At 68.0% G+C, this 54,198-nt stretch carries 52 protein-coding genes and 6 tRNA genes (1 of these 58 only partly in view); 41 read left to right on the forward strand and 17 right to left on the reverse strand.

Features of this window, described 5'->3' with window-relative positions:
• The 7 genes from RAN53_RS03610 to RAN53_RS03640 all read left to right on the forward strand — a co-directional run bounded on the left by RAN53_RS03610 (position 1) and on the right by RAN53_RS03640 (position 7,625).
• Positions 1-77 (forward strand) — tRNA-Asp (locus RAN53_RS03610).
• Between the two features lie 51 nt (positions 78-128).
• A tRNA-Val gene (locus tag RAN53_RS03615) sits at positions 129-205 on the forward strand.
• A gap of 3 nt (positions 206-208) precedes the next feature.
• Positions 209-285 (forward strand) — tRNA-Asp (locus RAN53_RS03620).
• A 247-nt stretch (positions 286-532) separates the two neighbouring features.
• Complete coding sequence (locus RAN53_RS03625) at positions 533-2,545, forward strand: NADPH-dependent 2,4-dienoyl-CoA reductase (protein ID WP_305795460.1); 2,013 nt, start codon at positions 533-535, stop codon at positions 2,543-2,545.
• Positions 2,546-2,780: 235 nt separating this feature from the next.
• Positions 2,781-4,703: a PrkA family serine protein kinase gene (locus tag RAN53_RS03630; protein WP_305795461.1), complete on the forward strand. Its 1,923-nt coding sequence runs from the start codon at positions 2,781-2,783 to the stop codon at positions 4,701-4,703.
• A gap of 51 nt (positions 4,704-4,754) precedes the next feature.
• On the forward strand, positions 4,755-6,041 hold the full coding sequence (locus RAN53_RS03635; RefSeq protein ID WP_305795462.1) for a YeaH/YhbH family protein: 1,287 nt from the start codon (positions 4,755-4,757) through the stop codon (positions 6,039-6,041).
• Positions 6,042-6,068: 27 nt separating this feature from the next.
• Positions 6,069-7,625, forward strand: a complete 1,557-nt coding sequence (locus RAN53_RS03640; RefSeq protein WP_305795463.1) for a SpoVR family protein — start codon at positions 6,069-6,071, stop codon at positions 7,623-7,625.
• A gap of 115 nt (positions 7,626-7,740) precedes the next feature.
• Here the strand turns inward: RAN53_RS03640 and RAN53_RS03645 are convergent, their stop codons facing one another.
• Entirely contained in the window at positions 7,741-8,055 is a 315-nt protein-coding gene (locus tag RAN53_RS03645; RefSeq protein ID WP_305795464.1) for a high-potential iron-sulfur protein, read from the reverse strand.
• Positions 8,056-8,361: 306 nt separating this feature from the next.
• On the opposite strand from RAN53_RS03645, the gene RAN53_RS03650 reads away from it, so the two are divergent.
• Together RAN53_RS03650 and RAN53_RS03655 are read left to right on the forward strand one after the other, a co-directional pair.
• A complete protein-coding gene (locus RAN53_RS03650; protein ID WP_213311440.1) occupies positions 8,362-8,637 on the forward strand; it encodes an Lrp/AsnC family transcriptional regulator in 276 nt (91 codons plus the stop codon).
• A 113-nt stretch (positions 8,638-8,750) separates the two neighbouring features.
• Entirely contained in the window at positions 8,751-9,617 is an 867-nt protein-coding gene (locus RAN53_RS03655) for a DNA/RNA non-specific endonuclease (protein ID WP_305795465.1), read from the forward strand.
• Positions 9,618-9,705: 88 nt separating this feature from the next.
• On the opposite strand, the gene RAN53_RS03660 is transcribed toward RAN53_RS03655, so the two are convergent.
• From RAN53_RS03660 to RAN53_RS03670, 3 genes are all read right to left on the reverse strand, one after another.
• A tRNA-Leu gene (locus RAN53_RS03660) sits at positions 9,706-9,792 on the reverse strand.
• Between the two features lie 39 nt (positions 9,793-9,831).
• Positions 9,832-9,918, reverse strand: a tRNA-Leu gene (locus RAN53_RS03665).
• A gap of 32 nt (positions 9,919-9,950) precedes the next feature.
• Positions 9,951-10,037, reverse strand: a tRNA-Leu gene (locus RAN53_RS03670).
• A gap of 222 nt (positions 10,038-10,259) precedes the next feature.
• On the opposite strand from RAN53_RS03670, the gene rnr reads away from it, so the two are divergent.
• Positions 10,260-12,692, forward strand: coding sequence for a ribonuclease R (gene rnr / locus RAN53_RS03675; protein ID WP_305795466.1), 2,433 nt, complete (start codon positions 10,260-10,262; stop codon positions 12,690-12,692).
• 53 nt (positions 12,693-12,745) lie between these two features.
• Positions 12,746-13,561 carry a 23S rRNA (guanosine(2251)-2'-O)-methyltransferase RlmB gene (rlmB, locus tag RAN53_RS03680; RefSeq protein ID WP_305795467.1) on the forward strand — a complete coding sequence of 272 codons (816 nt, stop codon included), beginning with the start codon at positions 12,746-12,748 and terminating at the stop codon, positions 13,559-13,561.
• A 98-nt stretch (positions 13,562-13,659) separates the two neighbouring features.
• Here the strand turns inward: rlmB and RAN53_RS03685 are convergent, their stop codons facing one another.
• Positions 13,660-15,042: a flavin-containing monooxygenase gene (locus tag RAN53_RS03685; protein WP_305795468.1), complete on the reverse strand. Its 1,383-nt coding sequence runs from the start codon at positions 15,040-15,042 to the stop codon at positions 13,660-13,662.
• 573 nt (positions 15,043-15,615) lie between these two features.
• Between RAN53_RS03685 and rpsF the strand changes: the two genes are divergently transcribed.
• From rpsF to RAN53_RS03720, 7 genes are all read left to right on the forward strand, one after another.
• Positions 15,616-15,999 (forward strand): 30S ribosomal protein S6, encoded by a 384-nt coding sequence (gene rpsF / locus RAN53_RS03690; RefSeq protein WP_305795469.1) that lies wholly within the window; start codon positions 15,616-15,618, stop codon positions 15,997-15,999.
• Between the two features lie 33 nt (positions 16,000-16,032).
• Positions 16,033-16,260 carry a 30S ribosomal protein S18 gene (gene rpsR, locus RAN53_RS03695; RefSeq protein ID WP_027960188.1) on the forward strand — a complete coding sequence of 76 codons (228 nt, stop codon included), beginning with the start codon at positions 16,033-16,035 and terminating at the stop codon, positions 16,258-16,260.
• A gap of 12 nt (positions 16,261-16,272) precedes the next feature.
• Complete coding sequence (locus RAN53_RS03700) at positions 16,273-17,124, forward strand: hypothetical protein (RefSeq protein ID WP_305795470.1); 852 nt, start codon at positions 16,273-16,275, stop codon at positions 17,122-17,124.
• 15 nt (positions 17,125-17,139) lie between these two features.
• A complete protein-coding gene (rplI, locus tag RAN53_RS03705; protein WP_213311446.1) occupies positions 17,140-17,586 on the forward strand; it encodes a 50S ribosomal protein L9 in 447 nt (148 codons plus the stop codon).
• Between the two features lie 130 nt (positions 17,587-17,716).
• Positions 17,717-20,350 (forward strand): replicative DNA helicase, encoded by a 2,634-nt coding sequence (locus tag RAN53_RS03710; protein ID WP_321169815.1) that lies wholly within the window; start codon positions 17,717-17,719, stop codon positions 20,348-20,350.
• A gap of 79 nt (positions 20,351-20,429) precedes the next feature.
• A complete protein-coding gene (locus RAN53_RS03715) occupies positions 20,430-20,723 on the forward strand; it encodes a hypothetical protein (RefSeq protein WP_305795472.1) in 294 nt (97 codons plus the stop codon).
• A 119-nt stretch (positions 20,724-20,842) separates the two neighbouring features.
• Positions 20,843-21,145, forward strand: a complete 303-nt coding sequence (locus RAN53_RS03720) for a DUF6482 family protein (RefSeq protein WP_305795473.1) — start codon at positions 20,843-20,845, stop codon at positions 21,143-21,145.
• Positions 21,146-21,205: 60 nt separating this feature from the next.
• On the opposite strand, the gene RAN53_RS03725 is transcribed toward RAN53_RS03720, so the two are convergent.
• Together RAN53_RS03725 and RAN53_RS03730 are read right to left on the reverse strand one after the other, a co-directional pair.
• Positions 21,206-21,595, reverse strand: coding sequence for a thiol-disulfide oxidoreductase DCC family protein (locus tag RAN53_RS03725; RefSeq protein ID WP_305795474.1), 390 nt, complete (start codon positions 21,593-21,595; stop codon positions 21,206-21,208).
• Positions 21,592-23,205 carry a cryptochrome/photolyase family protein gene (locus RAN53_RS03730; RefSeq protein WP_305795475.1) on the reverse strand — a complete coding sequence of 538 codons (1,614 nt, stop codon included), beginning with the start codon at positions 23,203-23,205 and terminating at the stop codon, positions 21,592-21,594. Before RAN53_RS03730 ends, RAN53_RS03725 begins: the two co-directional genes overlap by 4 nt.
• Before the next feature lie 120 nt (positions 23,206-23,325).
• Between RAN53_RS03730 and hemH the strand changes: the two genes are divergently transcribed.
• Both hemH and ltrA read left to right on the forward strand, forming a co-directional pair.
• Positions 23,326-24,414, forward strand: coding sequence for a ferrochelatase (hemH, locus tag RAN53_RS03735; RefSeq protein ID WP_305795476.1), 1,089 nt, complete (start codon positions 23,326-23,328; stop codon positions 24,412-24,414).
• A gap of 556 nt (positions 24,415-24,970) precedes the next feature.
• Positions 24,971-26,347, forward strand: a complete 1,377-nt coding sequence (ltrA, locus tag RAN53_RS03740; RefSeq protein ID WP_305795477.1) for a group II intron reverse transcriptase/maturase — start codon at positions 24,971-24,973, stop codon at positions 26,345-26,347.
• Between the two features lie 85 nt (positions 26,348-26,432).
• Here ltrA and RAN53_RS03745 read toward each other — a convergent pair whose 3' ends face one another.
• From RAN53_RS03745 to RAN53_RS03770, 6 genes are read right to left on the reverse strand one after another with little or no spacing between them, the layout of a single operon-like run.
• On the reverse strand, positions 26,433-26,825 hold the full coding sequence (locus RAN53_RS03745; RefSeq protein ID WP_305795478.1) for a Na+/H+ antiporter subunit G: 393 nt from the start codon (positions 26,823-26,825) through the stop codon (positions 26,433-26,435).
• A 9-nt stretch (positions 26,826-26,834) separates the two neighbouring features.
• Positions 26,835-27,104: a K+/H+ antiporter subunit F gene (locus tag RAN53_RS03750; protein WP_305795479.1), complete on the reverse strand. Its 270-nt coding sequence runs from the start codon at positions 27,102-27,104 to the stop codon at positions 26,835-26,837.
• Positions 27,098-27,595 (reverse strand): Na+/H+ antiporter subunit E, encoded by a 498-nt coding sequence (locus RAN53_RS03755; RefSeq protein WP_305795480.1) that lies wholly within the window; start codon positions 27,593-27,595, stop codon positions 27,098-27,100. The genes RAN53_RS03750 and RAN53_RS03755 overlap by 7 nt, the downstream gene beginning before the upstream one ends.
• Positions 27,592-29,100 (reverse strand): monovalent cation/H+ antiporter subunit D, encoded by a 1,509-nt coding sequence (locus RAN53_RS03760; protein ID WP_305795481.1) that lies wholly within the window; start codon positions 29,098-29,100, stop codon positions 27,592-27,594. Before RAN53_RS03760 ends, RAN53_RS03755 begins: the two co-directional genes overlap by 4 nt.
• Positions 29,097-29,441 (reverse strand): Na+/H+ antiporter subunit C, encoded by a 345-nt coding sequence (locus RAN53_RS03765; RefSeq protein ID WP_305795482.1) that lies wholly within the window; start codon positions 29,439-29,441, stop codon positions 29,097-29,099. Before RAN53_RS03765 ends, RAN53_RS03760 begins: the two co-directional genes overlap by 4 nt.
• A complete protein-coding gene (locus tag RAN53_RS03770; protein WP_305795483.1) occupies positions 29,441-32,269 on the reverse strand; it encodes a monovalent cation/H+ antiporter subunit A in 2,829 nt (942 codons plus the stop codon). The genes RAN53_RS03765 and RAN53_RS03770 overlap by 1 nt, the downstream gene beginning before the upstream one ends.
• 222 nt (positions 32,270-32,491) lie before the next feature.
• On the opposite strand from RAN53_RS03770, the gene RAN53_RS03775 reads away from it, so the two are divergent.
• The 12 genes from RAN53_RS03775 to RAN53_RS03830 all read left to right on the forward strand — a co-directional run bounded on the left by RAN53_RS03775 (position 32,492) and on the right by RAN53_RS03830 (position 42,435).
• On the forward strand, positions 32,492-34,822 hold the full coding sequence (locus RAN53_RS03775; RefSeq protein WP_305795484.1) for a putative monovalent cation/H+ antiporter subunit A: 2,331 nt from the start codon (positions 32,492-32,494) through the stop codon (positions 34,820-34,822).
• The gene (locus RAN53_RS03780; protein ID WP_305795485.1) at positions 34,815-35,249 is read left to right on the forward strand and encodes a Na+/H+ antiporter subunit B; all 435 of its coding nucleotides are present in this window, start codon (positions 34,815-34,817) and stop codon (positions 35,247-35,249) included. The genes RAN53_RS03775 and RAN53_RS03780 overlap by 8 nt, the downstream gene beginning before the upstream one ends.
• A gap of 9 nt (positions 35,250-35,258) precedes the next feature.
• Positions 35,259-35,606: a Na+/H+ antiporter subunit C gene (locus RAN53_RS03785; RefSeq protein ID WP_305795486.1), complete on the forward strand. Its 348-nt coding sequence runs from the start codon at positions 35,259-35,261 to the stop codon at positions 35,604-35,606.
• Positions 35,603-37,120, forward strand: a complete 1,518-nt coding sequence (locus RAN53_RS03790) for a Na+/H+ antiporter subunit D (RefSeq protein WP_305795487.1) — start codon at positions 35,603-35,605, stop codon at positions 37,118-37,120. The genes RAN53_RS03785 and RAN53_RS03790 overlap by 4 nt, the downstream gene beginning before the upstream one ends.
• Complete coding sequence (locus tag RAN53_RS03795) at positions 37,117-37,590, forward strand: Na+/H+ antiporter subunit E (RefSeq protein ID WP_305795488.1); 474 nt, start codon at positions 37,117-37,119, stop codon at positions 37,588-37,590. The genes RAN53_RS03790 and RAN53_RS03795 overlap by 4 nt, the downstream gene beginning before the upstream one ends.
• A 31-nt stretch (positions 37,591-37,621) precedes the next feature.
• On the forward strand, positions 37,622-37,891 hold the full coding sequence (locus RAN53_RS03800; protein WP_161431274.1) for a monovalent cation/H+ antiporter complex subunit F: 270 nt from the start codon (positions 37,622-37,624) through the stop codon (positions 37,889-37,891).
• Positions 37,884-38,288, forward strand: coding sequence for a monovalent cation/H(+) antiporter subunit G (gene mnhG / locus RAN53_RS03805; protein WP_305795489.1), 405 nt, complete (start codon positions 37,884-37,886; stop codon positions 38,286-38,288). Before RAN53_RS03800 ends, mnhG begins: the two co-directional genes overlap by 8 nt.
• A gap of 188 nt (positions 38,289-38,476) precedes the next feature.
• On the forward strand, positions 38,477-38,629 hold the full coding sequence (locus RAN53_RS03810) for a DUF2256 domain-containing protein (RefSeq protein WP_305795490.1): 153 nt from the start codon (positions 38,477-38,479) through the stop codon (positions 38,627-38,629).
• Complete coding sequence (locus RAN53_RS03815) at positions 38,626-39,993, forward strand: DASH family cryptochrome (RefSeq protein ID WP_305795491.1); 1,368 nt, start codon at positions 38,626-38,628, stop codon at positions 39,991-39,993. The genes RAN53_RS03810 and RAN53_RS03815 overlap by 4 nt, the downstream gene beginning before the upstream one ends.
• A gap of 10 nt (positions 39,994-40,003) precedes the next feature.
• Positions 40,004-40,483: a DUF3429 domain-containing protein gene (locus RAN53_RS03820; RefSeq protein WP_305795492.1), complete on the forward strand. Its 480-nt coding sequence runs from the start codon at positions 40,004-40,006 to the stop codon at positions 40,481-40,483.
• An 85-nt stretch (positions 40,484-40,568) separates the two neighbouring features.
• Positions 40,569-41,843, forward strand: a complete 1,275-nt coding sequence (locus RAN53_RS03825) for a lytic murein transglycosylase (RefSeq protein WP_414842961.1) — start codon at positions 40,569-40,571, stop codon at positions 41,841-41,843.
• 43 nt (positions 41,844-41,886) lie between these two features.
• Positions 41,887-42,435 carry an ATP-dependent zinc protease gene (locus RAN53_RS03830; RefSeq protein ID WP_305795494.1) on the forward strand — a complete coding sequence of 183 codons (549 nt, stop codon included), beginning with the start codon at positions 41,887-41,889 and terminating at the stop codon, positions 42,433-42,435.
• A 3-nt stretch (positions 42,436-42,438) separates the two neighbouring features.
• Here RAN53_RS03830 and RAN53_RS03835 read toward each other — a convergent pair whose 3' ends face one another.
• A complete protein-coding gene (locus RAN53_RS03835) occupies positions 42,439-43,152 on the reverse strand; it encodes a 16S rRNA (uracil(1498)-N(3))-methyltransferase (RefSeq protein WP_305795495.1) in 714 nt (237 codons plus the stop codon).
• Between the two features lie 116 nt (positions 43,153-43,268).
• Here RAN53_RS03835 and phaR point away from each other — a divergent pair, with 116 nt between their 5' ends.
• The 5 genes from phaR (at position 43,269) to RAN53_RS03860 (ending at position 46,859) form a co-directional block, all read left to right on the forward strand.
• Positions 43,269-43,739 (forward strand): polyhydroxyalkanoate synthesis repressor PhaR, encoded by a 471-nt coding sequence (gene phaR / locus RAN53_RS03840; RefSeq protein ID WP_305795496.1) that lies wholly within the window; start codon positions 43,269-43,271, stop codon positions 43,737-43,739.
• Positions 43,740-43,822: 83 nt separating this feature from the next.
• The gene (gene purD / locus RAN53_RS03845; protein WP_305795497.1) at positions 43,823-45,115 is read left to right on the forward strand and encodes a phosphoribosylamine--glycine ligase; all 1,293 of its coding nucleotides are present in this window, start codon (positions 43,823-43,825) and stop codon (positions 45,113-45,115) included.
• 58 nt (positions 45,116-45,173) lie between these two features.
• Positions 45,174-45,614: an acyl-CoA thioesterase gene (locus RAN53_RS03850; protein WP_305795498.1), complete on the forward strand. Its 441-nt coding sequence runs from the start codon at positions 45,174-45,176 to the stop codon at positions 45,612-45,614.
• Positions 45,614-46,486, forward strand: coding sequence for a phosphoribulokinase (locus RAN53_RS03855; RefSeq protein WP_305795499.1), 873 nt, complete (start codon positions 45,614-45,616; stop codon positions 46,484-46,486). The genes RAN53_RS03850 and RAN53_RS03855 overlap by 1 nt, the downstream gene beginning before the upstream one ends.
• A 31-nt stretch (positions 46,487-46,517) precedes the next feature.
• Positions 46,518-46,859 (forward strand): histidine triad nucleotide-binding protein, encoded by a 342-nt coding sequence (locus RAN53_RS03860; RefSeq protein WP_213312863.1) that lies wholly within the window; start codon positions 46,518-46,520, stop codon positions 46,857-46,859.
• Between the two features lie 118 nt (positions 46,860-46,977).
• On the opposite strand, the gene RAN53_RS03865 is transcribed toward RAN53_RS03860, so the two are convergent.
• The 3 genes from RAN53_RS03865 to RAN53_RS03875 all read right to left on the reverse strand — a co-directional run bounded on the left by RAN53_RS03865 (position 46,978) and on the right by RAN53_RS03875 (position 49,380).
• On the reverse strand, positions 46,978-47,397 hold the full coding sequence (locus RAN53_RS03865; RefSeq protein WP_305795500.1) for an OsmC family protein: 420 nt from the start codon (positions 47,395-47,397) through the stop codon (positions 46,978-46,980).
• A gap of 283 nt (positions 47,398-47,680) precedes the next feature.
• Positions 47,681-48,361: an N-acetylmuramate alpha-1-phosphate uridylyltransferase MurU gene (murU, locus tag RAN53_RS03870; protein ID WP_305795501.1), complete on the reverse strand. Its 681-nt coding sequence runs from the start codon at positions 48,359-48,361 to the stop codon at positions 47,681-47,683.
• Positions 48,358-49,380, reverse strand: coding sequence for an aminoglycoside phosphotransferase family protein (locus tag RAN53_RS03875; RefSeq protein ID WP_305795502.1), 1,023 nt, complete (start codon positions 49,378-49,380; stop codon positions 48,358-48,360). Before RAN53_RS03875 ends, murU begins: the two co-directional genes overlap by 4 nt.
• A 141-nt stretch (positions 49,381-49,521) precedes the next feature.
• On the opposite strand from RAN53_RS03875, the gene RAN53_RS03880 reads away from it, so the two are divergent.
• The 4 genes from RAN53_RS03880 to rsmA form a co-directional block, all read left to right on the forward strand.
• Entirely contained in the window at positions 49,522-51,984 is a 2,463-nt protein-coding gene (locus RAN53_RS03880) for an LPS-assembly protein LptD (protein ID WP_305795503.1), read from the forward strand.
• Positions 51,985-52,010: 26 nt separating this feature from the next.
• Positions 52,011-52,682: a SurA N-terminal domain-containing protein gene (locus tag RAN53_RS03885; protein ID WP_305795504.1), complete on the forward strand. Its 672-nt coding sequence runs from the start codon at positions 52,011-52,013 to the stop codon at positions 52,680-52,682.
• Positions 52,682-53,755 carry a 4-hydroxythreonine-4-phosphate dehydrogenase PdxA gene (pdxA, locus tag RAN53_RS03890; RefSeq protein WP_305795505.1) on the forward strand — a complete coding sequence of 358 codons (1,074 nt, stop codon included), beginning with the start codon at positions 52,682-52,684 and terminating at the stop codon, positions 53,753-53,755. The genes RAN53_RS03885 and pdxA overlap by 1 nt, the downstream gene beginning before the upstream one ends.
• A gap of 138 nt (positions 53,756-53,893) precedes the next feature.
• On the forward strand, positions 53,894-54,198 hold the 5' end (the start) of the coding sequence (gene rsmA / locus RAN53_RS03895) for a 16S rRNA (adenine(1518)-N(6)/adenine(1519)-N(6))-dimethyltransferase RsmA (protein ID WP_305795506.1). The gene runs 514 nt beyond the window's last position; only the first 305 of its 819 coding nucleotides appear in the window; the start codon lies at positions 53,894-53,896; its stop codon lies off the right edge, out of view.

The raw sequence follows: 54,198 nt of genomic DNA on the forward strand, positions 1-54,198 counted from the left end.
GGACCGGTAGTTCAGTTGGTTAGAATGCCGGCCTGTCACGCCGGAGGTCGCGGGTTCGAGTCCCGTCCGGTCCGCCATCAAGGCCTGGCAGTTTGCTTGAGAAAGTGCAGTATCTTGTGCGATTGCGTGGGTGATTAGCTCAGTTGGTTAGAGCACCAGCCTCACATGCTGGGGGTCACTGGTTCGAATCCGGTATCACCCACCACGCGGACCGGTAGTTCAGTTGGTTAGAATGCCGGCCTGTCACGCCGGAGGTCGCGGGTTCGAGTCCCGTCCGGTCCGCCAATGTCGCCACGAATTCCTGAAGCCCCGGGCCAGTGCTCGGGGCTTCTTCGTATGCGTCAGGCATGCTGCGCAGCGCCCGATAGCCTCCCCGCCTCCGGTGCCAGCCCTTTCTCTCCGCTTTCTCGCCATGGACAACGACGCTGGCCTCGCCCCCGCGGTCTTTGCTTTGCACCCTTGCGTCAGCTGTCATACAGTTGTTTGAATTCGGCCCGATGACAACTTCCCCGACAATGACCGGAGCCTCGCCATGACCGCCTTTCCTCACCTCTTCCAGCCCCTCGTGCTTGGTCACCTGACCCTGCCCAACCGGGTGCTGATGGGCTCCATGCATACCAATCTGGAGGAGGCGCCGGATGGCTTCGAGCGCCTGGCGGCCTTCTACGTCGAACGCGTCCGGGAGGGGGTCGGGCTGATCGTCACCGGCGGCATCGCTCCCAACCCCGAGGGGGCGGTGTTCCAGGGGGCGGCGACCCTGGAGCGTGAGGAGCAGCTGGGCGACCACCGCCGGGTGGTGGAGGCGGTGCATGACCAGGGCGGTCGGATCTGCATGCAGATCCTTCACGCCGGGCGCTACGCCTATACGCCGGAGCCGGTGGCCCCCTCGGCGATCCAGGCACCCATCAACCCCTTCGCCCCCCGGGCGCTGGCCGCCGATGAGGTGGAACGCCAGATCGACGATTACGTGCGCTGCGCCACGCTTGCCAGGCGGGCCGGCTACGATGGCGTGGAGGTGATGGGCTCCGAGGGCTACCTGATCAACCAGTTCATCTGCCGGCGCACCAACCACCGCGATGATGCCTGGGGCGGCAGCTTCGCGAACCGCATCCGTTTCCCGCTGGAGATCGTGCGGCGCATCCGCGAGGCGGTGGGGGATGACTTCCTGGTGATCTTCCGGCTGTCGATGATCGATCTGGTGGAGGAGGGCAGCACCCATGACGAGGTGGTGGCCCTGGCCAGGGCGATCGAGGCGGCCGGCGCCGACGCGCTCAACACCGGCATCGGCTGGCACGAGGCCCGGGTGCCCACCATCGTCACCAGCGTGCCCCGGGCGGCCTTCACCGAGGTGACCCGGCGGCTGAAGGGGGAGGTCTCCCTGCCGCTGATCGCCACCAATCGCATCAACATGCCCGAGGTCGCCGAACGGGTGCTGGCCGAGGGTCATGCCGACATGGTCAGCATGGCGCGGCCCTTCCTCGCCGATCCGGCCTGGATCAGCAAGGCCGCGGCGGGGCGCAGCGACGAGATCAACACCTGCATCGCCTGCAACCAGGCCTGCCTCGACCATACCTTCGCCGGCAAGCTGACCTCCTGCCTGGTCAATCCGCGGGCCGGTCACGAGACCGAGCTGGTCATCGAGCCGGCGATGGCGCCGCGCCGCATCGCCGTGGTGGGCGGCGGGCCGGCGGGCCTGGCCGCGGCACTGACCGCTGCCGAGCGCGGTCACGCGGTCACCCTCTTCGAGCGGGATGGCGAACTCGGCGGCCAGTTCCATCATGCCCGCCAGATTCCCGGCAAGGAGGAGTTCGCCGAGACCCTGCGCTACTTCCGGGTGATGCTCGACAAGCGCGGCGTCGAGGTGCGGCTCAACTGCGCCGCGGAGGTGGCCACGCTTGCCGGTTTCGACGCCGTGGTGCTGGCCAGCGGGGTGCGCCCGCGCCGGCTCGAACTTCCCGGCAGCGACCATCCCAAGGTGATGGGCTACCCCGAGGCTATCCAGCATCCCGAGCGGGTGGGGCCGAGGGTGGCGATCATCGGGGCGGGAGGCATCGGCTTCGATGTCGCCGAGCGGCTGACCCAGGTCGGCCAGCCGTCGCTGGATGCCGAGGCCTGGTGCGAGGAGTGGGGCGTGGATCTCGCCGTCACTGCGCCGGGCGGGCTCAAGGCGCCGCGTCACCCCGAGGCGGCGCGGCGGGTCTTCCTGCTGCAGCGCAAGACCAGCAAGCCCGGCAAGGGCCTCGGCAAGACCACCGGCTGGGTGCATCGCGCCTCGCTCCGGCAGCGTGGGGTGGAGACCCTGGCCGGCTGCGAATATCGGCATATCGATGATGCCGGCCTGCATATTCGGCATGCCGACCAGTCGCGCCTGCTGGAGGTCGATACGGTGGTGGTCTGTGTCGGCCAGGAGTCGGTGTGCGAACTCCACGCGCCGCTGCGCGAGGCCGGGGTGACGGTGCATCTGATCGGTGGCGCCCTCGAGCCAGGTGAGCTCGACGCCAAGCGTGCCATTGACCAGGGTACCCGGGTAGCCGCCATGCTCTGAGCGCTGCCTGGTCGTCCTTGCGCGGGCCTGCCGTCGTCGTGATGGCAGGCCCGCTGCGTTGAATACCCGGCGCACGGAGATGTCGAACCATGAGTCCGTGGTGGGCTCATAGGGATACAGCCAAGCGTTGACTGGATGTCAGTCGAGAGTGTGCCGGGCTGACCTACGCTGAAGGTGACCCTGTTCTCGAGCGCCCGCGTGCCGGCGCCGAGCCATCGGGCTTAAGGAGGCATCGATGAGCATCTTTGACCATGTGCAGAACCGTTTCGCCCGCGTCCAGCAGGAGGAGATGAGCCTGCAGGAGTATCTGGAGCTGTGTCGCGACGAGCCACTGGCCTATGCCTCGGCCGCCGAGCGCATGCTTCAGGCGATCGGCGAGCCGGAGGTCATCGACACGGCCAAGGACCCGCGGCTGTCACGCATCTTCTCCAACAAGGTGATTCGCCGCTACCCGGCGTTTGCCGAGTTCTACGGCATGGAGGAGGCGATCGAGCAGATCGTCGCCTACTTCCGCCATGCCGCCCAGGGGCTGGAGGAGCGCAAGCAGATCCTCTATCTGCTGGGGCCGGTGGGCGGCGGCAAGTCGTCGCTGGCCGAGCGCCTCAAGCTGTTGATGGAGAAGGTGCCCTTCTATGCCATCAAGGATTCGCCCGTCTACGAGTCGCCGCTGGGGCTGTTCTCGCCGGAGGAGGATGGCGAGCTGCTGGAGAAGGAATACGGGGTTCCAAGCCGCTACCTGAAGAGCGTGATGTCGCCCTGGGCGGCCAAGCGCCTCAAGGAGTACGGTGGCGACATCAGCCAGTTCCGGGTGGTGCGCCTCTACCCCTCGCGGCTCAACCAGATCGCCATCTCCAAGACCGAGCCCGGCGACGAGAACAACCAGGACATCTCCTCGCTGGTGGGCAAGGTGGATATCCGCCAGCTCGAGCTCTACTCCCAGGACGACCCGGACGCCTACAGCTTCTCCGGCGGCCTGTGCCGAGCCAACCAGGGGCTGATGGAGTTCGTCGAGATGTTTAAGGCGCCGATCAAGGTGCTGCATCCGCTGCTGACCGCGACCCAGGAGGGTAACTACAACCCCACCGAGGGCATGGGGGCGATCCCCTTCGAGGGCGTGGTGCTGGCCCACTCCAACGAGAGCGAGTGGCAGACCTTCCGCAACAACCGTAACAACGAGGCCTTCCTGGACCGGGTCTATATGGTCAAGGTGCCCTACTGCCTGCGGGTGTCGGAAGAGATCAATATCTACAGGAAGCTGCTGGAGCACTCGTCGCTGGCTGAGGCCCCCTGCGCGCCGGACACCCTGCGCATGCTGGCGCAGTTTTCGGTGCTCTCGCGGCTCAAGGAGCCGGAGAACTCCAGCATCTACTCCAAGATGCGGGTCTACGATGGCGAGAACCTCAAGGACACCGACCCCAAGGCCAAGTCGATTCAGGAGTACCGCGACTCCGCCGGCGTCGACGAGGGCATGGATGGGCTCTCTACCCGCTTCGCCTTCAAGATCCTGTCCAAGGTGTTCAACTTCGACAGCCACGAGGTGGCGGCCAACCCGGTGCACCTGCTCTACGTGCTGGAGCAGCGCCTGGAACAGGAGCAGCTGCCGCGCGAGACCTTCGAGCGCTACCTGCGCTTCATCAAGGAGTTCCTGGCGCCACGCTACGTGGACTTCATCGGCAAGGAGATCCAGACCGCCTATCTGGAGTCCTACTCCGAGTACGGCCAGAACATCTTCGACCGCTACGTCACCTACGCCGACTTCTGGATCCAGGATCAGGAGTACCGCGACCCCGAGACCGGCGAGTTCCTCGACCGCCAGGCCCTCAACGAGGAGCTGGAGAAGATCGAGAAGCCCGCGGGCATCTCCAATCCCAAGGACTTCCGCCACGAGGTGGTCAACTTCGTGCTGCGGGCGCGTGCCCAGAACAACGGCATGAACCCCAGCTGGCAATCCTACGAGAAGCTGCGCGGGGTGATCGAGCACAAGATGTTCGCCAATACCGAGGAGCTGCTGCCGGTGATCTCCTTCAACGCCAAGGCCTCCAGCGCCGACCAGAAGAAGCACGAGGACTTCGTGGCGCGCATGGTGGAGCGTGGCTACACCGAGAAACAGGTGCGCCTGCTCTCCGAGTGGTACCTGCGGGTGCGCAAGTCACAGTAGCCCGACGCCGCGCCGTGGCGGCAGACCCCCGCGGCGCGCAGGAGAGTTGCCATGAGCTACTTCATCGATCGGCGGGCGAATGCCAAGCACAAGAGCGCGGTCAACCGCCAGCGCTTCCTCGACCGCTATCGCACCCATATCAAGCGTTCCGTGGAGGAGGCGGTCAATCGCCGCTCGATCACCGACATGGAGCGCGGCGAGAAGGTCTCGATCCCCGCCCGCGATATCTCGGAGCCGGTGTTCCAGCACGGTTCCGGGGGGCGGCGGCGCATCATCGCCCCGGGCAACAAGGAGTTCGTCGAGGGCGACCGCCTGCGCCGTCCCGGCGGTGGCAGCGGCGGTAATGGGGCGGGGGAGGGGGGCGCCTCGAACCAGGGCGAGGGGGTGGACGAGTTCGCCTTCACCCTCTCCCGGGAGGAGTTCCTCGACTTCGTCTTCGACGGCCTGGAGCTGCCCCACCTGGAGCGCAAGGCGCTGGTGGATCTCGACGAGGTGCGCCCGGTGCGCGCCGGGGTCTCCAAGGAGGGCGTCCCGGCGCGGATCAATATCGTGCGCTCCATGCGCGAGGCCCATGCCCGGCGCATCGCCATGCGCGCACCCATACGGCGAGCCCTGCGCGAGGCCCGCGAGGCGCTGGAGGCCGAGGAGCGCAAGGACCCGGTGCTGCGCAACCCGGCGCGCATCAATGAGCTCAGGGCCGAGGTGGAGCGCCTCGAGAAGCGCCTCGAGGCGGTGCCCTTCATCGATACCTACGACCTGCGCTACAACCACCTGGTCAACCAGCCTCAGCCCTCCAGCAAGGCGGTGATGTTCTGCGTGATGGACGTCTCCGGTTCCATGACCCAGGCCCACAAGGACATCGCCAAGCGCTTCTTCCTGTTGCTCTACCTGTTCCTGGAGCGCAACTACGAGAAGGTCGAGCTGGTCTTCGTGCGCCACCATACCGCCGCCCGGGAGGTCGACGAGGAGGAGTTCTTCTACTCCCGGGAGACCGGCGGCACCATCGTCTCCAGTGCCCTGTCGTTGGTCGACGAGATCATCGCCGAGCGCTACCCGCCGGGGCAGTGGAACCTCTACGTGGCCCAGGCCTCGGACGGCGATAACTGGGACGATGACTCGGTGGCCTGCCGCGACCTGCTGATCAAGCGGCTGATGCCGCGGCTGCAGTACTTCACCTACGTGGAGATCACGCCCCACGCCCACCAGGCGCTGTGGGAGGAGTACGAGAGCGTGGCCGCCGAGTTTCCGGCGCGCTTCGCCATGCGCCAGATCGTCGAGGCCGGAGATATCTATCCGGTGTTCCGCGAGCTGTTCAAGCGCCGCGTCGTCGGCGGCTGAGGGCCGGACCGCGGCCGAGGAGGCAAGATGACCCGACGCAAGCCCATCGCCACGGGGTCCGACTGGAACTTCGAGATACTCACCGAGTTCGAGCGGGAGATCGCGCGGCTGGCGGACGAGTATCGCCTGGATACCTACCCCAACCAGATCGAGCTGATCACCTCCGAGCAGATGATGGATGCCTACGCCAGCGTGGGCATGCCGGTGGGCTATCACCACTGGTCCTTCGGCAAGCAGTTCCTGGCCGTGGAGCAGGCCTACCGCCGCGGCCAGATGGGCCTGGCCTACGAGCTCGTCATCAACTCCGACCCCTGCATCGCCTACCTGATGGAGGAGAACACCCTGATGATGCAGGTGCTGGTGATGGCCCACGCCTGCTATGGCCACAACTCCTTCTTCAAGGGCAACTACCTGTTTCGCACCTGGACCGATGCGGGCTCGATCATCGACTACCTGGTGTTCGCCCGGAAATATATCGCCGAGTGCGAGGAGCGTCACGGGGTCGCCGCGGTGGAGCAGCTGCTGGATGCCTGCCACGCCCTGCAGAACTACGGCGTCGATCGTTACAAGCGCCCCTCGCCGATCTCCGCCGAGGAGGAGGTGCGCCGCCAGAAGGAGCGCGAGGAGCTCCTGCAGGCCCAGGTCAACACCCTGTGGCGCACCATCCCCGGGCGCCCCTCGGCGGAGGCGCTGGGCGCCGAGCAGGACACCGAGGACCCGCTGGGCCTGCACGCCGGCGGCCGCTACCCGTCGGAGCCCCAGGAGAACCTGCTCTACTTCATCGAGAAGAATGCGCCGCTGCTGGCACCGTGGCAGCGCGAAGTGGTGCGCATCGTGCGCAAGCTGGCGCAGTACTTCTACCCCCAGCGCCAGACCCAGGTGATGAACGAGGGGTGGGCGACCTTCTGGCACTACACCCTGATGAACCGGCTCTATGAGGAGGGAGCGGTGGATGAGGGGCTGATGCTGGAGTTCCTGCAGTCCCACACGGCGGTGGTGCAACAGCCCGCCTTCGACAGCCCCTACTTCAGCGGCATCAACCCCTATGCGCTGGGCTTCGCCATCTTCAGTGACCTGCGGCGCCTGTGCGAGGCGCCCACCGAGGAGGACCGCCGCTGGTTTCCCGATACCGCCGGCAGCGACTGGCGCGAGACCCTGGAGTTCGCCATGAAGAACTTCAAGGATGAGTCCTTCATCCAGCAGTTCCTGTCGCCCAGGGTGATCCGCGACCTCAAGCTGTTCATGGTGGTCGACGATGATCAGGAGGAGATGCTGGAGGTGACGGCGATCCACGACGAGCGAGGCTATCGACGCATCCGCGAGGCGCTGGCGGCTCACTACGCCCTGTCCGTGCGTGAGCCCAATATCCAGGTCTATTCGGCGGACATCCGCGGCGATCGCTCGCTGACCCTGCGCCATGTCCAGGACGAGCGCCGCCCGCTGGCGCGCAGCGTCTATCCGGTGATCCGCCACCTGCATCAGCTGTGGGGCTTCCCGGTGCGCCTGGAGTCGGTCCAGGAGGAGCATGTGGTGCGGCGCTACCAGTGGCCGCTGCCGGACGAGGAGGAGGCCGAACGCGCCTGACCCGGTGCGGCACGCCTGTCACTGGCTGTTGCCCTTTTGCCTTCCTTCAACGACAGGACCCGCGCCGTGGCGCGGGTCCTCACCTATGCCGAGTGGCGGCCGGGCCGCCCGGGCATCAGCTCTGGGCGGTCCAGGACTGGCACCAGCCCGCCGGCTCGACGCTGTTCTGGGGGAACAGCTGGCAGCCATTGGTGTCGGCCTGGAAGAACATGCAGTTGTCGCAGCGCTCGCCTTCCGCGTAGGCAGGGTGGTCGGCGGCCTCGGTGGCATCCACGACGTAGTTGAGGGCCTGGGCCTGGTCGGCGGAAGGGTCCAGCGGCGGCAGGTCCTGGGCGAAGGCGTTCTTGGACAGGATGCCGGCACCCAGCGGCAGGGCGGCCATGCCCAGCAGGCTGTTACGCATGAAGTCACGACGGCTGTGGTTAGCCATGGAATCTCCTTATGTCTCGTTTCCAGTCACGGTCGGGCACTTGCCCGCTATCCTCGGGTGGTATTCCACCTCTCGGGATTCCGACAGTCGGCTGCCGGTAGAGTTCGTCACATCATGGTAGTCAAGGCGCCTCGCATGTGCGACCACGCGGCGGCACCCGCGACGGCGTGTCGCAGCCGCGGTGCCGGCCAAGGAGCGATTCTTCCCGGCCCCCGGCGCTGATATACTCGCTGTCAGATGCCAGGCAGTCGTCGATGACTGCCTGCCGCCCACTCCGCCCCCGGGGCGCAAGCTGGAGAGAGCCCGATGCAGAATGCCGTGATCCTGATCAATGCCGAGAAGGGACAGGTCAAGTCGGTGGCCGAGCGCCTGGCCGACGTGGAGGGGATCAGCGAAGTCTACTCCACCTGTGGCCGCTATGACCTGGTCGCCATCGCCCGCACCCGTGACTTCGAGAGCCTGGCGGAGCTGGTCACCGGGCGTCTCAATGCGGTGGAGGGCATCCGCGAGACCGAGACCCTCAATGCCATGCAGGTGCACTCCCGCCACGATCTGGAGACCATGTTCTCGCTGGGCTGGTAGCCTGTGCGGCCGCTCGCCGCCACCGGCGTCGCGGCGGCCTGTGATCTTCCTGCTGTTGTTCTGCCTCCTGACCGCAGCCCTCTTTTGACCTTCTACCGGAAAGCCATTCACGGATGAGTCGCCGACGTTCCCCCTTGTTGCGCCGTGGCCGCCCGCTGCGGCGCTTCGCCGTCAGCCTGCTGTTCGTGGCCGTGGGCACCGGCCTGTGGCATTTCCAGGCGCGCGAGCTGCGTGACTCCCTGGTGTGGATGGGCGTGCCCGAGTGGCGGCAGGTGTCGCCCACCAGCGTTCACCGCGTGCTGCGCAACGACGGCTTCCTGGTGGGCTGGTCCGACGTGCGCGTCAATCCGTTATGGGTGAGCTATCGGCTCCAGGCGGTGGAGGACCCCCGCCCCGGGTCGCGCCCCGGGTTTCGCCAGGATTGGCGCACCCTGTGGCCCATCGGTACCGACCACTACGCGGGCAGCGGCTATGACCGTGGGCACCTGGCGCCGAACTACGCCATCGCCGCCGTGCATGGCCGCGACGCCCAGCTCGACACCTTCTACATGAGCAACATGACGCCACAGCGTCCCGACCTCAACCGCCGGCTATGGCAACGCCTGGAGGAGGTGGTGATAGATCACTTCGTGCCGCGCTTCGGCGCGGTGCAGGTGATTACCGGACCGGTATTCCCCGAGCGCTTCCTCGACAACGTCTTCAACCGGGTCGGCCTGGTGGAGGTCCCCGAGGCCTTCTACAAGATCATCGTGGTGCCCGCCGAACGCCCCCTGGCGCTGGCCTTCCTGATGCCCCAGGGCGTGCGCGGTGATGAGCCGCTGGACGACTTCCTGGTGAGCATCGATGCGCTAGAGGCGCGTACCGGGCTCGACTTCTTTCCCAACCTGCCGGCACCTGCCGCCGAGGCGCTGGAGGGGCGGGTGAGTACCCGTGGCTGGGCGCTGGAGGAGGTGGCGAACCGCCCCGGGCGTTTCGAATAGGGCGCATCGAGCGGACACAAAAAAACCGCGATCCATGTCGCGGTTTCCTGTGAGTATCGTCTGATCCAGCCTGCATGACGCGAGAGAGTGGTGCCCAGGAGAGGACTTGAACCTCCACATCCGTAAGGATACTAGCACCTGAAGCTAGCGCGTCTACCAATTCCGCCACCTGGGCGCATCATGCATCTCGTCGTGTCCGCGTCTCCCGAAGGAGTGGTGCCCAGGAGAGGACTTGAACCTCCACGTCCATAAGGACACTAGCACCTGAAGCTAGCGCGTCTACCAATTCCGCCACCTGGGCGAACACGAGCGAGTCGAACTGTAAAAGAGCGATGGTGCCCAGAAGAGGACTTGAACCTCCACGTCCGTAAGGACACTAGCACCTGAAGCTAGCGCGTCTACCAATTCCGCCATCTGGGCAGGCGCTGCGTATGGTACTCGAATTCCCCGGCTTTGCAAGGGCCAGAGTGGGCGCAAGGTGGTTTTTTCCCTCCTCGAGGAGCCCGCCAAGGTTGGGTGGCCGGGCCCGCGGCGCTATACTGCGGCCATGATCAATGAATCCCCAAGCGATACCTCGTTCCCGCGGCGCGCGAGCGCCTCCTTACACATGTCGTCCCCGACCCTGCCAAGGATGCACTGCGCATGACCCACTGGACGCTCAGCGACGATCCGCATGCGGAACGTGAAGCGCACAAGTATGACAAGCCCGCTCCCAGCCGCGAGTACCTGCTCGCCCGCCTGGAAGACGTCGGCAAGCCGATCACCCACGAGAAGATGAGCCAGCAGCTCGGCCTCGAGGATGAGGAGCTGCAGGAGGCGGTGCGTCGCCGGCTGGCGGCCATGGAGCGCGACGGCCAGGTGCTGCGCAACCGTGCCGGCGCCTACGCGCTGATCGACAAGCTCGACCTGGTCAAGGGCAAGGTGCTGGGGCACCGCGACGGCTTCGGTTTCCTGCTGCGCGACGACGGCAAGAAGCCCGACCTGGTACTGCCACCGCGGCAGATGCGCCGTGTCTTCCATGGCGACCACGTGCTGGTGCGCGTCAGCGGCCGTGATCGCCGCGGTCGCGACGAGGCCACCGTCGCCGAGGTGCTGGCGCGCAACACCCAGACCATCGTCGGCGTCTACCGCCAGAACACCCCCGAGTTCGGCGTGCTGATCCCCGAGAACGCCCGCATCACCCAGGAGATCATCATCCCCCACAGCGCCTGCGGCGGGGCGAAGGATGGCCAGGTGGTCTCGGCACACATCGTCAAGCAGCCCGAGACCCGGGTGCAGCCGGTGGGTGAGGTGATCGAGGTGCTGGGCGAGCGCATGGATCCCGGGATGGAGATCGACATCGCCATCCGCAGCTACGAGATTCCCGCCGAATTCCCGCCGGAGGTCCACGACCAGATCGCCGGCATGTCCGCCGAGGTGGCCGAGGAAGACACCCATCGGCGCATCGACCTGCGTGACGTGCCGCTGGTGACCATCGACGACGAGAGCGCCAAGGACTTCGACGACGCCGTCTGCGCCTGGAAGACCAAGTCCGGTAGCTGGAAGCTGCTGGTGGCCATCGCCGATGTCTCCCACTACGTGCGGCCTGGCAGTGCCCTGGACCAGGAGGCGATCCGCCGCGGCAACTCGGTCTACTTCCCGGGGCAGGTGGTGCCGATGCTGCCGGAGCTGCTCTCCAACGGGCTCTGCTCGCTGAACCCGGCGGTGGACCGCCTGGCGCTGGTCTGCGAGATGAACATCTCGCAGACCGGGGCGATCAGCCGCTACCGCTTCTACGAGGCGGTGTTCCAGTCCCATGCGCGTCTCACCTACAACAAGGTGGCGGCGATCCTCGACGACGAAGGGGAGCACGGCGAGTCCCTGCGCGAGGAGTACAGCGAGCTGGTGCCGTCGCTGAAGAACCTGCACGCCCTCTATCGGCTGCTGCGCGAGGCCCGGGTGGAGCGGGGCGCCATCGACTTCGAGACCACCGAGACGGCCATCGTCTTCAATGACGAGCGCAAGATCGAGAAGATCGTGCCGCGCTCGCGTAACGATGCCCACAAGATCATCGAGGAGTGCATGCTGGCGGCCAACGTGGCCACGGCGCGCTTCCTCGACAAGCATGACCTGCCGGCCCTCTACCGGATCCACGAAAAACCCTCGCCGGAACGCCTCGACAAGCTGCGCCTGTTCCTCAACGAGCTGGGCCTGTCGCTGGGCGGCGGCGACGACCCGAGCCCCCAGGACTACCGTGACCTGGCGGAGGTCATCAAGGATCGGGCCGACACCGACGTCATCCAGACGGTGATGCTGCGCTCCATGAGCCGGGCGGTCTACTCGCCCCAGAACGACGGCCACTTCGGCCTGGCCTACCCGGCCTATGCCCACTTCACCTCGCCGATCCGCCGCTATCCCGACCTGCTGGTGCATCGCGCCATCCGCTCGGTGATCCGCGGTCCGCGCCAGACCGCCACGGTGCTGCGGGCCGACGATGCCAAGGTGGAGCCGCCGAGCAAGTGGGCGCCCTATACCTTCGAGCAGATGCTCGAGCTCGGCGAGCACTGCTCGATGACCGAGCGGCGCGCCGACGACGCCACCCGCGACGTCGAAGACTGGCTGAAGTGCGAGTTCATGGCCGACAAGCTCGGCGAGATCTACGACGGCACCATCGCCTCGGTGACCCAGTTCGGCATCTTCGTGCGGCTCGATGAGGTCTATGTCGAGGGGCTTGTTCACGTCACCTCGCTGCCCTCCGACTACTATCACTACGAGCCGGAGAAGCACCGCCTCAAGGGCGAGCGCAGCGGCATGAGCTATCGCCTCGGTGACGGGGTCACGGTGCAGGTGGCCCGGGTCGACCTGAACGATCGCAAGATCGACTTCGCCCTGGCCGACGACAAGCCGCGGCCCAAGCGTGCGCCGCGCCGCCGCCGCGCGGTGGATGATGCCCCCGCCAAGGGGCGTGCCAGCGCCGGCGGCAAGCCGCCCAAGGCCGAGGCGCCCCAGGTTGATGCGTCCGGCAAGGGCGGCAAGTCCGACAAGGGCGATGGCCGCAAGCGCAGCGGCAACCGTCGGCGCCGTTCACGGCGCTGAACCCGGCGGCGGGCCTGCGGGCCCGCCGTGTGACCCTCGATGAAGCGAGAACCATGAAGCACAAGCGACCCCACCGGTCCGCCGCCGGCAAGCCGGCGGTACCCGGCGGCCTGGAGGCAGTATTCGGCGTCCACGCCGTGCGTGCGCTGATCGAACGTGGCGAGACCCCCCGCGAACTGTGGGTGCAGGAGGGCAGCGCGGGGACGCGCCTGGCCGAGCTAGTGGAGGTCGCTCGCAGTGGCGGCGCCCGCATCCAGTCGCGCCCGCGTGACGAGCTCGATCGTCTGGCCCAGGGCGCCACCCACCAGGGCGTCGTGGCTTTCGCCACGCCGCTGGCGTTCGAGGCCGAGAATGCGCTGTGGTTTCGCCTGGAGGCGTGGCCCCATGCGACGCCCCCGCTGTTATTGGTGCTCGACGGTATCACCGACGTGCACAACTTCGGCGCCTGCCTGCGCAGCGCCGATGCCGCCGGGGTGCACGGGGTGATCGTGCCCAAGGACAAGGCCGCGCCGCTCAATGCCACGGTGCGTAAGGTGGCCTGCGGTGCCGCCGAGAGCGTGCCGGTCTATCAGGTCACCAACCTTTCCCGTGCCCTGGCCAGGCTCAAGTCGCTCGGCGTCTGGGTCACCGGCACCGCCGGTGAGGCCGAGGCGCTGATCTTCGAGGTCGACCTCACCGGACCCACGGCGCTGGTGATGGGGGCCGAGGGCAAGGGCATGCGCCGCCTGACCCGCGAGGCCTGCGACCAGCTGGTCAAGCTGCCCATGGCCGGTAGCGTCTCCAGTCTCAATGTCTCGGTGGCCACCGGCATCGGCCTCTTCGAGGCCGTTCGCCAGCGGGGACGGGCGACGCCCGGGGCCGGGGCCTGACCCTTATCCCTAACCATGCCCGGGGTTCGAAGCCCGCCGCCAGACGCGACAACGCCTGCCCCGTGGCAGGCGTTGTCGTATCCGGGCGGCGCGGACGCTCAGCCGTTGGCCTTCTCGGGGGTGGCGGTCGGGCGTCTGGCGGGAGCGTCGAGGAAGGCCTCCAGCGAGTCGTCCATGGCATCCAGCCAGCGGGTATGGTGGGCCGGCGCCTGGGTGCCGGTCATCAGCGACGGGTAGGACTTGTCACGGAAGGTCATGATGTCCCTGTGCTTGTGCTGCTCCCACTCGAGGAAGGTCCGGTTGACCCCCTCGATGTCGAAGCTCGGATAGTCGGTGGCCTCGATCAGGCCGGCGACATAGTCGCCCTGGAAGCGGATCATCTGCTCATCGTCTTCCAGCCCCTCTTCCCGCCGGCGCCAGGCCTGGCTGTCGGCCCGCATGGTCTCGTAGTCGGGGAGGGCGATGCGTCCCAGGATGATGTCGCGGACATACCAGGCCTGGGCGTCGAACATGTTGAAGGTGTACCACTGATCCTGCATGCCCAGGTAGAAGAGGCCGGGGTTGGCTTCCCAGGCGACCCCGCGGTAGAGCCCCAGCGGCCAAAGGCGATTGTTGGTCTGCAGGCGCAGGGTGTCCGGCAGGAAGGGAAAGTGATGCAGGTAGCCGGTGCACAGGATGATCGCGTCGACCTGCTTGCTGCTGCCGTCGGCGAAGTAGGCGGTGTTGCCGTCGACCCGCTTCAGCAGCGGCTTCTCCTCCCAGTTCTCGGGCCAGTCGAAGCCCATGGGGCGGGTGCGGTAGCTGGTGGTAATGCTGCGCGCGCCATACTTGTAGCACTGCGAGCCGATATCCTCGGCGGAGTAGCTGCTGCCCACCAGCAGCAGGTGCTTGCCCTGGAACTCCAGGGCGTCGCGGAAGTCGTGGGCATGCAGGATTCGGCCGTTGAAGCTCTCGAAGCCTTCGAACTCGGGCACGTTGGGCGTGGAGAAGTGACCGGAGGCCACCACCACATGGTCGAAGATCTCGCTCTCGACCACGTCGCGCTCGTGGTCCTGCACGGTCACCAGGAAGGTGGCGTCACTCTCACGGTACTCCACATGACGCACCGGGCAGTTGAAGCGGATGTGCTCGCGTACGCCTGACTTCTCGACGCGCCCCTTGATGTAGTCCCACAGCACGGCACGCGGCGGGTAGGAGGCGATCGGCTTGCCGAAGTGCTCCTCGAAACTGTAGTCGGCGAACTCCAGGCACTCCTTGGGGCCGTTGGACCAGAGGTAGCGGTACATGCTGCTGTGAACGGGTTCGCCATTGGCATCGAGGCCGGTGCGCCAGGTGTAGTTCCACTGGCCTCCCCAGTCGCTCTGCTTCTCAAAGCAGACCAGTTCGACGGGGTCGGCCCCTTTCTCGAAGGCTGACTGGAAGGCGCGTAGTTGCGCCAGGCCGCTGGGGCCGGCACCGATGATGGCAACACGTTTGGTCATGAATGGCTCCGTGAGCGAGGCTCGCCGTGCCGCCGCCGGGGGCGGCCGGGCCGAGCATCGAGATGGCAGAAAGCATGGATGCCCGGTGCCCGTCAGGGGGCGATGACGCCTGCACTGTGATCCGGTCGCAAGGCGGAGATCCGTCCCCGGTGAAGGGGCTGGCGCCCGTCGTGGTGAGGGGCGGAGTGCTTCCTGATGGCGTCGTGTCGCCGGTTCCGAGGCAGGGCCCGTGCAGGCCGGCGGCAGCGGAGGAGGGGCGGCATCGCTCGCCCGAAATCAGTGCGGATGTGACGCGTCGGTCACGGTAAGGCGGGGCAATCCATAACTGTGCGTTATCAAAATATGGATATTTTATTATTTTGTCAAATGTCCCACCCGCTGGTCCGGCCTCGCGCCGTGCCGGCCATGCCGCCCTGGCCGGTGAAACACGCCTTGCCAGGCCGGCGGCCATTCTTTAGAATGCTTGCGCCCGTTCGTCCATCGAGCGGGCATTCGTGTTTTATTTCTATCACTCCTTGCTTCCCCGGAGCGCCGAGACCTCCCGAGGAAGCTGCCAAACCGCAAGGAGATCCCATGCGTCATTACGAAATCGTGTTCATGGTCCATCCGGACCAGAGCGAGCAGGTTCCGGCCATGGTCGAGCGCTACACCAGCCTCGTCACCGAGAATGGCGGCACCGTGCATCGCCTGGAGGATTGGGGCCGTCGTCATCTGGCCTACCCGATCAACAAGATCCACAAGGCTCACTACGTGCTGATGAACGTCGAGTGCAGCGGCGAGACCCTCGACGAGATCGAGAACATCTTCCGCTTCAACGACGCCATCATTCGCAGCCTGGTGGTGCGCTGCAATGAAGCCATCACCGAGGCCTCGCCGATGATGAAGCCGGTGGAAGAGAAGCGCGCACGCCGCGACGACAAGCCGCGCGACGAGAAGCCCCGCGCCGAGTCCGCCTGATCACCCCCATCGCACGTCTGAAGGAGTCTTCACATGGCACGCTTTTTCCGTCGCCGCAAGTTCTGCCGTTTCACCGCCGAGGGCGTGAAACAGATCGATTACAAGGATCTGGACACCCTCAAGGCCTACATCACCGAGACCGGCAAGATCGTTCCCAGCCGTATCACCGGTACCAAGGCCCGCTATCAGCGCCAGCTAGCGACCGCCGTCAAGCGCTCGCGCTACCTGGCACTGCTCCCCTACTCCGATAGCCACCAGTAAGCCAGCGACAAGATGCTAACGATCGCCCGCTGGGTGATGCGCGGAACGCCCCACGCCGCCGGCGGGGCCGCCGTCGCCACCCTGATTCCCTGGCTGTTCTGGCTGGGGGCCGCCATCGCGGCCCTGGTCACCCTGCGCCGGGGACTCTCTCCGGCGTTGCCGGTGATCGTGGCCGCCGCCGTGCCCTCGGGCTGGTGGTGGATGCAGGGGGATGTCATCCCGCTCGCCAGCGTGCTGCTGGTGACCCTGATGGCGGTGGTGCTGCGGTCGCGGCTGCGCTGGAGCGAGGCGCTGATCGTCGGTGCCCTGGCCGGCGCGGTGATGATCCAGCTGGGGATCTTCCTGCCCCCCGGGGGCACCGGGGAGATGCTCGCCCAGCTGCGCCAGGCCTCGCCCGAGGTGGAGCGCCTGCTCAGCGAACTGGGCAGCCAGGGGCTCGATACCGAGCAGCTGGCGGGATTGCTGATCGGCGGGGTCACCGGGCTCATCGTGCTGATTGCCGCCGTGGCCTGTCTGGCCCTGGCGCGCAGCTGGCAGGCGGGGCTCTATAACCCCGGTGGCTTTCGCGAAGAGTTCCACGCCCTGCGCCTGGCGCCGCGTGAGCTGGTCGTGCTGGCCGTGCTCGGGGTGACAGGCGCCGTGCTGGGGCTTCCCGGCCTGGGCATGTTGCTGTGGCTCCCGCTGCTGGTCGCCGGCATCGCCCTGGTGCATGGTTTTATCGGACTGAAAGGGATGAACGGGCTGTGGTTGGTCGCCTTCTACCTGCTGCTGATCACCACCTGGCCCATGATTCTGATCGTGCTGCTGCTGGCCTTCATCGACGTCTTCGCGAACATTCGCGGACGCCTGGCCAGCCGCCACTGACAAGAGGTTTACGAGATGGAAGTCATTCTGCTCGACAATATTGGCAAGCTGGGCGGCCTGGGTGACCAGGTCACCGTCAAGCCCGGTTACGGCCGCAACTACCTGGTGCCCTACGGTCTCGCCGTGCCGGCCACCAAGGACAACATCGAGGCCTTCGAGGCCCAGCGTGCCGAGCTCGAGGCCCAGGCCGCCGAGCGCAAGGCCGAGGCCGAGGCGCGTGCCGCCCAGCTCAACGAGATCGAGCTCTCCCTGGTCGCCAAGTCCGGCGACGAGGGCAAGCTGTTCGGTTCCATCGGGCCCCGCGACCTGGCCGATGCCATCGCGTCGGCCGGTATCGATGTGGCCAAGAGCGAAGTACGCATGCCGGAAGGTCCGATCCGCGCCACCGGCGAGTACGACATTGCGCTGCGCCTGCATGCCGAGGTCGAAGCCACCGTACGCGTGGTGGTAGTGGCCGAGTAAGTCCTGACGGCCACTGGTGACGAGGGGCGCGGGGAGAGATCCTCGCGCCCCTCGTCGCGTTTTTATTGTGTCTGTCTGGGGTAGAATGGCGACCCCGCAATGCCCAGGGTGGACCATCGCCATGTCAGAGATGCTCGAGCACGACCAGGAAACCGCCGCCCTCAAGGTGCCGCCCCACTCGCTGGAGGCGGAGCAGTCGGTGCTGGGCGGACTGATGCTCGACAACCAGGCCTGGGACAACGTCGCCGACCGCCTGGTGGCCGACGACTTCTATCGCTATGAACACCGGTTGATCTTCAACGTCATGGCGGCGCTGGCCGAGTCGGCGCGGCCGCTGGACGTGGTGACCCTCTCCGAGGCGCTGGAGGGACGCGACCAGCTGGATACCGTGGGCGGCCTGGCTACGCTCGCCGAACTGGCTCGCAATACCCCCTCCGCCAGCAATATTCGCGCCTACGCCGATATCGTCCGCGAGCGCGCCACCTTGCGCAAGCTGATCCGCGCCGCCAGCCAGATCGCCGATGGCGCCTTCAGCCCCCAAGGGCGACCGGCGGATGAACTGGTCGACGAGGCCGAGCGGCTGGTATTCCAGATCAGCGAGGAGCGCCCCAAGTCGGGTGGCCCCATCGGCATGAGTGAACTGCTCGCCAAGGCGGTGGACCGCATCGACGAGCTGTTCAACATGAAGGGGGAGATGACCGGCCTCTCCACCGGTTTCCGCGACCTGGACGAGATGACCTCGGGTCTGCAACCCTCGGACCTGGTGATCATCGCCGGGAGGCCCTCCATGGGCAAGACCACCTTCGCGATGAACGTCGTCGAACATGCGGTAATCTCCAGCGAGAAGCCGGTGATGGTGTTCTCCATGGAGATGCCCGCCGATGCCCTGATGCTGCGCATGCTGTCGTCGCTGGGACGCATCGACCAGACCCGGGTGCGTACCGGCCAGCTGGAGGACGAGGACTGGCCACGGCTGACCTCGGCGGTGAACCTGCTCAAGGACAAGCAGCTGTTCATCGATGACACCGCGGCGCTGTCGCCCAACGAGATGCGCTCGCGGATCCGGCGCCTGGTGCGCGAGCACGGCAACGTCGGGCTGGTGATGATCGACTATCTGCAGCTGATGCAGATCCCCGGCTTCTCCGAGAACCGCACCGGCGAGATCTCCGAGATCTCACGCTCGCTCAAGGGGCTGGCCAAGGAGTTCGGCTGCCCGGTGGTGGCGCTCTCCCAGCTCAACCGTTCCCTCGAGCAGCGACCCAACAAGCGCCCGGTGATGTCGGACCTGCGTGAGTGCGTAACCGGTGACACCCTAGTTATGCTGGCCGACGGCACCCGCCGTCCCATCGCGGAGTTGGTGGGGCAGACGCCGCGGCTGTGGTCGGTCAATGCCGCCGGACGCCTGGAACCGGCGGTCAGCGACAAGGTGTGGTCGATGGGGCGCCGCCCCGTGTGGCGGGTGCGCCTGGCCAGTGGTCGGGTTCTGCGTTGCACCGCCGAGCATCGGCTGCGGGCCTGGGGGGGCTGGAAGAAGCTGTCGGAGCTGGGGGAGGGGGACCGCTTGGCCCTGGCCAGCCATCTGCCGGCGCCTGCGTCCCCCGAGCGCTGGGATGACGAGGCATTGATCCTGCTGGCCCATCTGGTGGGGGATGGCAGCTATGTCTCAGGTCAGCCGCTGCGTTATACCACCGCCAGCGAGGCCAACAGTCGAGCAGTGACGGAAGCCGCCGAAGCGCTTGGCTCCCGAGTCAGCCGCCACCCCGGGCGTGGCAGCTGGCACCAGCTGGTGATTGCTGGCAACGGCAATCGCTGGCATCCGGCGGGGGTGGGAAAGTGGCTCAAGGCGCTGGGCATCTTCGGCCAGCGCTCCCGGGAGAAACACCTGCCCGAAGGTATCTTCCGCCTCGGTGATGATCAGCTGGCGCTCTTCCTGCGTCACCTGTGGGCGACCGATGGCAGCATCACCCTGAGTGAGCGTGGGCGTGGGCGTATCTATTTCAGCACCGCCAGCCGCCGCCTGGTCGATGATGTGGCGGCACTGCTGCTCCGCTTCGGCATTCAGACCAGGGTCAAGCATATCGTGGCAAGGGGCGGTGAGGGCTGGTTCACTGCGGATATCTCGGGGGTCGAGCAGCAGCGCTGTTTCCTGGAGCGCGTCGGCGCCTTCGGTGAGCAGAGGTCTCGCGCCGATGAACTGCTGGCTCGGTTTGCCGACGTCATTCCCAGGCCCAATGTTGACACCTTGCCCCGTGAGGCCTTCCAGGAGGTCAAGGCCTTGATGGCCGAGCGCGGCGTCAGTCAGCGAGAGATGGCGCGACTGCGAGGGACGTCTTATGGCGGCAGCTCGCACTTCAGTTTCGCTCCTTCGCGCACGACCCTGGCAAGTTACGCCGAGCTGCTGGATGACGAGGCACTGAAGTCCCGCCTGGAGGACGATCTCTTCTGGGACCGTATCGTCGAGATCGTGGCCGTGGGGGAAGAGGAGGTCTTCGACCTGACGGTGCCCGGCAATGCCTGCTGGCTAGCCGACGGTATCGTCACCCACAACTCCGGGGCCATCGAGCAGGATGCTGACGTGATCGCCTTCGTCTATCGCGACGAGGTCTATAATCCCGACAACCCCGACAATCAGGGGCTGGCCGAGCTGATCATCGGCAAGCAGCGTAATGGCCCCATCGGCACGGTACATATGGCCTTCATCGGCCGCTATACCCGCTTCGAGGACCTGGCGCCCGACAGCTATGGCGACGGCTTCGGCGAGTGAGCGCAAGCACCGCGGGTTGAGCCGGGGCCAGGGCCCCGTATAATGCCCACCCCTCGAACGAGTACAGGAAGGAGGCAGCATGGCAGGCGGATTTCAGCGCGGCAATCGGCGCCGCACCCCCAAGCTGGAGGCGCGCGGCGAGCTCCAGTCCGTGGAGCGTGAAGGCCCGTTCAAGGAGTGGCTGGGCATGCCCGACCTCTACCGCTACCAGCTGGTGGTGGAGGGCGAGACCTACAGCTACCAGACCGAGGACGCCGAGTTGCCGGTGGCGGTCGGTGATCGGGTGGTGTTCCGCTACAAGGAGACCAAGGCCGGCAAGTGGGTCGACCGCAACTCCCTGGGCAAGGCGATCGATCCCTCCGACTATCAATAGCTTGTGGAACCCTCACAGGGCACCAGGGTCACAGTTTTGACATGCAGTTGTCACCATGGCGTCATCCCCTGGCGCCAGGCTGAGGGGAACTGCAACTACAAGACACCCTGGAGGGATCCATGGAATTTCACGACCTCAAGGCCTTCGCGGCCCATCATGACAACTACGAGATCCGCGTCATCGGCCATGCCGGCAGTCGCTTCTATCAGGTAGAGCTGGAAGATATCGAGGGGCAGCGTCATATGCTGACCCGCCAGGGCAAGCCGGTGCTGTTCCGCGCGCTGGACGACGTCTACCTGGAGCTCAAGCGAGCGGGCATTCACCGTGCCTACCTCGTGCAGCAGGTGCCTCACGACGAGGTGATCGGCCGCGCCGCCCACTATCAGGACCCGCTGACCTCACGCATGCCGCTGGTCTTCTGAGATTTGCATCGGCCTCCTCGGCCGGCCCCACGCTCGTCGATCGCCTCCCGGCATGGCGACTCACCGCCGCCCCTCCAGCCAGCGCCCCAGGTGCACCCGGCGGCGGGCAAACCATCGATACCCCGCATCCATCACCCCCGCCAGCCCGGGCAGGCTGCTCATCCACACCAGCCGTCGATAGCCGAGCACGGCGTAGAGCGCGCGGCTGGCGTCCATGCCGATATACCAGCGTCCCCTGGCGTCCTGCAGGTGCAGCCTGCCCATCATCGCCTCGAAGGTCCGGCCCAGCGCCGCGGCGTCGAAGTCCGGCGCCTGGATATCCACCAGTGCCACGCGCGCCCGGCGCGGATGTCGCGCCAGCCATGCCACCTCCCGCCGGCACAGCGGGCAGTGACCGTCGTGGTAGAGGGTGACCGGCGGGGTAGCGTCTAGGGCATCGCGGCGGCTCATGGTCTCTGCTCCTGGGGGGGCTCGCCGCGATAGCCGGCGAGGTGGCGGTGTCGTTCCTCAACGCCTCCCGCCTGGCGCCAGGCCGAGCTGCGCGGCAGCGTCGCCAGGAAGGCGTCGGCCTGGCCGCGGATGGCCGCGCGCTTCTCGTCGCTCATGCGTCGTAGCGAGCCATAGATCAGCTTCATGCGCGGATTGGCCTCGAGCCGCTCGGAGTGGCGCTCCAGGAAGCGCCAGTAGAGGCTGTTGAGCGGGCAGGCGTCGTCCCCGGTGACCTGCTTCGGGTCGAAGCGGCAGTGGCGGCAGTGGTCCGACATGCGATCGATATACTTGCCCGAGGCGCAGTAGGGCTTGGAACCCATCAGGCCGCCGTCGGCATGCAGCACCATGCCCAGCACGTTGGGTAGCTCCACCCACTCGCAGGCGTCGGCGTAGACCGCCAGGTACCAGTCGCACAGTGCCTCCGGCGACACGTCGCAGAGCAGCGCCACGTTGCCGGTCACCATCAGCCGCTGGATATGGTGGGCATAGGCGTTGTCGCGGGTCATCTCGATGGCGCGCCTCAGGCAGCGCAGCTCGGTCTCCCCGCTCCAGTAGCAGGCGGGCAGCGCCTGGTGCGCGGCCAGGGCGTTGCCGCGCTTGTAGTCCGGCATGCGCGTCCAGTAGAGCCCGCGAACATACTCCCGCCAGCCCAGGATCTGACGGATGAAGCCCTCCACCGAGTTGAGCGGCGCGCGCCCCTCGTGATACTCGCGCTCCACCGCCTCGCACACCTCCCGTGGGGAGAGCAGCCCCAGGTTGAGGGCCGCCGCGAGCCGAGAATGGAACAGGAAGGGCTCGCGATCGCTGATGGCATCCTGGTAGCGGCCGAAGTCGGGGAGCAGATGCGCGATGAAGTGGCGCAGGTCGGCCAGCGCCTGGCGCCGCGTCACCGGCCAGTGGAACCCCTCGAGGCGGCCGAAGTGCTCTCCGAAGTGTTCCGCCACCAGCGCGACCACCTCGCGGGTGGTGGCGTCCTGGCGGTGGCGGGGCGGCTCGGGTGACGAGACCCCGGCCGGCAGCGGCTCGCGGTTGTCGTGGTCGAGGTTCCAGCGGCCGCCGGCCGGGGCGTCGCCTTCCATCAGCAGGCCGCTGCGCCGGCGCTGCTCGCGATAGAAGTACTCCAGGCGCAGCGACTTGCGGCCGCTCGACCAGGCGGCAAAGTCGTCCGGGGTGGTATAGAAGCGGTCGTCCTCGAGGAGCCGCCAGGGCAGGGCGGCGTGTTCACGTTCGCGCATCGCCTGCCACAGCCGCCACTCCCCGGGGCGCACGACCCGGATCTCGTCGCAGGCGTAGAGCGCGGCCAGCCGCTCGGCCTCGGCCACCAGCGTCTGGGCGTTGTCGGGGTCGTCCAGGGCACTGTAGTGCATCCGGTAGCCGCGGCTTCGCAGCGCCGCGGCGAAGTGGCGCATGGCGGAGAGGACCAGGGCGATCTTCTGTGGATGGTGGGGCACATAGCGCCCTTCGCCTGCCACCTCGCACAGCGCCACCACGGCGTCGTCGGTCAGGTCGTGGAGGCTGGGAAGTGCCAGGCTGAGCTGGTCGCCGAGCACCAGCACCAGGGGGCGGGACATGGCTTGACCTCGAGTTGTACAAATATGCCTGATAGTACAACCTGATCGCCGCCGCGGCGAGGGGCCTGATACACTAGCCGCCTTATCACCAACCGCGCGCATTGACCAAGGAGCCAGCCCATGACCACCGCGACCCAGGATTCGGCCAACCCCGACATGGAGCGCCCCGGCAGCGGCCGCCTGGCCCATGCGCCGGATGACCATCCGCCGATTCCTCGCGCCCGGGTCGGGGTGGTGCTGGTCAACCTGGGCACCCCGGATGCCACCGACTACTGGTCCATGCGCCGTTACCTGAGCGAGTTCCTCTCCGACAAGCGGGTGGTGGACTACCCGAACTGGAAGTGGCAGCCGCTGCTGCAGCTGATCATCCTGGCGCGTCGCCCCTTCAAGTCCGGCGAGGCCTATCGTGGCATCTGGAACACCGAGAAGGACGAGAGTCCGCTGTTGACCATCACCCGGGACCAGACCCGCAAGGTGGCCGAGGGGATCGAGGCGCGCTACGGCGACCGGGTGATGGTCGACTTCGCCATGCGCTACGGCAACCCCTCCACCGACAGCGTGCTCAAGCGCCTGCAGGCGGCGGGTTGCGAGCGGATCCTGTTCTTCCCGCTCTATCCCCAGTATGCCTCGCCGACCACCGCCACCGCCAACGACCACGCCTTTCGCACCCTGATGGAGCTCAAGTGGCAGCCGGCGATCCGCACCGTGCCGGCCTACTTCGAGCATCCCGCTTATCTGGACGCCCTGGCCAACTCGGTGCGCGAGGCGTATGACGCCGCCGAGACGCCGCCGGAGGTGCTGGTGGCCTCCTATCACGGCGTGCCCAAGCGCTACCTGCTGGAGGGCGACCCCTACCACTGCCAGTGCCAGAAGACCACGCGTCTGCTGCGCGAGCGGCTTGGCTGGGAGAAGGACGCGATCCAGACCGCCTTCCAGTCCCAGTTCGGCCCCGAGGAGTGGGTGGGGCCGGCCACCGTGGAACATGTCGCCGAGCTGGCGCGCCAGGGCAAGAAACACATCGCGGTGGTGTCGCCGGCCTTCTCCTCCGACTGCGTGGAGACCCTGGAGGAGATCCAGGAGGAGATCCGTGACGCCTTCCTCGAGGCCGGCGGCGAGACCTTCACCTACGTGCCCTGCCTCAACGACCGCGACGACCATATCGCCGCGTTGCTTGCCATCATCGAGAACGAGCTGGGCGGCTGGGTCTAGCCGCGCGGGGAGTCTCCCTCGGAGGGGGCTTCCAGGCTGGCGCTTACCAGGCCTCCACGACAACGGGTCCGCCAATGGCGGGCCCGTTGTGTGGTGCGCCAGGCATGGCGCGCAGCGCCTGACTGGCGCTGTTCCCGAGGGTGGTGCCTCGGGATGACTCGGGGGTGAAAGTCCCCTGCACGCCCGGCAAGGGGAAGTGCTAGCCGACGGCAAGGGTGTCTCCCGCGAGGGAGAATCTGAAGGAAGCCCGAGGCAAAACGCTGGCCTGACGAACAGGAAGCGGATACGAGGCGGCATGGCGGGGTGAGATGGCCATACTCATCAAAGCCCAGTACTTGCACGGAACGCCATGACGTATATCCGACAGGCATAAGCGGGAAGGTCGCGCGTCTTACCCTGGGAGGTCTGGTGGTCTGCCACGGTGCTACCGGCGTCGAGAGGCGACGGGATGGGCCATCAGACGTCAGCAGAGGCCATAGTAAGTGCCGGATCACCGCGGCACCAAGGGCCGAACATGAAGAACCGCGAGTAGACGATGACGTCTCGAGGATCGATCGTGAAGACAGAAAGTGGCGCTGATACCGCCACCCACCCAGAGGGGCAGGGACAGTACCCCGAGTCCCGGCCGGTGGGCGTCGAGACGATCCCGGCGTCGTCATCGTGGACGAAAGCGGAGTCCGCCCCGCTCATGGAGGCCGTGGTAGAGAAGGCCAACATGGAGCGGGCTTACCGTCGGGTGATGGCCAACAAGGGGGCCCCGGGTGCCGATGGCATGCCGGCGGACCAGTTGGCCGATCACCTGAAACAGCACTGGCCGACGCTGCGCGAGCGGCTGTTGGCCAGTGAGTACCACCCCAGCCCGATCCGGGCCGTCGAGATCCCCAAGCCCAAGGGCGGGACGCGACAGCTCGGCATCCCTACGGTTACCGACCGGTTGATCCAGCAGGCGTTGCTGCAGGTGCTGACGCCGATCTTTGATCCGGGGTTCTCCGCATCGAGCTACGGCTACCGCCCCAGACGCAGCGCCCAGCAGGCCGTCTCGGCGATGAAGGGCCACGTTGCTGCCGGCCACCGTTGGGTGGTCGACCTCGACCTGAAAGCCTTCTTCGACCGAGTGAATCACGACCTGCTGATGGCGCGGGTCGCGCGCCGCATCCGCGACAAGCGCGTGTTGCGCCTGATCCGTCGCTATCTGGAAGCCGGGATGTTCCAGGACGGCCTGGCCGCGCCACGCCGACAGGGGACGCCCCAAGGCGGACCGCTGAGTCCGCTGCTGGCGAACATCCTGCTGGATGACGTGGACAAGGAACTGGAGCGTCGCGGCCACCGCTTCTGCCGCTACGCCGACGACATGCAGGTGTATGTCAGGAGTCGGCGAGCGGGTGAACGCGTCATGACCAGCCTGAGTGATTTTCTCGAGAGCTCGCTCCGGCTGACGGTCAATCGCGACAAGAGTGCGGTGGACCGGCCCTGGAACCGCGGGTACCTGGGCTACACGCTGACCCGGCACAAGCGGCCGAAGCTGACGCTGGCCAAGGCCAGCCTGCAGCGCCTGATGCAGCGTGTCCGCGAGATCCTCAAGCGTGGCAGGGGGCGCAACATACGGCGCGTTATCGAAGAGTTGACCCCGGTCCTGCGGGGCTGGGCCAACTACTTCTCCCTCGTCGACGTAGAGCGCCCGCTGGAAGCGCTGGATGGTTGGGTACGTCGTCGACTGCGTTGCGTGATCTGGCGGCAGTGGAAGCGCCCATGGATCCGGCGCCGCAAGCTACTGGCGCTGGGTCTGGACGACCAACGGGCGTGGAAGTCAGCGGGAAACGGGCGAGGCCCCTGGTGGAACGCCGGTGCCTCGCACATGAATCAGGCCCTGCCGCGGAAGTGGTTCGAGCGACTGGGCCTGATCTCGGTACTCGATACGGTCAAGAGGACTTAGTCGTTCTTCGTGAACCGCCGTGGTACGGAACCGTATGCCCGGTGGTGTGGGAGGGCGCTGGGGGTAACCCCGGCCCCTACCCGATTCAGTCGTGGCCACGGTCCGGGTGCGGCACCGGCTTCTCGCCGACCTCCTCGGGACGCAGCTCCACGGGGGTGCCGAGGGTCTTGTCCGCATGCTTGAGCTTCAGGTGCAGGCCGGTCTTGGCCAGCAGGTGGGCGCTGACCGGGGCGGTGATGAACAGGAACAGGGTGATCAGCATCTCCTGGATGTCGGGCTTGCCCTCGGTGCCCCAGAAGTAGAGCATCGAGGCGACCAGCATGCAGCCGATCCCCAGTGTGGTGGCCTTGGTGGGGCCGTGCAGGCGCATGTAGAAGTCGCGCAGGTGGGCCATGCCCAGGGAGCCGATGAAGATGAAGGCACCGCCGGCGATGAGGAGGAAGGCGATCACGCCCTCGAGGAGCAGGTGCAGCGTCATGGGAGCCTCCTATTCGATGATATCGCCGCGCAGCAGGTACTTGCATACCGCCACGGTGCTGATGAAGCCGAGCATGGCGATCAGCAGCGCCGACTCGAAGTAGGTCTTGGTGTTGAGCCATAGCCCCAGCAGCCCGATCAGTGCGATGGAGTTGATGTACATGGTATCCAGCGCCAGCAGGCGGTCGGGCATGTCCGGGCCGATGGTCAGCCGGTAGACGTTCAGCCCCAGTGCCGCCACCACCAGGGCCAGGCAGGTAAAGAGCGCGATCTCTAGCATTCGTAGATCTCCTTCAGCGGCCGTTCGTAACGCTCGCGGATGGTCTCGATCAGTGCGTCATCATCCTCCACGTCGAGGGCGTGGATCAGCAGCGACTTGCCATCCAGGCGCAGGTTGGCCGACACCGTGCCGGGCGTCAGGCTGATGGTGTTGGCCAGCAGGGTGATGGTGAAACGGTCCTCCAGCATCAGCGGGTACTCCACGAAGTGGGGCCGCAGCCGCCGCCAGGGGTTGATGATCAGCCAGGCGACCTGGACGTTGGCGATCACGATATCGCCGAGTACGCGCAGCACGAAGCGCAGCAGCAGGCCGGGCTTCTGCACATGGGGCTGGGCGTCCCAGAAACGGTGGGTCGCCAGCGGGATCACCACCGCCAGGATGCCGCCCAGCAGGAGATGGCCGAAGGCGATGCTGCGCACCATCAGCAGCCAGACGATCAGCAGCAGGATCGACAGCAGCGGGGTGGGCAACCAGGCGCGAGGCTTGATCATGGGGCGTCTCCCTCGGTGTTCAATAGCGTCCGGGTCAGCGACTCGGGACTCGCCAGCTGTTCGGCCGTGGCGTCGGTGTAGTCGACCAGCGGCCCGGCCAGGACCACCAGCAGCGGGGCGGCACCGATCAGCCAGGCAACGCCGAACCACTGGCGATGCGCCAGGCGCTGGCCATCGGCCTCGCCGGTACTGCGCCAGAACAGCGTGGATCCGGCACGGGAGAGGGCGATGATGGCGGCAAGCCCCGAGAGCAGCAGGATCGGCCACAGCCAGGCGCGCTCCGCGCCCTCGGCGGCGGCCAGCAGCAGCGCCTTGCCGATGGCGCCGGAGAGCGGTGGCATGCCGGCCACGGCGATGGCGCCGGCGAAGAACAGCACGGCCAGCCAGCCCCCCTGGCGCAGCGGACGCCCCTTGACCAGGCGGGTGCCGGCCTGGCCGCGCTGGGCGCCGATCATCTCGGCGAGCAGGAACAGCCCGCCGGTGATCAGGGTGGTGTGGATCAGATAGTAGAGCAGGGCGGAGACCGCCGCCGGGGTGCCGATGCCGATCCCCGCCAGCAGGGTGCCCACCGAGACCAGCACCAGGTAAGCCACCAGCAGGCGCAGGTCCCGGGCGGCCAGGACGCCGATCGCGGCGGCCACCAGGGTGCCCAGCGACAGCCACCACACCCAACCCTGTTCCAGGTCGGCCAGCGGGCCGGCGGCCTCGCCGAATACCAGCGAGTAGACCCGCAGGATGGCGTAGATGCCCACCTTGGTCATGATCGCGAACAGCGCCGCCACCGGCGCCGGTGCCGCGGCATAGGCCTTGGGCAGCCAGAAGTAGAGCGGCAGGATGGCGGCCTTGAGGCCGAACACCACCAGCAGCATCAGCCCACCGGCCACCACCAGCCCCTCGCGCTCGGCGGGCAGCGTGGCCAGTCGGGTGGCCATGTCGGCCATGTTGAGGGTGCCGGTGGCGCCATACAGGATGCCCACGCTGATCAGGAACAGCGATGACCCGGCCAGGTTGAGCACCACGTAGTGGACCCCGGACATGATCCGCTTCTTGCCGCCGCCATGCAGCAGCAGGGCATAGGAGGCGAGCAGCAGGACCTCGAAGAACACGAAGAGGTTGAACAGGTCTCCGGTCAGGAAGGCCCCGTTGATGCCCATCAGCTGCCACTGGAAGAGGCCGTGGAAGTTGCTGCCGCGCTCGTCATCGCCGGCGCAGGCGAACACCACGGCGCCTACCGCCAGCATCGCGGTGAGCAGCACCATGAGGGCCGAGAGCCGGTCGAGCACCAGCACGATGCCGAAGGGCGGCTGCCAGTCGCCCAGCGCATAGTAGGTCACCTCGCCGCCGGCGGCGCGGGCCACCAGGGCGATGCCCACCAGCAGCAGGGCGAGGGTGGCACCGACACCGATCAGGCGCTTCACGCGCACGCTGCCCTGGCGCTGGAACAGCAGCAGGATGCCCGCCACCAGCGGCAGTACCACCGGCAGCACGATCAGGTGGGAGATCATCGACGTCCCTCCCCGGCTTCATGCTTGCGGCCGTCGACATGGTCGTTGCCCGCCTCGCTGCGCGCGCGCATGGCGAGGATCACCACGAAGGCGGTCATGGCGAAGCCGATCACGATGGCGGTCAATACCAGCGCCTGGGGCAGCGGGTCGGCGTAGTCGCCCGCCCCGTCGACCAGCGCCGCACCGTCGGTGGTCAGGCCGCCCATGGAGAACAGGAAGAGGTTCACCGCGTAGGAGAGCAGGGTCAGGCCCACCACCACGGGGAAGGTCCGCGAACGCAGGGTCAGATAGAGCCCGCAGGCGGTGAGCACGCCGGTGGTGATGGCGTAGAGGCTTTCCATCAGGAGGACTCCTTGGAACTGTCGGGTGACGGTGCGCTTGCGCTGCTGGGTTCCTTGGCCGGGCGGTGAGGCGTGGTCACCTTGCCCAGGTTGGCCAGGATCATCAGGGTCGCACCGACCACGGCGAGATAGACACCGAGATCGAAGAGCATGGCGGTGGCCAGCTCGAACTTGCCGACCAGCGGCAGCGAGAAGTAGCCGAACGAGGAGGTCAGGAAGGGGTAGCCGAACAGCCAGCTGCCCAGGCCGGTCAGGGTGGCGACGCCCACCCCGGCGATGGCCACCGGCTGGTAGGGGAAGTCGAGCCGCTGCTGGGCCCACTCCACGCCGCGGGCCATATAGAGCAGGATCAGTGCCACCGCGGTGATCAGGCCGGCGATGAAGCCGCCACCGGGCTGGTTGTGGCCGCGCAGGAAGATGAAGGCGGAGACCAGCAGTGCCAGCGGCAGCAGCGCCATGGAGATGGAGGTGAGGATCGCCGGGTAGCGATCCGGCGACCACACGCGGCCCTCGCCGTCGCTGTGGGGCATGAATACCCGCAGGCGGTTGAGCAGCTTGAAGATCGCCAGCCCCGCCAGGGCCAGCACGGTGATCTCGCCCAGGGTATCGAAGCCGCGGAAGTCCACCAGGATGACGTTGACCACGTTGTGACCGCCACCGCCGGGCACGCTGTTTTCCAGGAAGAAGCCGGAGATGGGAGTGTTGCCGCGGGTCAGCACCGCATAGTTGAGGCTCGCCACCACCAGTCCCAGGCTGCCGGCCAGCACCACGTCACGCAGGTTGCGCCGGTTGGAGGACTCGGTAGGGGTCTTCTGGGGCAGGAAGAACAGCGCCAGCATCAGCAGGATCATGGTCACCACCTCGACCGACAGCTGGGTCAGCGCCAGATCCGGTGCCGAGAAGCGGGCGAACGTCAGCGAGACCACCAGGCCCACCACCGAGAGCATGATCAGCGAGATCAGGCGAAAGCGGTGGGTCACCGCGGTGGCGATGCCACCGAACACCAGCAGGGCGGCGCCCAGCAGGACCACGCCGTCGATGGGCTGGTTGCCCAGCGCGCCGGTCAGCCCGCTCATGCGCGAAAGGCCCAGCCCGCCCATCAGCAGCGAGGCGAACAGCAGCCAGGTCATGTAGCGCTGCAGGGAGCCACCGTCGAAGCGTGCCAGGCTGCGTTCGGACCAGCGCGCCAGGCGCTGCAGCGCCGCCTCGAACACCAGGCGGGCATCCACCGGGCCGAAGCCGCGGTGGAAGTGGCGCAGGTCGGCGTGTCGCCAGTAGGCGATGACGCCGGCGACGAGGGCAATGGCGCTCATCGCCAGCGGCAGGTTCAGGCCGTGCCAGATGGCCAGGTGGAACGCCAGGGGTTCGCCCAGCACCGCCTCCACGGCCAGGCCCAGCAGTCCCTCGGCGAGCACCGGTGCCAGGCCCAGGATCACGCAGAGCGCCACCAGCAGCTCCACCGGCGCGCGCATCAGCCACGGCGGCTCGTGGGGCGCCTTCGGCGGCCCCTCCTTGGCGGGCTTGAAGAAGACCGCGTGAACCAGGCGCAGCGAATAGGCCACCGAGAGGATGCCGCCCAGGGCGGCGAGTACCGGCAGCACCCAGCTGAGTCCGGCCAGCACCGGCGTCTCCAGGGTCTCGGTGAAGAACATCTCCTTGGAGATGAAGCCGTTGAGCAGCGGCACCCCGGCCATGGCCGCCCCCGCCACGCTGGTCAGCAGCGCGGTGACCGGCATGGCCTTCTTCAGGCCACCCAGGCGGCCGAGCTCCCGGGTGCCGGTCTCGTGGTCGATGATCCCGGCGCTCATGAACAGCGCCGCCTTGAAGGTGGCGTGGTTGAGGATATGGAACAGCGCCGCGAGCACCGCCATGGGGCTGCCGATGCCCAGCAGCACCGTGATCAGGCCCAGGTGGCTGACCGTGGAGAAGGCCAGGATGCCCTTGAGGTCGGTCTTGACCAGGGCGAACCAGGCGCCGTAGAGCATGGTGGCCATGCCCACCAGGGATACCACCGCCGACCACAGTTCGCTGCCGGCGATGGCCGGGTGCAGGCGTGCCATCAGGAAGATGCCCGCCTTGACCATGGTCGCCGAGTGCAGGTAGGCGGAGACCGGGGTCGGCGCGGCCATGGCATGGGGCAGCCAGAACTGGAAGGGGAACTGGGCCGACTTGGTGAAGGCACCCAGCAGCACCAGCGCCAGCATGATCGGGTAGCGCGGGTCGGCGAGTATCGCCTCGCCGCCGGCCAGGACGTCGTCCATGGCGTAGCTGCCCACCATGTCGCCCAGCAGCAGCAGGCCGGCGAGCAGCGCCAGGCCACCGGCGCCGGTCACGGTCAGCGCCATGCGGGCGCCCTTGCGGGCGTCGCTGCGGTGGGACCAGAAGCCGATCAGCAGGAAGGAGGAGAGGCTGGTCAGTTCCCAGTAGAGCCACAGCAGGATCAGGTTGTCGGACATCACGATGCCGACCATGGAGGCCATGAACAGGATCAGGTAGGCGTAGAAGCGCCCGAAGGGCTCCTCCGGCGACAGGTAGTAGTGGGCATAGAGCAGGATCAGCAACCCGATCCCCAGGATCAGCAGGTTGAAGAGCAGCGACAGGCCATCCAGGCGGAAGGCCAGGTCGAGCCCCAGGCTGGGTATCCAGGCAACGGAGAAGCGCAGCGCCTCGCCGGCGGAGAGTGCCGGCAGTTGTGCCAGCATCAGCAGCAGGGCCAGAACCGGGAGTACGGCGGTGGCCAGCGAGCAGAGGCGTCGTCCGCGGCCGGCAGTGACCATCGGCACCAGCATGCCCACCAGCGGCAGCAGGGCTATCCACAGCAATGTCATCGGTCGCTCATCCTGCGAGTGAGAAGTGAGGGGGAGGGCGCAGGTTGCCTGCTGGGCCGGAGGATGCAAGCGACACCGGGTCGCATCCCGTCCCTGGGGCGCTGGCCCGTCCACGGCGGTATGCCGTTTATCCTAACGCAAAGCGTTGTTTCACGCCCCACCCTTGTGTTTCAACACCTTGTGTGGCTAAGGTGATCCGATCGACCGACGGGAGGGCGCCGGATGCAACTCGCCGTGCTGGGAGGGTTCCTGTTGGCGGCCCTGGCGCCGCTGCTGCACCGCTGGTTCGCCGCGCGCACGGCAAGCGTGATGGCGCTGCTGCCCGCGGCCATCGCCGCCTGGCTGATCGGCCAGTGGCCCACCATCGTCGCCGGCGAGACGCTGTGGCTGGAGTGGGCCTGGGTGCCGGGCCTCGATATCACCCTCACCTTCATGATCGACGGCCTGGCGTGGCTCTTCGCCATGCTGATCTCGGTGATCGGCAGCCTGGTGCTGATCTACTCCGGGGAGTACCTCCGCGGCCATCGCGATCTGCCGCGCTTCCTGGTGGTGATCACCGCCTTCATGATGTCGATGCTCGGCCTGGTGCTGGCCGACAACCTGGTCACCCTGTTCGTGTTCTGGGAGCTGACCAGCATCACCTCCTACCTGCTGATCGGCTTCCACCACACCGACCTCGCCGCCCGCAAGTCGGCCCAGCAGGGGCTCTTCGTCACCGTGGGGGGCGGGCTGGCGCTGCTCGCCGGCTTCGTCATGCTGGCCCTGGCCGGCGACAGCTGGTCGCTGGCCGAGCTCAATGCCCGGGGAGATCAGCTCAAGGCGCATGCGCTCTACGCCCCGCTGCTGGTCTGCGTGCTGCTCGGCGCCTTCACCAAGTCGGCCCAGTTCCCCTTCCACTTCTGGCTGCCCAATGCCATGGCGGCGCCGACCCCGGTCTCGGCCTACCTGCACTCGGCGACCATGGTCAAGGCGGGCATCTACCTGCTGGCGCGGCTGCATCCGGCGCTGGGCGGTACCGAGCCTTGGGTGGTCACCCTGTCTCTGGTGGGGGCGCTGACCATGGCCAGCGGCGCCTTCCTGGCGATCCAGCACACCAACGTCAAGAAGCTGCTGGCCTACTCCACGGTGATGGCGCTGGGTACCCTGACCCTGCTGTTGGGTATCGGAACCGAGGCCGCGCTCACCGCCTTCGTGGTCTTCCTGCTCGGCCACTCCCTCTACAAGGGGGCGCTGTTCATGGTGGCCGGCATCCTCGACCACGAGACCGGCACCAAGGATGTCACCGCCATGGGCGGGCTGCGCCACGCCATGCCGCGCACCGCCCTGGTGGCGGCGATCGCGGCGCTATCGCTGGCGGGGCTGCCACCGCTGCTGGGCTTCATCGGCAAGGAGTTGATGCTGGAGTCGGTGCTGGGCGCAACGGACTACCGTGCGGTGATCCTGCCGCTGGCCTTCCTCGCCGCCTTCCTGACCCTGGCGGTGGCGGCCATCGTCGCCATCCGCCCCTTCTTCGGCCCGCTGCGGGAGACGCCCAAGGCACCCCATGAGCCTTCCGGCGGCATGCTCGTTGGTCCCGCCCTGCTGGCCGCCCTGTCGCTTGCGTTCGGTCTGGCGCCGGGGCTCCTCGACTCGCTGGTGGGGGCCACCGTGGCGGGCATCGGGGCGGGGTCGGCCGAGGTGCACCTGGCGCTGTGGCATGGCCTCAACCTGCCGCTTGTGCTGTCGCTGGCCAGCCTCGCGCTGGGGACGCTGGTGTTCCGCCGCTGGGATCGCCTGCGCTCGTGGCTGGCGCGCCTCGAGCCGCTGATGGCCCGCGGCCCCGAGGCCGGGTACGAGGCCCTGATGAGGGGGCTTGTGCGTGTCGCCGAGTGGCAGACCCGCTTCCTGCAGAACGGCTATATCCGCAACTACCTGGTGATGACCCTGCTGGTGCTGCTGGGCCTGGTGGGGCACGCCCTGCTGGTGCGCCACACGCCGGTCCTCTCCTTCGCGCTGGATCTCTACCTCCACGAGGCGATGGTGGCGGGACTCATGGTCGCCGGGGCGGTCGCCGCCTGCGTGATGCGCTCGCGCCTGGCGGCGGTGGCGGCGGTGGGGGTGATGGGCTACTCCATCGCCCTGACCTTCGTGCTGTTCAGCGCGCCGGACCTGGCCATCACCCAGCTGCTGGTGGAGACCCTGACGGTGATCCTGCTGGTGCTGGTGCTGTTTCGCCTGCCGCGCTTCGCCACCCTCTCCACCCCCGTCGAGCGGTTGCGCGACCTGGTCGTGGCGGGGCTGTCCGGTGGCCTGATCACCCTGCTGATGCTCTCGGTGCTCGCCGGTGAGCGACTGCCGCGCATCTCCGACTACCTGGTGGAGAACAGCCAGCCGCTGGGACACGGCCACAATATCGTCAACGTCATCCTGGTGGACTTCCGCGCCCTGGACACCCTGGGCGAGATGTTCGTGCTGGCGCTGGCGGCCATCGGGGTCTATGCCATGCTGCGCTTCCACGCCGAGGAGTATGAGGCCAGGAGCGCCTCGCGGACACGGAGGGGCGACGATGGTTAGATCGGGCACGCTGATTCTCAATGTGGCGGCGCGGCTGCTGCTGCCGCTGCAGCTGATGTTCTCGCTGTTCCTGCTGCTGCGCGGCCATGATGAGCCGGGAGGTGGCTTCATCGCCGGGCTGGTGGCGGCGGGGGGCTTTGCGCTCTACCTGTTCGCCTACGGGTGGCGCGCCCTGGGGGCGATGCTCAAGGTCTCGCCCCGCGACCTGGTGGGCATGGGGCTGCTGCTGGGGGTGGCCTCGACGCTGCCCGCCTGGTGGCATGGAGAGCCCTTCTTTACCGCCCAGTGGTGGACCCTCCCGGTCATCGGCTTCAAGGCCTCGACGCCGCTGATCTTCGATATCGGGGTCTACCTGGTGGTGCTGGGCTCGGTGCTCACTGCCATCACCGCCCTGGTCAAGACCGACCAGGCCGACGACGAACGCTGAGGAGATCCCATGGAACCCTTGATGGCCGTCGCCATCGGCATCCTGTTCGCCGCCGCCATCTACATGATGCTGCGCCGCTCCATCGTCAAGCTGGTGATCGGGCTGATGCTGCTCTCCAACGCCGCCAACCTGCTGATCTTCGCGACCGCCGGCCTGACCCGCGGGGCACCGCCGCTGGTGCCCGAGGGGCTCACCGCGCCCGAGGGGGCGGTGGCCGACCCGCTGCCCCAGGCGCTGGTGCTCACCGCCATCGTCATCGCCTTCGGCGTGCTGTCGTTCGCCGTGGTGCTGGTGCGCCGCGCCTGGGAGATCGTGCGTGCCGATGACCTGGACAAGATGAAGGATACCGACACGTGAACCCCGAGATCGCGCTGCCCATCCTCATTTCGCTGATGGCGGGGGCCGTGTCGCTGGTGTTCTGGCGCTCGCGCCTGATGCAGCGGCTGGTCGCCGTGGGCGGCACCGCCGGGCTGCTGATCACCGCCCTATGGCTGCTCGCCTCGGTGAACCGCGAGGGCATCCTGGTGATGCACATGGGTAACTGGGCCGCGCCCTTCGGCATCAGCCTGGTGGCCGACCTGCTGGGCGCCATCATGGTGGTGCTCACCGGCATCATCGGCTTCGCCGTGGCGATCTACTCCCTGGCCACCGCCGGCCGTGGCCACGAGGCCTATGGCTACTTTCCGCTGATGCACCTGCTGCTGGCCGGGGTGGCCGGCGCCTTCCTCACCGGCGATATCTTCAATCTCTATGTGTGGTTCGAGGTGATGCTGGTCGCCTCCTTCGCGCTGCTGATACTGGGCAGCGAGAAGGCGCAGATGGAGGGGGCGATCAAGTACGTGACCCTGAACCTGCTCTCCTCGGTGATCTTCCTGATCGCCGTGGGGCTGCTCTACGGCATGGTGGGCACCCTCAACATGGCCGATATCGCCAGGCGCCTGGCCACGGTGGAGGAGCAGGGCATGGTGGATGCCCTGGCGATGATGTTCATGGTCGCCTTCGGCATCAAGGCGGCGGCCTTCCCGCTGTTCTTCTGGCTGCCGGCCTCCTACCACACCCCGCCGGTGGCGGTGTCGGCGCTGTTCGCGGGGCTGCTCACCAAGGTCGGGGTCTACGCGCTGTTCCGCGTCTTCACGCTGATCTTCCACCACAGCCCGGGCTACACCCACGAGATCCTGCTGTGGGGCGCGGGGCTGACCATGCTCTCCGGGGTGCTGGGCGCGGCGGCCCAGTTCGAGTTCCGGCGCATCCTGTCGTTCCATATCGTCAGCCAGATCGGCTACATGATCCTCGGCCTGGCGCTGTTTACGCCCCTGGCGATCGTTGGCGGGGTCTTCTACATCATGCATCACATCATCGTGAAGACGAACCTGTTCCTGGTCAGCGGCATCGTCCACCGCCTGGGCGGCAGCTACCAGCTCAAGCGCCTGGGTGGCTTCTATCGCAGCCACCCCTGGCTTGCCGTGCTGTTCCTGATTCCGGCCCTGTCGCTGGCCGGCATCCCGCCGCTGTCGGGGTTCCTGGCCAAGTTCATCGTGATCCGTGCCGGCATCGAGGCCGAGGCCTACGGGGTCACCGCCATCGCCCTGCTGGTGGGCCTGCTGACCCTCTATTCGATGATCAAGATCTGGTCCGAGGTGTTCTGGAAGTCGACGCCGCCCGAGGGTGACGTCGACCCCTACCCCGAGGTACGCCAGCGCGAGCTGTGGCTGATGGCCGCCCCGGTGGTGGGCCTGGGGCTTTGTACCCTGTTCATCGGCCTCTATCCGGCGCCGATCCATGCCCTGGCCGAGGCCTCGGCCGCCCAGCTGCTCGACCCGCAGGCCTATATCCGGGCGGTGCTGGGGGCGCAGGGGGAGGTGATGCCATGATCGGTGCGGCCTGGAACCTGCTGCTGGGCGGCGCCTGGGTGGTGCTCACCGGCGATTTCAGCGGCCTCAACCTGCTCGCCGGGCTGGTCTTCGGCTACCTGGTGCTGGCGCTGATCCAGCCCCAGGTGCCGGCGCTTTCCGGCTATGCCCAGCGCCTGCCGCGGCTGGTGGCGTTTATCGGCTTCTTCCTCAAGGAGCTGGTGATGGCCAACCTCAAGGTGGCCTTCGATATCGTCACCCCGCCCTGGTACATGAAGCCCGGGGTGATCGCCATGCCGCTCCAGGCGCGCAGCGAGTTCGAGATCGCCTTCGTGGCCAACCTGATCTCGTTGACCCCGGGCACCCTGAGCCTGGATGTCTCCGACGATCGCCGGGTGCTCTATATCCATGCCATGTTCCTGGACGACGAGGCAGAGCTGCGCCGCAACCTGGCGGAGCTGGAGCGCCGTGCCCTGGAGCTGTTCCATTGATGTTCATGCCGAATCGCGGAGGAGTGCGCCGATGTCGCCCCTGATCCTGCTGAGCCTGGTGCTGATGGCGCTGGCGCTGTGCCTGACCTTCGTGCGCCTGTTTCGTGGTCCGAGCCTGCCCGACCGGGTGGTGGCCCTGGAGCTCTTCTCGTCGATCCTGGTCGGCATCATCGGGGTGGTGGCCATCGCCACCGACGTGGCCAGCCTGCTCGACGTGGCCATCGTCATGGCGCTGATGGCCTTCATGGCCGCCATCGGCTTCGCGCGTTTCCTGGAGCGGGGAGGGCCGCGAGATGACTGAGATCCTCAAGGAGGGGCTGATCCTGGTCGGGGCGCTGTTCATGCTGCTGGCGGCGCTGGGCGTGGTGCGCCTGCCCGACCTGCTGACCCGCATGCATGCGACCACCAAGGCGGCCACCCTGGGCGCGACCCTGATCATGCTGGCGGTGGCGCTGCACTTCGCCCAGGTGGCGGTGGTGGCGCGGGCCTTCGGCGTGATCCTGTTCATCATGATGACGGCCCCCGTGGCCGCCCATGTGATCGGCCGTGCCGGCTACTTCGTCGGCTCCCGGCTGTGGGAGGGCACGCTCAAGGACGAGCTCAGGCCCAACTATGACCCCCTGACCCACGAGCTCAAGAGCGGCCTGGAGACCGAGCGCAACGCGCGCCGCGAGCCCGGAGAGCACGACGCCTCCTGAGCGCTTCCCGACCCCTGCCTGCCGTGCGGGGCCACCTTCGGGTGGCCCTGCTTGCGTCGGTCCCCGGCGCTTGTCGCCAGATCGGCCCCGAGCCATGCAAACCATCCGCGCTACCCCAGGGTGGCGGGAGTATAAATTGTACAGAAGCTGTACTACTATATTCCCATGTCCATGTTTGGGGTCCTGTCATGCACCACAAGCCACATCTGCCACACAAGCCCTGCGCCAGCTGCGGCCGGCCCTTCGCCTGGCGCCGCAAGTGGGCCCGCTGCTGGGAGGAGGTCCGCCACTGCAGTGAGCGCTGCCGACGCGAGGCGCATCGCCGGAGCCCGGCGTCGTGAGGCGTGTGCTGGTATGGCTGCGCGGTGACCTGCGCCTGGCCGACAATCCCCTGCTGCGCTTCGCCTCGCCCGCCGAGTCGCTGCTCTGCGTCTACGTGCTGGACGACGCCTGGCTCGAGGACCGCGCCGGCCTGGGGCCACGCATCGGCGCCGCGCGGCTGCGTTTCCTCTGGGAGAGCCTGATCGCCCTGCGCGGCGAACTGCTCGGTCGCGGCAGCGATCTGCTGGTGCGTGTCGGGGACCCGCTGGAGGAGGTCGCCGGCCTGGTCGATCGCCACGCCTTCGACCAGGTCCGCGTGCGTCGCGACGCCGGCTGGGAGGAGAGCGGCGCGGTGGCGCGCCTGGCCGAGCGCCTGGGGCCCGGTGTCGAGCTGTGGCAGCCCGATGCCGGCCTGCTACTCGACGAGGGCGAGCTGCCGTTGCCCCTGGACGCGTTGCCGCCGAGCTTCTCGGCCTTCCGCCGCCGGGTGGAGCCCGCCGCCACGCTGCCGGCGTCCTGGCCGGCGCCGGTGACCCTGCCGCCCTGGCCCGAAGGCGCGCCGCGAGGGCTGCCGGCGCTGCATCGGGTATCGCCGGTGGCCGCCGACTGGACGGCCGATGCGCGCGGGGGCTTCCGCTTCGCCGGTGGCGAGGCGGAGGGGCTGGCGCGGCTCGACCACTATCTCTGGCAGGGCGGCGCCGTGGCCAGCTACAAGCAGACACGCAACGCCCTGATGGGCGCCGACTTCTCCACCCGCCTCGCCCCCTGGCTGGCCCACGGCTGCCTCTCGCCGCGCCAGGTTCACGACGCGGTACGCGCCTGGGAGGCGACCCACGGGGCCAATGACTCCAGCGAATGGGTGATCGTCGAGCTGCTGTGGCGCGACTACTTCCACTGGGCCGCGCGCCAGGAGGGGGCGGCGCTGTATGGCCGCCGGCGGCTGCCGCCGGCCGACGACGCCTTCCGTCGCTGGTGCCGCGGGCGCACGGGGGTGCCGCTGATCGATGCCGCCATGACGGAGCTCGCCGCCACCGGCTGGCTCTCCAACCGGGCGCGGCAGAATGCGGCGAGTTTCCTGGTCTTCGAGCTGGGTGGCGACTGGCGCCTCGGCGCGGCCTGGTTCGAGCGCTGCCTCATCGATTACGATGCCGCCAGCAACTGGGGCAACTGGCGTTACGTGGCCGGCGTGGGACGGGATCGGCGCGGGCATCGCTTCGACATCCCCTGGCAGGCCCGTCGCTACGACCCCGAGGGTGACTACGTGGCCCGTTGGCAGCCCGCGCTGGCCACGCTGCCGGTGGCGCAACGCCATCAGCCCTGGTGTGCCGATGTCGAACGCTTTCCACCGCCTCCGGGCAGCAAGGTGCCGCCCGCCGACCCCTGAGGAGCCCCGCATGACTCTTCCCGGACTCGCCATCGATGCCGACGGCCGCCTCTCTCGCCTGCCGCTGCTGCTTGGCCTGGCCGGCCTGTTGCCTTTTCTCTTCACCGCCGCGGCGGCCTGGCTGGCGCCGGTGGCCTGGCAGGTGGTGGCCATCAAGGCCTTCCTGGCCTACGCCGCCGTGATCCTCTCGTTCCTGGGCGGCATCCAGTGGGGCGTGGCCATGTCGCTCGAGTCGGCCGGCAGTGGCGCCTTTCGTGCACGCCTGCTGCTGAGCATGGCGCCGAGCCTGATCGCCTGGCCGGCACTGCTGCTGCATCCGTTGAGCGGCGCCTGGGTGCTGGCCAGCGGCTTTGTGCTGGTGCGCCTGCATGAGCTGGGGCGCGACAGCCGCGAAACGCTGCCCACCTGGTTCCAGTCCCTGCGCAACCTGCTGAGCGTGGTGGTGCTGGCCTGTCTTGTGGCGGTGATCTGGCGCCTCACCGGAAGCTGAACGGGGCTTCCCGCGGCGCGCCAACTGCGCGATGATCCGGTGTTAATGCCCATGACGCCAAGGAGTGCTCGCCACCATGCTACGGATGACCTTGACCTGCTGCCTGATGCTGGCCCTGCTGGCCGGCTGCCAGAGCGGCCCGGCCCGTGAGGCGAGTGCCGCCGAGCAGGCGCCCGCGACACCCGGCGAGGCGGCGGCCCACTCCTCCGCCCCCGCCGACGATGCCCGGGAACCCGCCGCCGCCGAGAGCTTCTCCGCCTGGCTGGCCCGCTTCCGGCGCGAGGCGCGTGGCGAGGGGATCTCGCCGGCGACCCTGGCCCGCGCCCTTGACGGGGTGCGCTATCGCCCCCGGGTGATCGAGCTGGACCGTTCCCAGCCGGAGTTCGTGCGCCCCATCTGGCAGTACCTGGACAGCGCCGTCTCCGCCCAGCGTGTCACCACCGGGCGGGCCCGCCTGGCCGAGCACCGCGACACCGCGCGCCGCATGGAGCAGCGCTACGGGGTGCCGGCGGAGGTGATCGTGGCGATCTGGGGCATCGAGAGCAACTACGGCGGCAACTTCGGCGACTTCTCGACCCTCGAGGCGCTGGCGACGCTGGCCTACGACGGGCGGCGCCGCGACTTCGCCCGGGGCGAGCTGCTCGCCGCCCTGCGCATCATCGAGGCCGGGGATATCGCCCCCGAGCGCATGCTCGGCTCCTGGGCCGGCGCCATGGGTCATACCCAGTTCATCCCCTCCAGTTTCGAGGCCTACGCCAAGGACGGTGACGGCGACGGTCGCCGCGACATCTGGGGCAGCATCCCCGACGTCATGGCCTCCACCGCCCACTATCTGGCGCGTGCCGGCTGGCGCGAGGGGGAGCCCTGGGGCGTCGAGGTGACCCTGCCGGAGGGGTTCGACTATGCCCAGACCGAGCTTTCCAACCGCCGCTCGTCCGCCGCCTGGTCCTCACAGGGCGTGGGTGCCGTGGGCGGCGGCGCCCTGCCCGACTATGACGAGGCGGCGGTGATCGTGCCCGCCGGGGCGAGGGGGCCGGCCTTCCTGGTAGGGCCCAACTTCCGCGCCATCCTGCGCTACAACAATGCCACCAGCTATGCGCTGGCGGTGGGCAGCCTCGCCGACGAGATCGCGGGGCGCGACGGGGTCGTCGGCGGCTGGCCCCGTGACGAGCAGCCGCTGGCACGCGCCGAGGTGCGCGAGATGCAGCACGCCCTCAATGCCCGCGGTTTCGAGGTGGGCACGCCCGACGGCATCCTGGGCCCCAACACCCGGCGTGGCCTGCGTGAGTACCAGGCATCCATCGGCGAGGTGCCGGACGGCTTCGCCACCCGGCGCCTGCTGGAGGGCCTGACCCGCTGAATTCACAACGGTCGCAAGGGCCGGACACAAGAGGAAACGGATAATGCGCATCAAGCATGCCCTGGCCGCGGTTCTGGGAATGGCCCTGCTGGCCTCGACGGTCCAGGCCGACGACAAGGTGTTCGGCTGGGTCGAGAAGGCCATCGTGGAGCCCTGGGGCGTGGAGGTGAAGGCCAAGCTCGACAGCGGTGCCCTGACCTCCTCGCTGGACGCCCGCGACATCGAGCGCTTCAAGCGCGACGGCGAGCGCTGGGTGCGCTTCCGCCTCAAGCTGGAGGACGAGGAGAGCGGGGAGGTGTTCAGCGAGCGCCTGGAGTTGCCGCTCTATCGCAGTCTCAGGCTGCGCGGGGCCGGCGGCACCGACCGCCGCCCGGTGGTGCTGATGAAGGTCTGCCTCGGCGATACCGTCTACGAGGAGCAGTTCAGCCTGCGCGATCGCGGCGACATGAACTATCCGCTGCTGCTGGGGCGGCGCACCATCGGCCACCTGGGCCTGCTGGATGTGCGCGATACCTTCCTCTCCGAGCCGGTCTGCGACGACGATTCGCCGCTGGTGGAGCATGATCCCGAAGAGGAGGAGGCCGACGACTGACTGCTAGAACAGCCGCGCCAGCAGGGCGGTCACCGCGGTCTCCACCCGCAGGATGCGCTGGCCCAGGTGGATGCCTTCGCAGCCCGCCTCCAGCAGCTTCTCCACCTCCCAGGGGATGAAGCCCCCCTCGGGACCCACCAGCAGCAGCGTTTCCTCGTCGAGGCCCCGCGGGCAGGCGCCGGGCATGCCGGGGTGGGCCAGCAGGCCGCGCCGCCCCTCCAGCAGGCCGGGCAGGCGGTCCTCCACGAAGGGGCGAAAGCCCTTCTCCAGGGTGACCTCGGGCAGGCGGGTGTCCCGGGCCTGCTCCAGACCCAGCACCAGGTGATGGTGGATCTTCTCCGCATCGAGCTCCGGCGACATCCAGTAGCTCTTCTCCACCCGCCGGGTATGCAGCAGGGTGATCCGCTTCACCCCAAGAGTGGTGACGTGCTCCAGGCTGCGCGCCAGCATGCGTGGACGCGGCAGTGCCAGCACCAGGTGCACCGGCAGCGCCGGCGGTGGGGCCTGGTCGAGGGCGTCCAGCGCGAAGGTCGCCTCCTGCTCGTCGAGGGTGACCAGCTCGCCCCGGCCGATCGCCCCGCCGATGACCCCGAGGGTGAGGCGGTCCCCGGGGGCGGCGCGATGGACCTCGCGCAGATGGCGCAGGCGCCGCGGGTCACGCACCCGTGCCAGGCGGTCGTTCTCGATGTCGTCGGGAGAAAGCAGGATCAGGTTCATGGTGCCTCGCCGCGTTGGAGACGGAATGATGGGTATACCTTGCATGGTGGGTGTCGCGGTGCACAATGGTCCTGCAGGGGCAGTCGTCCCTCCCACATTGAATGAGGAGCAGCGCCGTGCGCGTGATTCGCAAGTATGCCAACCGCAGGCTCTATGATACCGAACAGAGCCGCTATGTGACCCTCGAGGACCTGCGTGGGCTGATCCTCGATGAAGTGCCGTTTCGCGTCGAGGATGCCAAGAGCGGCGAGGACCTGACCCGCACCATCCTGCTCTCGATCATCATCGAGCAGGAGCAGGCCGATGGTGATGCGCAGGTGTTTTCCAACGACCTGCTGGCCCAGTTCATCCGTGTCTACGACATGGCCCACCCGCTGCCGCTGTCGCGCTACCTGGAGCAGGGCACCAAGCTGATGATGGAACAGCAGCAGCGCATGCAGGACCAGTGGCAGCAGGCCCTGCGCCACTCGCCCATGGACCTGATGCGCGAGATGGCCGAGGAGAACATGCGCTTCTGGCAGCAGACCATCGGTCAAGGGCCCGGTGCCGCTGGCAAGGGCGACAAGGGCGACGATGACAAGGCGTGACGCAGGCGCCATGTCTTTCTGACATAATGCCGCCTCGATTTTCAACGCCGCACAGTCGGCCAGCAGCATGAAGGTGGAATAGGATGAAGGTGCTGATCATCGGCGGCGGAGGCCGCGAACACGCCCTGGCCTGGAAGGTCGCCCAGTCGCCGCAGGTGGCGATGACCTATGTGGCGCCGGGCAATGCCGGCACCGCCCGGGAGCCCGGGCTGACCAATGTCGCGATCGCCGCGGATGACCTGGAGGGACTGCTGGTCTTCGCCCGCGACGCCGCCGTCGATCTCACCATCGTCGGCCCCGAGGCGCCGCTGGTGGCCGGTGTGGTGGACCGCTTCCGCGAGGCGGGCCTGGTGATCTTCGGCCCCACCGCCGGCGCCGCCCAGCTCGAGGGCTCCAAGGCCTTCTCCAAGGACTTCCTGGCCCGCCACGCCATCCCCACCGCTGCCTACCGCACCTTCACCGCGGTGGCGCCGGCCCTCGATTACCTGCGCGAGCAGGGGGCGCCCATCGTGATCAAGGCCGATGGCCTGGCCGCGGGCAAGGGTGTCATCGTCGCCATGAGCCTCGCGGAGGCCGAGGCGGCGGTGCGCGACATGCTCGAGGACAACGCCTTCGGCGATGCCGGCGCCCGGGTGGTGATCGAGGAGTTCCTCGACGGCGAGGAGGCCAGCTTCATCGTCATGGTGGATGGCGAGAGCGTGCTGCCCATGGCCACCAGCCAGGACCACAAGCGGGTGGGCGAGGGCGACACCGGCCCCAATACCGGCGGCATGGGCGCCTACTCGCCGGCGCCGGTGGTCACCGATGAGGTGCACGAGCGCATCATGCAGCGGGTGATCCTGCCCACGGTCAAGGGCATGGCCGCAGAGGGGCATCCCTATACCGGCTTCCTCTACGCCGGCCTGATGATCGACACCGCGGGCAACCCCAGGGTGATCGAATACAACTGCCGCTTCGGCGATCCCGAGACCCAGCCGATCATGTTGCGCCTGCGCTCGGACCTCGCCGAGCTGTGCCTGGCCGGGGCACGGGGCGAGCTGGCCGGCCACGCCTGCGAGTGGGACGCGCGCGCCGCGGTAGGCGTGGTGCTCGCCGCCGGCGGCTACCCGGGCAGTTACCGCAAGGGCGACGCCATCGAGGGCATCGAGACCGCCGAGGCCACCGGCTGCAAGGTGTTCCATGCCGGCACCGCCGACCAGGACGGCCAACTGGTCAGCGCCGGCGGTCGGGTGCTCTGCGTCACCGCCCTGGGCGAGGGCGTCTCGGCGGCCGCCGGGAATGCCTACCGCGGGGTCGACGCCATCCGCTGGGAGGGCGCCTTCTGCCGCCGTGATATCGCCCATCGCGCCATCGTCCGCGAGCGCGGCGAGCGCTGAATCACGGCCTCGACCCACGGCACCTCGCGTCACAACAAGAGCAACATGGGAGGCAAGCATGGAGCGCGTCAGGCTCGATTTTCCCGAGGCCGCCATCATCCACCGCCAGCCGCTGTCGGTGCGCGTGACCGACATGAACTATGGCCGCCATCTGGGCCATGATGCCCTGGTGTCGCTGCTCCACGAGGCGCGCATCCAGGCCCTGGCCGCGCTGGGGCTCACCGAGTGGGACCTGGGCGGCTATCCCAGCGTGGTGGCCGACCTCGCCGTGCAGTACCAGTCGGAGGCGCGCTGGCCCGATGCCCTGGTGGTGGAGACGGCGATCCCCGCCCCCCGGGGCAAGGCGCTCACCGTCTTCCAGCGGGTGTGTCACGCCGAGGGCGGCCGCCCGGTCGCCACGGCGCGGCTCAACCTGCTGCTGGTGGATCCCGAGAGCGGCCGCCCGGTGGCGGTGCCCGAGGCCGTGAAGACATCCATCGCCGGAGCGGGAGGGGCCTGATGTCCCGTGAATATCCGATCATCGCCGTGACCGGCTCCTCCGGGGCCGGTACCACCACCGTCAAGCGTACCTTCGAGCGCATGTTCTCCCGCGAGGACGTGCACGCCGCCTTCGTCGACGGCGACGCCTTCCATCGCTACACCCGCGAGGAGCTTTCGCGGATCTTTCGCGAGGAGCCGGAGCGCAAGGATGAGCTCTCCCACTTCGCCGTGGAGGCCAACCTGCTCGAGGAGCTCGAGACACTGTTCCAGGAGTATGGCGAGGGCGGCAGCGGCACCTATCGCCACTATATCCACGCCGAAGACAAGCAGATGATCGAGTCCGGCTACCGGATCGGCACCTTCACCGAGTGGCAGCCGCTGCCCTATGGCACCGACCTGCTGTTCTACGAGGGACTGCACGGTGGCCTGGTCACCCCCGAGCACGATATCGCCCGTCACGTCGACCTGCTGGTGGGCGTGGCGCCGACCATGAACCTGGAGTGGATCCAGAAGATCGACCGCGATACCAAGCTGCGCGGTTATTCCCAGGAAGCGGTGATCGACACCATCCTGGGGCGCATGGACGACTATGTGCGCTATATTCAGCCGCAGTTCTCGCGCACCCATATCAACTTCCAGCGGGTGCCCACGGTGGATACCTCCAACCCCTTCGAGGTGCAGGATATCCCCACCGACGCCGAGTCCTTCGCGGTGATCCGCTTCCGCGAACCGGCCACGGTGGACTTCCCCTACCTGCTGGCGATGATCCAGGATGCCTTCATGAGTCGCCCGCATACCCTGGTGGTGCCCGGGGCACGAGTCTCCCTGGCCATGGAGCTGATCCTGGGGCCGCTGGTGCGCCACCTGCTGGCCCAGCGGCGTTTCCGCTGATCCCGATCATCCCGACGAGGAGGCCCACGAGATGGAATGCCTGTTCTGCAAGATCATCAATCGCGAGATTCCCGCCGAGATCGTCTTCGAGGATGATCAGGTGGTGGCCTTCGAGGACATCAACCCCCAGGCACCTACCCACCTGCTGATCATCCCCAGGAAGCATATCGCCACCCTCAATGACCTCGAGGAGGGCGACCTGGCGCTGGCGGGGCGCCTGCAGTTCACCGCGGCGCGCCTGGCGAAGGAGCGGGGCTTCGCCGAGGAGGGCTACCGAGTGGTGATGAACTGCAATGACCAGGGCGGCCAGACGGTCTATCATATTCACATGCACCTGATGGGCGGCCGACGCTTTACCTGGCCGGCTGGGTAGTCGGCGTTCCTGCGGGCAACCGCGCGATCTTCGGTGTTCGGCGCATCAGGTGCATCCTCACACGCAAACGGCGCCACCCCAGGGGGTGGCGCCGTTTGCGTCATGGGTCCGCTGCCGCTCAGCCCTCGATGATGGTGTAGGAGTGGGTCACCTCGACCCCGCCCTTGACCAGCATGATCGAGGCGCTGCAGTACTTCTCGGCGGAGAGCTCCACGGCGCGCGCGACCTGCTTCTCCTTGAGCCCACGGCCGGTGACCGTGAAGTTCACATGGATCTTCGTGAACACGCTGGGCGTGGCATCGGCGCGCTCGGCCTCGACGCTCGCCACGCAGTCGCTGACGTCGGCTCGGGCCTTGTCGAGGATGTTGAGGATATCGAAGGAGGTGCAAGCCCCCATGCCCATCAGCAGCAGCTCCATGGGGCGGGGGCCGGTGTTGCGGCCGCCGTGGTCGGGCGGCCCGTCGATGACCACGCTGTGGCCGCTGCCCGATTCGGCAACGAACTGGCGGCCGTCGGTCCATTTCACTGTAGCTTTCATGGCAAGGGTTCCTTTTCGATTGTCGGCAAATCGCGGCAGCATAGCAGTCGTTGCTGAGCCCCGCACATCGCTCAAGGCTGTTCCGGCGACAGGCCCCGGAGCGCCGGACCGACGAGGGGCGCTGTGAATACTTCCCTGTACGCTACCTCGGCCCTGCGGCGCTCTCGCATCCTGCTCCGCTTGCAGGACCGGTGCTGGCCATCCATGGCCAGCCCGTTCGAAGCAGTGCTTCTCACCCCTGGTCCTCGGACCCCCTCTACGGCCAACCCCCGGCGCCTCTCGCTCAGCTTTGAGGACGACTCGACGCCAGTGACTCGTCCAGCGTCCTCAGTCTCTCCGGCGTGCCCACGTCCACCCAGCGGCCGCGGTGATGGTGGCCGGCCACGCGCCCCTCGGCCATGGCGCGGCGCAGCAGCGGCGCCAGGGCGAAGGCGCCGGGGGCCTCATCAGCCAGCAGCGCCGGGTCGAGCAGGCTGATACCGGCGAAGGTGAGCCTCGGCTCGCCCTCGGCACGGACGCGGCCGGTGGCGTCGAGGTGGAAGTCGCCCGCCGGGTGGTGGTCGGGGTTGTCCACCAGCACCAGCCGCGCCCGGTCGCCGCTATCCAGCGCGGGCAGGGTGTTCGGGTCGAGATCGCACCAGACGTCGCCGTTGACCAGCAGGAAGGGGGCAGCGCCGAGCAGCGGCAGGGCGTGCTGGATGCCGCCACCCGTTTCCAGCGGCGCCTCCTCGCGACTCCAGGCGATGCGCACCCCGTGGTCGCCGCCGTCGCCCAGCGCCGCGATGATCTGCTCGGCGCGGTAGCTGACATTGATCACGACCTCGGTGATGCCCGCCGCGCGCAGGCGTTCGAGGTGGTGGACGATCAGCGGCCGGCCAGCCACCGGCAGCAGCGGCTTGGGGCAGCGGTCGGTGAGCGGACGCATGCGGGTGCCCAGTCCCGCGGCGAGGATCATCGCCTTCATGCCGCGCCCTCCAGGCGTGCGGAAATGGCGGGGCGGAAGGTCTCGGCGAGCCAGGTCCTGAAGGCGTCGTGGCCGGCGAGGCCCGCCAGGCTCTCCTCGAGGTGGGCGAGGAAGTGGGGCAGGCGCTCGAGGTAGCCCGTCTTGTGGTCGCGCAGGGTAAGGCGGCAGAAGATGCCCAGCACCTTGAGCGAGCGCTGGGCGGCCATGGCGTTGGCCTGGGCCAGGAAGTTGGCCTCGGTGGTGCTCGAGGGGAGGCGTCCGTCGGCCACGGCGCAGCGGCGGAAGGCCTCGACCCAGGCGGCGAACCGTTCGGCGTCGAAGCGGCAGTAGCGGCCGCGCAGCAGCGAGATCAGGTCGTAGCTGATGGGACCTGCCACCGCGTCCTGGAAGTCGATCAGCACCAGCGCTTCATCGCGCACCATCAGGTTCATGGCGTCGAAGTCACGGTGCACCGTGACCATCGGCTGAGCCAGCGCCTGCTCCACCAGGGCCTGGCGCAATGCCGCCCACCCCGGTGGCGTCTCCAGGCCCAGCCATTCGCCCAGGCACCATTCGGGGAACAGATCCAGCTCACGCTCGAGCAGGGCGGCATCGAAGCGCGGCAGCGCCTCGGGGCCGGCGCGGTTCTGCAGCTCGTGGAGCAGCGTGATGGCATGCTCGTGCCAGGCCAGCGTCTCGGCCTCGTCGCCGAAGCAGCGTTGCAGGGGGGTGTCCCCGAGGTCCTCCAGTTCGATGAATCCCGCTTCCAGGTCGACGGCGAAGAGGTGCGGCACCGGCAGCCCGGCGGCCTCCCAGCGGCGGGCGATGGCCACGAAGGGCTGGCTGTCCTCCTGCTCGGGCGGGGCATCCATCAGGATGCGGGTGGTGCCGTCGGGCAGGACCAGGCGGTAGTAGCGGCGGAAGCTGGCGTCGCCGGCGGCCAGGTGCAGGTCGAGGGCGGCGGGCGCCAGGGCGTGGCGCTCGGCGGCCCAGCGGGCGAGCCGTTCGCGGCGCGAGGCGTCGTGGGCGGCGTCGGTCATGAGAAGGCTCCTGGGTCGGGGTGTCCGGTTGACGGTCGAGGGCGCGCGCCGCATGCTGGGCGCTGCGCCGCCACCGCCGGCAGGACAGGCCGACGGCGGCCTGTATAATAGCGTTTCACCACGCCAAGGACATCGACCAACATGGGCAAGCGACTCTCATGGACGGCCCTTGCAGGCCTGGTGGCCGCGGGTCTTGGCGGCGGCCCGCTGCTGGCGGCCCCGCCGGAGCCCCTGCCTGCCGAGCAACTCGACTTCCAACCCTGGGGCAGTGAGAACCCGGGGGCTTCCCTGTGCCGCGGCGCCTATGTAATGCCCGACTACCGCCTGCCGCCCCCCGAGCCGGGCAAGGTGGCCAGCGAGTCGGCAAGCGCGAGCTACGGCGAGGATGGCGAGACCCTGCTGCGCGGCGAAGTGGTACTGCGCCGCGACAATGCCCAGCTCGAGACCCCCCGGGTGCGGGTACCGCCCAGCCGGGAGCGCGCCTTCGCCGAGGGCCCCCTGGCGCTGCGCGACCAGGGGCTGCTGGTGCGCGGCAGCGCCGGTGAGCTCTCGCTGGTGAACGACGCCGCCAGCGTCGACGAGGCGCACTATGTCATCCATGACCGCCACCTGCGCGGCGACGCCCAGCGCCTGGCGCGCCTGGAGGATGGCCGTTACCGGCTCTCCTCGGCGAGCTTCACCACCTGCGACCCCGGCGACAATCTCTGGCGCCTGGTGGGGGGCGACGTGGTGCTCGACCGCGAGAGCGGCTTCGGCACCGCCCGCAACGCACGGCTGGAGGTGAAGGACGTGCCGGTCTTCTACTGGCCCTGGGTCCGCTTCCCCATCGACGACCGCCGTCACACCGGCTTTTTGTGGCCGGCGGTGGGCTTCTCCACCGACTCGCTGGACTACGCCCAGCCCTTCTACTGGAACATCGCCCCGGACCAGGACGCCACCATCACGCCGCGCTGGATCAGCGATCGCGGCCTGCTGCTGGGCGGCCAGTACCGCTACCTCCTGCCCTCCGCCGCGGGCCAGATCGAGGGCGCCTGGCTGGACAGCGACGATGGCGGTGACAGCGACAACCCCAACGATGCGGCGCGCCGCTACGAGGGCGAGGAACGCTGGTACCTCGACTACCGCCATGCCGGTACCCTGAACCCCCGCAGCCGCTACCGGCTGCGCTACGGGGCGGCCAGCGACGGCCGCTACTTCGACGACTTCGGCAGCGACTTCGCCGAACAGAACACCTCGGCCATGGAGCGCCTGGCCCAGGTCGACTACCGCGGCGATACCTGGCGCCTCGACGCCCGCGCCCAGGGCTTCCAGAAGCTCGACGACCCGCTGCTGGAGCAGGACAAGCCCTTCTATCGCCTGCCCAGCCTCACCGCGGCGGCGCGCTGGAACCAGCAGAGCGGCTTCTACCAGCAGTGGCAGAGCAACTACAGCTACTTCTGGCGCGATATCGAAACGGATGAACAGGGAATCTATGAGAGTGATGGGCGGCGTCTGAGAGTTCCGCTGAATGAGTCGGCCACCGGCTCGCGGCTGCACCTGTCGCCGGCCGTGGGCTGGCGCTTCGACGAGAGCTGGGGCCATCTGGAGCCGCGCCTGGAGTGGTTGGGCACCGCCTACGCGCTGGACTACGGCGACCGCGACACCGACCGTGACACCTCCCTGACCCGCAGCGTGCCGGTGGCCTCCGTGGATGCCGGCCTGGTGTTCGAGCGCGAGCTCGACCTGGGGGGCCGTGATTACCGCCAGACCCTGGAGCCCCGCGCCAACTACGCCTACGTGCCGGCCCGGGACCAGAGCGACTTTCCCGACTTCGACACCAGCGAGCGCGCCTTCTCCTGGAGCCAGCTGTGGTCGCCGCATCGCTTCTCCGGCAGCGACCGGGTCGGCGATCTCAACCGCCTCTCCCTGGGGGTGGAATCGCGCCTGCTCGAGGACGACAGCGGCCGCCAGCGGCTCTCCCTGGGGCTGGGCCAGGCGCTCTACTTCGAGGACCGCAGCATCGATATGGCGGGCGACCCCGACGACTTGCCGGCCAATGGCGCGGATTTCTACCGTGCCACCCGCGATCGCTCGCCGCTGGTCGCCAATGCCGACTGGCAGCTCACCGAGCGCTGGCGCACCCGCTGGCAGTGGCTGTATGACGACGACCTGGAGCGCACCGAGCGCACCGGGGTCGACCTGCAGTACCGCTCGCCGAAAGGCCACGCGTTGAACCTCGGCTACCGCTGGGAGCTCAATGGCTTTGACCCCTCGCTGGACGAGGATGACGATGACTTTCGTGATTACAACCGCGAGGAGTACGACGCCTCCTTCGCCTGGAAGGCCGGCCGGCGCGTCGACCTGATCGGTCGCCTGCTCTATGACAACACCAACGACCGCGCCCTGGAGCAACTGGCCGGGGTGCAGTGGAACGACTGCTGCTATGGCGTGCAGCTGGTTTGGCGCGAGTGGGTCGACGACAACGACACCGGCATCCTGGCCGATGATTTCACCGATCGCGGGGTCTTCCTGCGCTTCGTGTTCAAGGGGCTCGGCGGCGTGGGCCGCGAGGCCGACAGCTACTTCGAGGAGGCCATCCCCGGCTACCGCAGCACCGCCTTCTGAGCCGGATGGCCCGTTAGAGAGGAAAGATGAAAGGACAGCACAGCATGCGCAGTCGCCGCACCCCCTTCCTGGCCGCCGGCCTGGCCATGGCCCTGGGCCTCGCCACCGTGCCGGTCGTACAGGCCCAGGAGCCGCCTTCTACCCAGCGCCAGGCGCTGGACCGTATCGTGGCGGTGGTCAACGAGGGGGCGATCATGCACAGCCAGCTCGAGGATCGCCTCGCCCAGGTGCGTAGCCAGATGGGCGCCCAGCAGCAGGCGCTGCCACCCGCCGGGACCCTGCGCGAGCAGGTCCTGGAGCAGATGATCCTCGAGGAGATCCAGTGGCAGATGGCGGATGAGGCCGGCCTCACGGTGGATGACACCGAGCTCAATCGCCAGGTGCGTGGCATCGCCGAGCGCAACGGCATGAGCCTGGAGCAGTTCGCCGATACCCTGGAGGCCGATGGTCTGACGCTGGCCGGCGTGCGCGAGGAGATCCGCCGCGAGCTGACCCTGCGCCAGCTGCAGCAGCGTCGCGTGGGCAGCCGGGTCAATCTCTCCGAGCGGGAGGTGGAGCGCTTCATGGAGCAGGAAGGCGTCGGCCGTGAGCAGGCCCAGCAGGCCCTCTTCCAGCGCAAGGCCAACGAGGAGCTCGGCGCCTGGTTGCAGGAGATCCGTTCCCAGGCCTTCGTCGACAACCGCCTCGACGAGCGCTGATGACGACCCCCGCCGCGCCGGTCCTGGCGCTGACCAGCGGTGAGCCCGCGGGCATCGGGCCCGAACTCGTGCTGATGCTGGCCACCGAGGGCGTGGCCGGCACTCGCCTGGTGGCGGTGGGCGACCCGGCCATGCTCGCCGAGCGCGCCGCCGCCCTCGGCCTGGCGGTGGAGCTGGTCGAGCTCGCCCCCGGCGAGGCGGTGCCCGCGGCGCGTCCCGGGCGACTGCCGGTATGGCCGGTGGCGCTGCGCGCCCCGGTGCGCCCGGGCGTGCTCGAGGTCGCCAATGCCGACTACGTGCTCGAGACCCTGGACGTGGCGATCCGCGCCTGTCGCTCGGGCCAGGCCGCGGGCATGGTGACCGCGCCGCTGCACAAGGGCGTGATCCTCGATGCGGGGCATGCCGGGTTCACGGGCCACACCGAGTACCTGCGAGACGCCTGCGGCGTCGAAGAGGTGGTGATGATGCTCGCCACCGACGCCGCCCTGCACGCCGAACGGCCCGGCTGGTCGGGGAGCGCCGCCTTGCGGGTGGCGCTGGCCACCACCCATCTGCCGCTGCGCGAGGTGGCCGAGGCCATCACCCATGAGCGCCTGGCGCGGGTGCTGCGCATCCTCGCTGCGGACCTGACCCGCTGGTTTGGCCTGGACGCGCCGCGCATCGCCGTCTGCGGCCTCAACCCCCACGCCGGCGAGGGCGGCCACCTGGGGCGCGAGGAGATCGAGGTGATCGAGCCGACCCTCGAGGCGCTGCGCGCCGAGGGGCTGACCCTCGACGGTCCGCTCCCCGCCGATACCCTGTTCACCCCGCGCCACCTGGCAGGCGTGGATGCGGTGCTGGCCATGTACCATGATCAGGGTCTGCCGGTGCTCAAGTACGCGGGCTTCGGCCGCGCCGCCAATATCACCCTGGGGCTGCCGTTGGTGCGCACCTCGGTGGATCACGGCACCGCCCTGGACCTGGCCGGCACGGGCCGCGCCGATCCCGGCAGCTTGCGGGTCGCCGTGGCGCTGGCCGCCGAGATGGCCGCCCGCGGCGTTAGTTTATCGGAAGGAGCGCCGGGGGCAGGCTGAAGAGCAGGTCCTACGCCATGGACGGCGTCGGTAGCGCCCAGGGAGGGGTTCACAGCGCCTGCTCGTAAGCCTGCCGCCGGAACAGCTCCGGTTTCAGCAAAGAATTCCAGACTTCCAGTGATAGAAGGACACCCCTGAATGGCATCTCGCCCCCCGGTCCATCGGGCCCGCAAGCGCTTCGGCCAGAACTTCCTGCGTGACCGCGGCATCATCTCACGCATCGTGCGTGCCATCGGGCCGCGCCCCGGCGAGCGGATCGTCGAGATCGGCCCCGGCCAGGGGGCGCTCACCGAGCCGCTGCTGGAGGCCGCCGGTGGACGTCTGGAAGTGATCGAGCTCGATCGTGACCTGATCCCCGGGCTGCGCGTGCAGTTCTTCAACTACCCCGACTTCGTGATCCATGAGGGCGACGCCCTCAAGGTCGACTTTCGCGCCCTGCGCGG

The sequence above is a fragment of the Halomonas sp. SSL-5 genome (genome assembly GCF_030708455.1).
In the GTDB taxonomy this organism is placed as follows: Bacteria; Pseudomonadota; Gammaproteobacteria; order Pseudomonadales; family Halomonadaceae; genus Halomonas.

What these genes read in the sequence shown, in the direction of transcription:
- RAN53_RS03785 (WP_305795486.1), top strand. Translation starts at nt 35,259, where the DNA reads ATGGAACCCTTGATGGCCGTCGCCATCGGCATCCTGTTCGCCGCCGCC.
- hemH (WP_305795476.1), top strand. Translation starts at nt 23,326, where the DNA reads ATGACCACCGCGACCCAGGATTCGGCCAACCCCGACATGGAGCGCCCC.
- RAN53_RS03885 (WP_305795504.1), top strand. Translation starts at nt 52,011, where the DNA reads ATGAAAGGACAGCACAGCATGCGCAGTCGCCGCACCCCCTTCCTGGCC.
- RAN53_RS03875 (WP_305795502.1), bottom strand. Translation starts at nt 49,380, where the DNA reads ATGACCGACGCCGCCCACGACGCCTCGCGCCGCGAACGGCTCGCCCGC.
- RAN53_RS03825 (WP_414842961.1), top strand. Translation starts at nt 40,569, where the DNA reads ATGACCTTGACCTGCTGCCTGATGCTGGCCCTGCTGGCCGGCTGCCAG.
- RAN53_RS03720 (WP_305795473.1), top strand. Translation starts at nt 20,843, where the DNA reads ATGGAATTTCACGACCTCAAGGCCTTCGCGGCCCATCATGACAACTAC.
- RAN53_RS03625 (WP_305795460.1), top strand. Translation starts at nt 533, where the DNA reads ATGACCGCCTTTCCTCACCTCTTCCAGCCCCTCGTGCTTGGTCACCTG.
- RAN53_RS03760 (WP_305795481.1), bottom strand. Translation starts at nt 29,100, where the DNA reads ATGATCTCCCACCTGATCGTGCTGCCGGTGGTACTGCCGCTGGTGGCG.
- RAN53_RS03650 (WP_213311440.1), top strand. Translation starts at nt 8,362, where the DNA reads ATGCAGAATGCCGTGATCCTGATCAATGCCGAGAAGGGACAGGTCAAG.
- RAN53_RS03780 (WP_305795485.1), top strand. Translation starts at nt 34,815, where the DNA reads ATGGTTAGATCGGGCACGCTGATTCTCAATGTGGCGGCGCGGCTGCTG.
- rpsR (WP_027960188.1), top strand. Translation starts at nt 16,033, where the DNA reads ATGGCACGCTTTTTCCGTCGCCGCAAGTTCTGCCGTTTCACCGCCGAG.
- RAN53_RS03755 (WP_305795480.1), bottom strand. Translation starts at nt 27,595, where the DNA reads ATGATCAAGCCTCGCGCCTGGTTGCCCACCCCGCTGCTGTCGATCCTG.
- RAN53_RS03710 (WP_321169815.1), top strand. Translation starts at nt 17,717, where the DNA reads ATGCTCGAGCACGACCAGGAAACCGCCGCCCTCAAGGTGCCGCCCCAC.
- RAN53_RS03685 (WP_305795468.1), bottom strand. Translation starts at nt 15,042, where the DNA reads ATGACCAAACGTGTTGCCATCATCGGTGCCGGCCCCAGCGGCCTGGCG.
- RAN53_RS03830 (WP_305795494.1), top strand. Translation starts at nt 41,887, where the DNA reads ATGCGCATCAAGCATGCCCTGGCCGCGGTTCTGGGAATGGCCCTGCTG.
- RAN53_RS03860 (WP_213312863.1), top strand. Translation starts at nt 46,518, where the DNA reads ATGGAATGCCTGTTCTGCAAGATCATCAATCGCGAGATTCCCGCCGAG.
- mnhG (WP_305795489.1), top strand. Translation starts at nt 37,884, where the DNA reads ATGACTGAGATCCTCAAGGAGGGGCTGATCCTGGTCGGGGCGCTGTTC.
- RAN53_RS03835 (WP_305795495.1), bottom strand. Translation starts at nt 43,152, where the DNA reads ATGAACCTGATCCTGCTTTCTCCCGACGACATCGAGAACGACCGCCTG.
- RAN53_RS03725 (WP_305795474.1), bottom strand. Translation starts at nt 21,595, where the DNA reads ATGAGCCGCCGCGATGCCCTAGACGCTACCCCGCCGGTCACCCTCTAC.
- rnr (WP_305795466.1), top strand. Translation starts at nt 10,260, where the DNA reads ATGACCCACTGGACGCTCAGCGACGATCCGCATGCGGAACGTGAAGCG.
- RAN53_RS03770 (WP_305795483.1), bottom strand. Translation starts at nt 32,269, where the DNA reads ATGACATTGCTGTGGATAGCCCTGCTGCCGCTGGTGGGCATGCTGGTG.
- RAN53_RS03645 (WP_305795464.1), bottom strand. Translation starts at nt 8,055, where the DNA reads ATGGCTAACCACAGCCGTCGTGACTTCATGCGTAACAGCCTGCTGGGC.
- RAN53_RS03765 (WP_305795482.1), bottom strand. Translation starts at nt 29,441, where the DNA reads ATGGAAAGCCTCTACGCCATCACCACCGGCGTGCTCACCGCCTGCGGG.
- RAN53_RS03730 (WP_305795475.1), bottom strand. Translation starts at nt 23,205, where the DNA reads ATGTCCCGCCCCCTGGTGCTGGTGCTCGGCGACCAGCTCAGCCTGGCA.
- RAN53_RS03820 (WP_305795492.1), top strand. Translation starts at nt 40,004, where the DNA reads ATGACTCTTCCCGGACTCGCCATCGATGCCGACGGCCGCCTCTCTCGC.
- RAN53_RS03750 (WP_305795479.1), bottom strand. Translation starts at nt 27,104, where the DNA reads ATGCTAGAGATCGCGCTCTTTACCTGCCTGGCCCTGGTGGTGGCGGCA.
- RAN53_RS03865 (WP_305795500.1), bottom strand. Translation starts at nt 47,397, where the DNA reads ATGAAAGCTACAGTGAAATGGACCGACGGCCGCCAGTTCGTTGCCGAA.
- RAN53_RS03880 (WP_305795503.1), top strand. Translation starts at nt 49,522, where the DNA reads ATGGGCAAGCGACTCTCATGGACGGCCCTTGCAGGCCTGGTGGCCGCG.
- murU (WP_305795501.1), bottom strand. Translation starts at nt 48,361, where the DNA reads ATGAAGGCGATGATCCTCGCCGCGGGACTGGGCACCCGCATGCGTCCG.
- RAN53_RS03800 (WP_161431274.1), top strand. Translation starts at nt 37,622, where the DNA reads ATGTCGCCCCTGATCCTGCTGAGCCTGGTGCTGATGGCGCTGGCGCTG.
- RAN53_RS03700 (WP_305795470.1), top strand. Translation starts at nt 16,273, where the DNA reads ATGCTAACGATCGCCCGCTGGGTGATGCGCGGAACGCCCCACGCCGCC.
- RAN53_RS03640 (WP_305795463.1), top strand. Translation starts at nt 6,069, where the DNA reads ATGACCCGACGCAAGCCCATCGCCACGGGGTCCGACTGGAACTTCGAG.
- RAN53_RS03850 (WP_305795498.1), top strand. Translation starts at nt 45,174, where the DNA reads ATGGAGCGCGTCAGGCTCGATTTTCCCGAGGCCGCCATCATCCACCGC.
- purD (WP_305795497.1), top strand. Translation starts at nt 43,823, where the DNA reads ATGAAGGTGCTGATCATCGGCGGCGGAGGCCGCGAACACGCCCTGGCC.
- RAN53_RS03775 (WP_305795484.1), top strand. Translation starts at nt 32,492, where the DNA reads ATGCAACTCGCCGTGCTGGGAGGGTTCCTGTTGGCGGCCCTGGCGCCG.
- RAN53_RS03715 (WP_305795472.1), top strand. Translation starts at nt 20,430, where the DNA reads ATGGCAGGCGGATTTCAGCGCGGCAATCGGCGCCGCACCCCCAAGCTG.
- pdxA (WP_305795505.1), top strand. Translation starts at nt 52,682, where the DNA reads ATGACGACCCCCGCCGCGCCGGTCCTGGCGCTGACCAGCGGTGAGCCC.
- rlmB (WP_305795467.1), top strand. Translation starts at nt 12,746, where the DNA reads ATGAAGCACAAGCGACCCCACCGGTCCGCCGCCGGCAAGCCGGCGGTA.
- RAN53_RS03630 (WP_305795461.1), top strand. Translation starts at nt 2,781, where the DNA reads ATGAGCATCTTTGACCATGTGCAGAACCGTTTCGCCCGCGTCCAGCAG.
- RAN53_RS03745 (WP_305795478.1), bottom strand. Translation starts at nt 26,825, where the DNA reads ATGACGCTGCACCTGCTCCTCGAGGGCGTGATCGCCTTCCTCCTCATC.
- RAN53_RS03810 (WP_305795490.1), top strand. Translation starts at nt 38,477, where the DNA reads ATGCACCACAAGCCACATCTGCCACACAAGCCCTGCGCCAGCTGCGGC.
- RAN53_RS03855 (WP_305795499.1), top strand. Translation starts at nt 45,614, where the DNA reads ATGTCCCGTGAATATCCGATCATCGCCGTGACCGGCTCCTCCGGGGCC.
- rplI (WP_213311446.1), top strand. Translation starts at nt 17,140, where the DNA reads ATGGAAGTCATTCTGCTCGACAATATTGGCAAGCTGGGCGGCCTGGGT.
- RAN53_RS03635 (WP_305795462.1), top strand. Translation starts at nt 4,755, where the DNA reads ATGAGCTACTTCATCGATCGGCGGGCGAATGCCAAGCACAAGAGCGCG.
- RAN53_RS03655 (WP_305795465.1), top strand. Translation starts at nt 8,751, where the DNA reads ATGAGTCGCCGACGTTCCCCCTTGTTGCGCCGTGGCCGCCCGCTGCGG.
- rpsF (WP_305795469.1), top strand. Translation starts at nt 15,616, where the DNA reads ATGCGTCATTACGAAATCGTGTTCATGGTCCATCCGGACCAGAGCGAG.
- RAN53_RS03795 (WP_305795488.1), top strand. Translation starts at nt 37,117, where the DNA reads ATGATCGGTGCGGCCTGGAACCTGCTGCTGGGCGGCGCCTGGGTGGTG.